At 43.0% G+C, this 44,940-nt stretch carries 40 protein-coding genes; 9 read left to right on the top strand and 31 right to left on the bottom strand.

Translation table 11 applies throughout. The annotated features are described in order from the left end of the window. Positions 1-49: 49 nt before the first annotated feature. From glf to J2Z37_RS23225, 13 genes are all read right to left on the bottom strand, one after another. Positions 50-988, bottom strand: coding sequence for a UDP-galactopyranose mutase (glf, locus tag J2Z37_RS23275; RefSeq protein ID WP_209812730.1), 939 nt, complete (start codon positions 986-988; stop codon positions 50-52). Positions 989-1,132: 144 nt separating this feature from the next. Then, a complete protein-coding gene (locus tag J2Z37_RS23270; RefSeq protein ID WP_209812729.1) occupies positions 1,133-2,761 on the bottom strand; it encodes a thiamine pyrophosphate-binding protein in 1,629 nt (542 codons plus the stop codon). A gap of 63 nt (positions 2,762-2,824) precedes the next feature. After that, positions 2,825-2,959 (bottom strand): hypothetical protein, encoded by a 135-nt coding sequence (locus tag J2Z37_RS25920; protein ID WP_280922261.1) that lies wholly within the window; start codon positions 2,957-2,959, stop codon positions 2,825-2,827. After that, positions 2,956-3,171, bottom strand: a complete 216-nt coding sequence (locus tag J2Z37_RS23265; RefSeq protein WP_209812728.1) for a heavy-metal-associated domain-containing protein — start codon at positions 3,169-3,171, stop codon at positions 2,956-2,958. Before J2Z37_RS23265 ends, J2Z37_RS25920 begins: the two co-directional genes overlap by 4 nt. A 13-nt stretch (positions 3,172-3,184) precedes the next feature. Beyond that, positions 3,185-3,682 carry a helical membrane plugin domain-containing protein gene (locus J2Z37_RS23260; protein WP_209812727.1) on the bottom strand — a complete coding sequence of 166 codons (498 nt, stop codon included), beginning with the start codon at positions 3,680-3,682 and terminating at the stop codon, positions 3,185-3,187. After that, complete coding sequence (fdhF, locus tag J2Z37_RS23255) at positions 3,663-6,647, bottom strand: formate dehydrogenase subunit alpha (protein WP_209812726.1); 2,985 nt, start codon at positions 6,645-6,647, stop codon at positions 3,663-3,665. The genes J2Z37_RS23260 and fdhF overlap by 20 nt, the downstream gene beginning before the upstream one ends. Before the next feature lie 110 nt (positions 6,648-6,757). Continuing rightward, on the bottom strand, positions 6,758-6,901 hold the full coding sequence (locus tag J2Z37_RS23250; RefSeq protein WP_209812725.1) for a hypothetical protein: 144 nt from the start codon (positions 6,899-6,901) through the stop codon (positions 6,758-6,760). A 5-nt stretch (positions 6,902-6,906) separates the two neighbouring features. Continuing rightward, positions 6,907-8,034, bottom strand: coding sequence for a GerAB/ArcD/ProY family transporter (locus tag J2Z37_RS23245; RefSeq protein ID WP_209812724.1), 1,128 nt, complete (start codon positions 8,032-8,034; stop codon positions 6,907-6,909). A gap of 124 nt (positions 8,035-8,158) precedes the next feature. Next, positions 8,159-8,614 (bottom strand): CBO0543 family protein, encoded by a 456-nt coding sequence (locus J2Z37_RS26190; RefSeq protein ID WP_425340348.1) that lies wholly within the window; start codon positions 8,612-8,614, stop codon positions 8,159-8,161. A 231-nt stretch (positions 8,615-8,845) separates the two neighbouring features. Further along, a complete protein-coding gene (locus J2Z37_RS23240; RefSeq protein ID WP_209812723.1) occupies positions 8,846-9,445 on the bottom strand; it encodes a TetR/AcrR family transcriptional regulator in 600 nt (199 codons plus the stop codon). 244 nt (positions 9,446-9,689) lie between these two features. Continuing rightward, positions 9,690-10,112, bottom strand: coding sequence for a 3D domain-containing protein (locus tag J2Z37_RS23235; protein ID WP_209812722.1), 423 nt, complete (start codon positions 10,110-10,112; stop codon positions 9,690-9,692). Positions 10,113-10,324: 212 nt separating this feature from the next. Further along, positions 10,325-10,897: a dihydrofolate reductase family protein gene (locus tag J2Z37_RS23230; RefSeq protein ID WP_209812721.1), complete on the bottom strand. Its 573-nt coding sequence runs from the start codon at positions 10,895-10,897 to the stop codon at positions 10,325-10,327. 90 nt (positions 10,898-10,987) lie between these two features. Then, complete coding sequence (locus tag J2Z37_RS23225; protein ID WP_209812720.1) at positions 10,988-11,362, bottom strand: nuclear transport factor 2 family protein; 375 nt, start codon at positions 11,360-11,362, stop codon at positions 10,988-10,990. Between the two features lie 133 nt (positions 11,363-11,495). On the opposite strand from J2Z37_RS23225, the gene J2Z37_RS23220 reads away from it, so the two are divergent. The 5 genes from J2Z37_RS23220 to ptsP all read left to right on the top strand — a co-directional run bounded on the left by J2Z37_RS23220 (position 11,496) and on the right by ptsP (position 17,967). After that, positions 11,496-12,257, top strand: coding sequence for an SDR family oxidoreductase (locus J2Z37_RS23220; protein ID WP_209812719.1), 762 nt, complete (start codon positions 11,496-11,498; stop codon positions 12,255-12,257). A gap of 614 nt (positions 12,258-12,871) precedes the next feature. Further along, complete coding sequence (locus J2Z37_RS23215) at positions 12,872-14,806, top strand: PTS mannitol transporter subunit IICBA (protein WP_209812718.1); 1,935 nt, start codon at positions 12,872-12,874, stop codon at positions 14,804-14,806. Between the two features lie 3 nt (positions 14,807-14,809). Continuing rightward, positions 14,810-15,970, top strand: coding sequence for a mannitol-1-phosphate 5-dehydrogenase (locus J2Z37_RS23210; RefSeq protein ID WP_209812717.1), 1,161 nt, complete (start codon positions 14,810-14,812; stop codon positions 15,968-15,970). A gap of 4 nt (positions 15,971-15,974) precedes the next feature. Further along, complete coding sequence (locus tag J2Z37_RS23205) at positions 15,975-16,235, top strand: HPr family phosphocarrier protein (protein WP_209812716.1); 261 nt, start codon at positions 15,975-15,977, stop codon at positions 16,233-16,235. A gap of 13 nt (positions 16,236-16,248) precedes the next feature. Continuing rightward, positions 16,249-17,967, top strand: a complete 1,719-nt coding sequence (ptsP, locus tag J2Z37_RS23200; protein WP_209812715.1) for a phosphoenolpyruvate--protein phosphotransferase — start codon at positions 16,249-16,251, stop codon at positions 17,965-17,967. A gap of 61 nt (positions 17,968-18,028) precedes the next feature. Here ptsP and J2Z37_RS23195 read toward each other — a convergent pair whose 3' ends face one another. The 7 genes from J2Z37_RS23195 to J2Z37_RS23165 all read right to left on the bottom strand — a co-directional run bounded on the left by J2Z37_RS23195 (position 18,029) and on the right by J2Z37_RS23165 (position 27,453). Next, entirely contained in the window at positions 18,029-18,601 is a 573-nt protein-coding gene (locus J2Z37_RS23195) for a CBO0543 family protein (protein ID WP_209812714.1), read from the bottom strand. 136 nt (positions 18,602-18,737) lie between these two features. Next, the gene (locus tag J2Z37_RS23190; protein WP_209812713.1) at positions 18,738-20,072 is read right to left on the bottom strand and encodes an alpha/beta hydrolase; all 1,335 of its coding nucleotides are present in this window, start codon (positions 20,070-20,072) and stop codon (positions 18,738-18,740) included. A gap of 552 nt (positions 20,073-20,624) precedes the next feature. Next, positions 20,625-22,697 carry a HelD family protein gene (locus tag J2Z37_RS23185; RefSeq protein WP_209812732.1) on the bottom strand — a complete coding sequence of 691 codons (2,073 nt, stop codon included), beginning with the start codon at positions 22,695-22,697 and terminating at the stop codon, positions 20,625-20,627. Between the two features lie 101 nt (positions 22,698-22,798). Next, a complete protein-coding gene (locus J2Z37_RS23180; protein WP_209812712.1) occupies positions 22,799-23,908 on the bottom strand; it encodes an acyl-CoA dehydrogenase family protein in 1,110 nt (369 codons plus the stop codon). Between the two features lie 77 nt (positions 23,909-23,985). Further along, positions 23,986-24,837, bottom strand: a complete 852-nt coding sequence (locus J2Z37_RS23175; RefSeq protein ID WP_209812711.1) for an FAD binding domain-containing protein — start codon at positions 24,835-24,837, stop codon at positions 23,986-23,988. Beyond that, the gene (locus J2Z37_RS23170; RefSeq protein ID WP_245204173.1) at positions 24,831-25,304 is read right to left on the bottom strand and encodes a (2Fe-2S)-binding protein; all 474 of its coding nucleotides are present in this window, start codon (positions 25,302-25,304) and stop codon (positions 24,831-24,833) included. Before J2Z37_RS23170 ends, J2Z37_RS23175 begins: the two co-directional genes overlap by 7 nt. Next, a complete protein-coding gene (locus J2Z37_RS23165; RefSeq protein WP_209812709.1) occupies positions 25,291-27,453 on the bottom strand; it encodes a xanthine dehydrogenase family protein molybdopterin-binding subunit in 2,163 nt (720 codons plus the stop codon). Before J2Z37_RS23165 ends, J2Z37_RS23170 begins: the two co-directional genes overlap by 14 nt. 165 nt (positions 27,454-27,618) lie before the next feature. Here J2Z37_RS23165 and J2Z37_RS23160 point away from each other — a divergent pair, with 165 nt between their 5' ends. Both J2Z37_RS23160 and J2Z37_RS23155 read left to right on the top strand, forming a co-directional pair. Next, entirely contained in the window at positions 27,619-29,385 is a 1,767-nt protein-coding gene (locus J2Z37_RS23160) for a YecA family protein (protein ID WP_209812708.1), read from the top strand. Positions 29,386-29,684: 299 nt separating this feature from the next. Continuing rightward, complete coding sequence (locus tag J2Z37_RS23155) at positions 29,685-31,787, top strand: type IA DNA topoisomerase (protein ID WP_209812707.1); 2,103 nt, start codon at positions 29,685-29,687, stop codon at positions 31,785-31,787. Between the two features lie 83 nt (positions 31,788-31,870). Here the strand turns inward: J2Z37_RS23155 and J2Z37_RS23150 are convergent, their stop codons facing one another. The 7 genes from J2Z37_RS23150 to J2Z37_RS23120 form a co-directional block, all read right to left on the bottom strand. After that, positions 31,871-32,308 carry a hypothetical protein gene (locus J2Z37_RS23150; protein ID WP_209812706.1) on the bottom strand — a complete coding sequence of 146 codons (438 nt, stop codon included), beginning with the start codon at positions 32,306-32,308 and terminating at the stop codon, positions 31,871-31,873. Between the two features lie 182 nt (positions 32,309-32,490). Further along, positions 32,491-33,381 (bottom strand): aldo/keto reductase, encoded by an 891-nt coding sequence (locus J2Z37_RS23145; protein ID WP_342453873.1) that lies wholly within the window; start codon positions 33,379-33,381, stop codon positions 32,491-32,493. Between the two features lie 47 nt (positions 33,382-33,428). After that, positions 33,429-34,385 carry an aldo/keto reductase family protein gene (locus J2Z37_RS23140; protein WP_209812705.1) on the bottom strand — a complete coding sequence of 319 codons (957 nt, stop codon included), beginning with the start codon at positions 34,383-34,385 and terminating at the stop codon, positions 33,429-33,431. A gap of 170 nt (positions 34,386-34,555) precedes the next feature. Then, positions 34,556-35,821 (bottom strand): C4-dicarboxylate transporter DctA, encoded by a 1,266-nt coding sequence (gene dctA, locus J2Z37_RS23135; protein ID WP_209812704.1) that lies wholly within the window; start codon positions 35,819-35,821, stop codon positions 34,556-34,558. Between the two features lie 135 nt (positions 35,822-35,956). Then, positions 35,957-36,664: a response regulator gene (locus J2Z37_RS23130; RefSeq protein WP_209812703.1), complete on the bottom strand. Its 708-nt coding sequence runs from the start codon at positions 36,662-36,664 to the stop codon at positions 35,957-35,959. Beyond that, positions 36,642-38,276, bottom strand: coding sequence for a DcuS/MalK family sensor histidine kinase (gene dcuS / locus J2Z37_RS23125; protein ID WP_209812702.1), 1,635 nt, complete (start codon positions 38,274-38,276; stop codon positions 36,642-36,644). Before dcuS ends, J2Z37_RS23130 begins: the two co-directional genes overlap by 23 nt. Positions 38,277-38,419: 143 nt before the next feature. Next, positions 38,420-39,541, bottom strand: coding sequence for an S-layer homology domain-containing protein (locus tag J2Z37_RS23120; RefSeq protein ID WP_209812701.1), 1,122 nt, complete (start codon positions 39,539-39,541; stop codon positions 38,420-38,422). Between the two features lie 37 nt (positions 39,542-39,578). On the opposite strand from J2Z37_RS23120, the gene J2Z37_RS23115 reads away from it, so the two are divergent. After that, complete coding sequence (locus J2Z37_RS23115) at positions 39,579-39,746, top strand: hypothetical protein (RefSeq protein WP_209812700.1); 168 nt, start codon at positions 39,579-39,581, stop codon at positions 39,744-39,746. 32 nt (positions 39,747-39,778) lie between these two features. Here the strand turns inward: J2Z37_RS23115 and J2Z37_RS23110 are convergent, their stop codons facing one another. The 4 genes from J2Z37_RS23110 to J2Z37_RS23095 form a co-directional block, all read right to left on the bottom strand. Next, a complete protein-coding gene (locus J2Z37_RS23110; protein WP_209812699.1) occupies positions 39,779-40,894 on the bottom strand; it encodes an isocitrate/isopropylmalate dehydrogenase family protein in 1,116 nt (371 codons plus the stop codon). 67 nt (positions 40,895-40,961) lie between these two features. Beyond that, positions 40,962-42,026, bottom strand: a complete 1,065-nt coding sequence (locus tag J2Z37_RS23105; RefSeq protein WP_209812698.1) for a DctP family TRAP transporter solute-binding subunit — start codon at positions 42,024-42,026, stop codon at positions 40,962-40,964. Between the two features lie 80 nt (positions 42,027-42,106). After that, on the bottom strand, positions 42,107-43,384 hold the full coding sequence (locus tag J2Z37_RS23100; protein ID WP_209812697.1) for a TRAP transporter large permease: 1,278 nt from the start codon (positions 43,382-43,384) through the stop codon (positions 42,107-42,109). After that, positions 43,381-43,926 carry a TRAP transporter small permease gene (locus tag J2Z37_RS23095; protein WP_209812696.1) on the bottom strand — a complete coding sequence of 182 codons (546 nt, stop codon included), beginning with the start codon at positions 43,924-43,926 and terminating at the stop codon, positions 43,381-43,383. Before J2Z37_RS23095 ends, J2Z37_RS23100 begins: the two co-directional genes overlap by 4 nt. Before the next feature lie 205 nt (positions 43,927-44,131). Here J2Z37_RS23095 and J2Z37_RS23090 point away from each other — a divergent pair, with 205 nt between their 5' ends. Beyond that, positions 44,132-44,830, top strand: coding sequence for a FadR/GntR family transcriptional regulator (locus tag J2Z37_RS23090; RefSeq protein WP_209812695.1), 699 nt, complete (start codon positions 44,132-44,134; stop codon positions 44,828-44,830). Positions 44,831-44,940 lie beyond the last annotated feature (110 nt).

Raw genomic sequence — 44,940 nt, 5'->3', positions numbered from 1 at the left:
ATAATCTATTTTTCCTATTATATTGGTCATTATATCCGTCAATATTTGGTCAGGCAATACCATCAACTTTTGGTCTTTTTAATTCAGCTAAAACAGTATGTGGAGAAATTTGACCGGTGAGGTGTTTTTGTTCAAGAATACGGGTGAATTCATATTCATTCGGGTAATTTATCGTGCCAGCCTCTTGAAAATATTCCTGATATTTCGTCACAAAATCAAAGTGAAGACTCCGGTATGGAAGAGGACCATATTTGTAGTCAAAAAAGGCATCAATAGGTCCGGTATAAATGATCCGCTTATACTGAAGTTGGTCAATGACTTCACGATAATCGGTGTTCAAGAGTACTTTAATATTTGGGTGATTGAGCATACGAGAAAAAAGTGCAGTATAGCTTGGCATCGGAATGCCTTGATAGGTATCTTGGAAGTACCGATTATCCCTGCTTATATAGACGGGTACCCTTGCGGTCACAGAGGGATCCAGCTCATCCGGCTTTAGCTCCCAGTGTTTTAAGGTGTATCTGTAAAATACCTTTTGGTAAATATATTCCGCCAACAAGCTTAGATCTCCGCTTGCGCTTTCCCGAAGCTTAAGGATCGGTACCTTAACGCCATAACCAAAATGTTGGATCAACAATTCCTCTAGCTTTTCCGCATACTTCTGGGGGAATAACAGATAAATAGAGTTTAGATTAAATGGGACAGGAACTTTCTTTCCATCCACTACAGCAAGTACCTGGTGAAAGTACGTTCTCCATTCTGTAAATTGGGAAAGGTAGTTCCACACCATCGCCGAATTCGTATGGAACGTATGTGAACCATATTTATGGATAAGGATGCCTTCCTTATCGTAACAATCGTAGGAATTACCCCCGATATGATCCCTTTTCTCTATTAACAATACTTTTTGGTTCATTTGGGAAGCGAGTCGTTCTGCTAAGGTTGCACCTGTGAATCCAGCTCCAATCACGACCCAATCTACCTTCATATTTTTCACCCCCCTTTTTAATAACTCTTAGAACCCTAATCTATTATATTCTAATAGTTATTTGGGGATTGTGTTTTCGTTGATATCATTTCAAAAAATCAAGAAGAAGGGTCTAACCGTCAAATCGGTAGCCCTCCTGAGTACTTATGTAGTGGAAACGGCCTTTACTTTGGAAAGGGGGGTAGGCTCACTTGAGCTCATGATTTCCACTAAAACAGGACCTTGTTGTTGAAATGCTTCATCTAGCATAGTATCTACTTGGTCAGGTTGTGAAATTCGATATCCTGCGATGCCAAAGGATTCTGCTAATTGTTTAAAATTCGGATTGGTCAAATCGTTCCCAAATGATTCAAGACCGGCATATTCCATTTTGTTTTTTTCCATCGCGAACGAATGATTATTGAATAAAATAATTTTTACATCTAGCCTATAGCGCACGATGGTTGCCAACTCTGCCATGTTCATCGCGAAACCGCCATCGCCAACGACAGCCACTACCTGTCGATTAGGGTATGTCAGTTTGGCAGCGTTGGCAGCAGGAATGGCAAAACCTAACGTCCGCCAGGTTCCAGAAAACAGGATATCCTGCTTTTTCATGCGAAATGTGCGGTTGAACCATACGGTGTGATCACCAGTATCCAAGGCTATAATGGCTTCTGGGTCGATCACGGTTTCTAGTGCGCGGTATACATAGGCTGGTGAAATTGGAACAGCAGCGTTGTTTCGTTCCATCTCTAATTGCTCCAACCATTTCTGCCTGGCTTCCTTTATCTGCAGAACCCACGAATCGTTTGCCAGGGAGCTTAACTTAGGCTCTAGAGATTCTAAAATCTCCCGTGCATCCCCGATGAGAGCAGATTGTAAATTTTTCTCAAGATGAAGATGGGCCGGTTCTTTTTCGATTTGTAAAATTGGGATGTCCCTTGGCATAAACGTCTTAGGATACCACATCGCCCCCACAATCAATAAGCCATCTGCTTGCTGCATCGTTTCGCTGGATTGCTCGCTTCCGCCTTCTCCAATCCCTCCTAATAGCAGCTCGAATTCTTCATCCACGATTCCCTTTGCCCCTAAACTATAAATCACACCAGCACCTAATTTGCTGGCGATCTTTTTTATTTCCTCCTGACAGCCCCCTGCTCCATTACCGATCAAAATCATCGGCTTTTTCAAGTTTTGTAAAAAGGGAACCGCTTCATCAAGTTTGGGTGTTGGGGGATGGGGTTGATCATATAAGTAAGAACTTGATGGAACCAATTCCTCATAAAAAGGCTGATCCCAAAGATCCTTTGGGACAGATAGATGACTTACTGTGCGCTGAGAAATGGCTGTCTTCACCGCACGATGAAGTAACTGAATGGTTGACTTGGGGGATGCAACCATAGCCGTATACGAAACGGTCGCTTCCACCAAGCGCTGCTGATCAACGTATTGTTTACTATGCGTTCCTATTTTGTGCGTGGGTACCTGACCCGTAATCGCCAACACGGGTGCATAATCCGAGTAGGCGTCAGCTAATCCATTCAACAGATTGGCAAGTCCCGGTCCACTTGTAGCTGTACACACACCGAGTTTCCCCGTGCTTTTCGCATAGGCAGATGCCATAAAGGCAGCTGCGGATTCATGACGGGTAGCAATAAATTGAATCCGATCCTGCTTGGCTAGAGCGGCCATCAAAGAGAGTGTGGCATCTCCGGGAACACCAAAAATAAATTCAACGCCAAAGTTAGACAACTGTTCTAACATCGTTTGGGCTACAGATCGACTGCTCATCGAAACCTCCTTTTATCGGCAACGTCCCCCTTGTGATAGAGGGGGGGGCATCTGAAACTGCCTTTATGGTTTAGTAGAAGTGGGCTGCCTGAAATCATTCATGCACCGCTCACAAACACCCAAAATCATTACGTCATCCTGCTCATCCAGTAAATCCTCTACCTTCTCTTCGGCACCACAAACCTCACAAATTTTCAAGATTTCCCCTCCAGTTCAAGACCATAATCCAGGATGGCTTGTTCAATATCTTGCACAGAAGCAGCCTGATCATCAAAGGATACGGTGACCTCCCCCGTCGCCAAATTGATATCTGCCTCGCGAACTCCCCAAACCTCTTTCATGCCGGAAACCACCTGCTGGGCCTCCTTTTGATCCTTTATTCCTTTAATCCGGATTGTCTTCGTCTTCATTATTCACACCTCATCAATGAATTGCGGAAGAATCCTTTTTCAATGAATCCCCCATTCCCTGCAGCAGTCCAATCATCGTAGCCATGGATGTACGGACAGAAGGATCGCGAACGGACTTTGCCAAATCCCAAAGACTGGGTACCCTCCCCTGTTCACTTCTTTCATTCATCGTTTCCAGCCCTTGTGATAGGCCCTTCCCCATTTTTTCAATGTGAACTGGGTCCATGCTGCCCATCAATTGAACCATCGTTACTAGATTTTTCAACAAGTGATACATTTTCGGTTGGTTAAGCTGGTTAAGAGCAATCACTCCCACTTCATTTCGTTGCTCCAAAAGCCCTTTGAGGGCCGCCAAAACTCCCATTTCCTCGAGATACCCGACGATGGCGAGAAGATCTTTAATCGATTCCCGGTGTTCCGCGATGACTTTCAACAGATCCGCCAGCGCTTCTGTTTCCAGTTCTTGCGCTGTAGGGTCCGTCCGCTTTACTTCACGTATGGGTTTCGCCATGGCTTTCTCCCCCTTTGAATAATTCTGCGATCGGTACAAAATCCGGACGGCTCCATTTTTCCTCCACTTTAATCCCCATTTGCGGCTGTCGATTGCCAAAACGGTGATTGTGACGCGGCAGCGGGGCATCCCCTTTTGTTTCAAGCACCTCAAGCTTAATACTCATTTCCTTATAATTCGGTGTATGCGTGAATTTATCATGATAACTGCTAGTTAAGCGGTTCACCGCTTTGCGCTCCTCCATGGAATTCATGGTCAGGTAAATTTCATTGCCATCCACGTGATCTGTAACCAACGCACGTACCTCCACTTCTCCATAAGGGGAGGTTAAACGGACCAGTGAACCGTCCTCAATTCCTCGTTCTTTCGCCATCGCTGGAGAGATTTCCACCCATGGATTGGGGACTTTATGGGTAATCCCTTTGGAACGATAGGTGAGGTTTCCTTCATGGAAATGTTCCAACAGCCTTCCATTGTTTAAGTGAATATCAAATTCTTTTCCAGGCTCAAAAGGAGGCGTCCATTCTATAGGATATAATCTGGCTTTTCCATCGGGAAAGGCAAATCGTTCCGTATATAGAAGCGGTGTACTCGTTCCATCCGATTGAACAGGCCAAATTTGGCTATTCCACCCTTCTAACCGTTCATAGGATACGCCCGCAAAAATAGGTGCCAGGCTGGCTGCTTCTGCCATGACTTCCCCCGGATGCTTGTACTTCCAATCAGCTCCGAGACGGTTGGCCAAATCGACGAAAATTTCCCAATCCGGTTTTGACTCTCCCAACGGCTCCAGCACACGGTAAAAACGTTGAATCCGTCGTTCCGTATTGGTGAATGTCCCTTCCTTTTCAAGGCTTGGGGATGCAGGCAGAATCACATCTGCATATTGAGCGGTCCGCGAGAAAAACACGTCCTGCACGACAAAAAATTCCAGTTGCTCAAAGGCCGCCTCCACGTGGTTGGAGTTCGAATCGACAAGGGCCATGTCCTCTCCAAACAAATACATTGCCTTGATCTTCCCTTTGGTAATGCCCTCCACCATTTGGTGGTTATTAAACCCAGGTTTTTTGGGAATCTGAACTCCCCAGGCTTTTTCGTACCGAGCCCTGACCTCATCATGTTCAATGGGCTCATAACCGGGCAGCCAAGCTGGCATCGTGCCAAAGTCACAGGCCCCTTGGACATTGTTGTGACCGCGCAGCGGGTAAGCGCCTGTACCAGGTTTTCCGTAATTTCCAGTAATGAGAAGTAAATTGGAAATCGCAGTACTCGTATCGGTTCCGCCCATATGCTGGGTCACACCCATCGCCCAGCAGATACACATCGTCTTCGCTTCATGAATCATGGTAGCTAAACCAATGATTTGTTCTTGTGCAAGACCTGTCTTTTCGGCTGCATAGGCAAGCGTATAAGGCTCTAGAGATTTGACATATTCATCAAACCCGTTTACCCGCTCTTTTAAAAAGGTTTGGTCATGCCAATTCTGCTGGATGATGTATTTGGTCATCGCTGAGAGCAGAATCAGGTCTGTACCAGGTTTTGGATGCAGGAAAAGATCTGCCCGTTCGGCTAACTCATGCTTGCGCAAATCAATGACCGCAAGTTTTTGCCCATGTAGCTTGTGCTGCCGTTTAATCCGTGTGGCTAATACAGGATGCGATTCTGCCGGATTCGCTCCAATAATTAAAACGAGCTCTGTCCGCTGCAGATCTTCAATCGTTCCGGCATCTCCCCCAATCCCGACCGTCCGCATCAATCCCATCGTAGCGGGAGATTGGCAATACCTTGAGCAGTTATCCACGTTGTTCGTGCTAAAAACAGTCCGAGCCAGTTTTTGAAACAAAAAGTTTTCCTCGTTCGTACATTTAGAAGAGGCAATAAACCCAATCGAATCGGCTCCGTATGTTTCTTTTATTCCTGTTAACTTTGAAGCAATAAGATCCATGGCCTCGTCCCAAGTCGCTTCAACGAATAAGTCCCCTTTTCGAATCAGAGGTTTCGTTAATCTTTCTTCACTGTTTACAAAATCCCAACCAAACTTTCCTTTAATACAGGTTGAAATACTGTTCACAGGTGCCTCCACTTGAGGCTCGACCTTGAGGATATGACGATCTTTGGTCCAGATCTCAAAGCTGCAGCCTACACCACAATAGGTGCAAACCGTCTTGGTTCGTTCAATGCGAGATTTCCGCATCGCCGATTCCATCTCTGAAATAGCAAAGATCTCCTGATATCCAGGCTCTACTTCTTTCATGACGTCAATCATGGGTGCCAGGACCGCTTGGGGGATCCCCGTCAAATATCCCGCTTCCCCTAGCATCGATTTTTCCATTAGGGCATTACAGGGGCAAACGGTGACACAATGTCCACAGGAGACACAAGAGGATTGGTCAATCGGGACATCGTTATCCCAAATGACGCGCGGCACTTCCCGATTCCAATCGATCGACAGCGTTTCATTGACCTGCAGATCCTGGCATGCTTCCACACAGCGTCCACATAGGATACACTGATCTGGTTCATAACGATAAAAAGGATGGGAGTTGTCAGGTGGATAGGGCTTCGCCTGAAACTTGTATTTTTGGTGTTCGATTTCAAGCAATTCGGCTGTGTTGTGCACTACACAATTTCCGTTGTTATTATCACAGACGGTACAATAGAGCTCGTGATTTTTAAGAATGCGGCTCATCGCCTCATACTGTGCCTCACGAACCCATTTCGACCGTGTATCCACCTTCATCCCTTCCGTTACAGCGGTATTGCAGGCCCGCACCAACTCCCCATTTACGCCAACATGACAAGTATCACAGGATTGAATGGACCCTAGAGTCGGATGAAAGCAGATGCTAGGGATCGTATAATTTTGGGATGATGCTGCATTTAAGATGGTTTGTCCTGGTTCTGCCTGGAAAGACTGATCGTTAATAAAAAATGTGACCGTTTGGTTCGCATTGCTTTCTTGCAATCGTTTTGCCTCCTTCCTTTCACAGGATGAAGAAAATTTTTCCTATTATGTAGTTTCTGCAATGGACCCGATTTTCATGAAATTTCTTCAGTGGAGTGTTCAGTGAGGGGTCATGATCTTAAAAATCCTCTTAAATACTGGACTAAATTATAAAGCAATACCAAAATGAGAATCCCCGCATAGGACACCCCACCTAGAATGAGAATCGTTGGAACAAGGCCTGCTTTGTTATATAGCGTATTAAAATCAAGCATGAATTTTACATCCTTTGTATTTTTTTAATTCCTTTACCTTTTGTTTTAAGCTTAATGATCACGAGGAGAAAAATCGGAATGGTAATTTGAAATAGAGGGTAGACATACTTGTTATTGATCTGAAGCCCTACCCAACGATAAAAGTCAACATCCTTAAAATAAAGAAGGATGTAGCAGAACAAACAGATGACCAGAAAGGTGATTAACCATTTTTGATGTTTGGCTTTGATGTTGAATAAGGTTTGGATCAACATACGGGATCCGTATAAATACAACAGCCCTTTGTAAAAACCACCAATAAAAAGAATAGCTCCACCAATAGCATCAAGCCTTTGGATGAAATTTCCCACATTTATTTTTTGGAATACCTTAAATAAAGAAATGGATTCATTAGAGGCTAGCTGAGCCCCTAGAACTGTAATCATCAAAATTAGTGAAAGAATGAGGATGATCCCTGCGATAATAACCGCCCATATCGATGTTTTTCGAATCACTTGCTGATTATTCACATAGCACCAATACATAAGAAAAATGACCATTTCCCCAAACGGAAACGTAATTACCTGTGTGGATGCCTTTAAGACAGGCATGACCCCATTTTCCATGATGGGCAATAATTGATTGGGCTTAATGATCCCTGAAATTCCAGTTAAAAGGAACATAATGATAATAAATCCTAAAAACCAAGGGAATATGATTTCACCTGAACGGGCGATGACTTCTACACCCAAGAACAGACTATAAATCATCAGTAGTAAACCAAGGAATAGAATCGCACTTATTGGGGTTTCGAAAAAAAAGGTGGAAACCATAAATTCAGAGAACTCATATAAATTGAAAGAAGCAGTCCAGAAAAAGGATAATGCATAAAGAATAATCAATGGGGAGGCGATCCATTTTCCTAACACAGAAATTAAAATCTCTGCTAAGTTCTGATGGGGAAAGTGTTTTTGAATTTCAGTGAATATCCAGACTAAAACAATCCCTGCAAGCAAAGCGATGAAAACCGCAATCCAGGCATCTTGTTTTGCTTCAATCCCTAACGCAAATAAAGTTGTACTTCCAATCTGGAAAAAAATAATGAGGGCAAACAATTGACTTTGGCTAATCCGTTCCTTTACCAAGTCTGACACTCCGATCTAAAACGTAAGTCCGTTTCTAATACCAACAGACTTTCCGTTTTAGAACCTATTTAAACTTCGCGTTACCCCACTAATGAGTAGAAAACTTTCGTTTATCAGGAAGTAGAACATCGTTTTACTCCTGATTCAGTTTCTTCAGCCGAAAACTCTTATGGTATTGATAAAATAGCCAAAACAAAAACCAGTCTGCCACATATGAATACCAGATATTCCACCGGATATGTTCTATATGATTGGTTATAAGGAATATGATCTCGATGGTTATAGATATCGTTGTCCAATAAAAAAAGTATCTGATGATTGACCAAAGTGATTTATTTTCTGGTAGCCATTGTATAAAAAGATATACAATGACAATATAAATTCCAAAGTCATCTAACAAATAATAAATTAATGCTTCTTTTCCGTTCTCTTTATATTCCCATAGTGATAAGAAGGCAGTAATAGTATCGGTGGTCGAACCTAAAAATCCTGCAAAAAAAGACACAGGAAGGATTTCTCTCCATCTGTTTTTATCCGCACAAATGAACCAAATAAGCCACGAAAGAATAAAGCAAGTAACGAAGAACATCCCTTCACTTTCACCTCAAATCTAGAGACCTCCATATTATTTTACAAAATTGTTAAGCTTAGCCATTTATAATTAAGTAAAAGTAAAGAAGCTGTCGAAGCATTCGGAAAATAGCTTTTGCCACTATAGTAAAAAAAATGATGGCGGAGAAAGGTTGGTTAAAGGTTCCTCCTGTTATGCAGCCCATAATTAAGAAGTTATCTTGACATCCTTATCCTACTAAATGTGGATTCAATGCAACATTCTCATAACCATGTTCACAGCCCTTTCCAATTCAATCTTTTCCTCATATAAACTTAAATGCAAAAGCATCCCATCTAACATCGCATAAATATTATGGGCAGCTTGTAAAGTATCCAGTTCTGTTGATAATAAACCCTGCTCTTGTAAACGGTGTAGAAATTGCTCAATCTCAGTAACCCACTGATTTAGCATCTCTCTATATCGAAAACGTACATTAGCGTTGCTTCGAGACAAGTGATAAAATTCGATATACACCATGATCCAGCCACTGTTGTCAATTAGATAATGAAATAACGTCTCTAGCCTTTGCCTAATCGCGGATTCCAAAGATTCGAAACTTTGATTTCCGATTTCTTCGGATTCGGGCCATTTCTTGCGAATTTGAAGACGATAGCTCAACAAATGAAAGAAGAAATCCTCTTTATTTTTAAAATGGACATAGAATGCTCCCTTCGTGTATCCTGCTGATGAGGCTATATCGTCAATTGTCGTTGAAGAATAACCCTTTTCACATAGAAGTCCCATTCCAACTTTTATCAATTTTTCATAGGTTTCTTCCCGTTTTATTTGAAATTTATTTTTAGCCATCGAATCACTCCATTCTTAGATCCTTCCATGTCTTTTTTGCCTTCCCTAGCTGTAACAGATGGAATCCACAGGAACTATTGTATGTACAATTATACTTTTTTCGTATATCACAATGATTATAAAGAAGTTCAAGAAATTAAGTCAAAGAAAACAGTTTAGTAATCTAATAAAATAGACACTGAAAACACCAGTTGGTTCGACCAACTGGTGTTTTCAGTCATAAATTCTGTTCGTGATAATTCCTTTACTGGATAATGTACACTTTGACGGTACGACGGCCGAATTGTTCGACTTCCTTTTGGTTATCGAAATGGACATCAATTCGGTTCCCTTTGACCCCTCCGCCTATGTCACTGGCCACTGCATAGCCGTATCCCTCGATGTATAGCTTAGTTCCAAGTGGAATCACATCAGGATCGACCGCTACTATCCCTTTACCTATCAAAGTACCATTCGCCGCCCGTGCTCCCTGCATCAAATAGGCTGAAGCGGCCATGGTCAATACTTTTTCCGCAGTGAAGTCGGCTTCACTATTGCTGGTTGCAACTTGGCTGACAGGTGCTTGCTCAACCTGCATAGCGGATGCAGCAGTTGTACCGCTGACAACCAGAAGTGCGATCACAGCATTAGACATAAAAAATACGGACTTACGTTTTACCTTTCGCATTCAACTCCCTCTTTCTATCCATTTGGATATTTTGAGAATTCACCCGTTCGTCGTGTTCCACCGTACTTTAAGGAAGATAGGACGATCTTATTAGTTCCAAAATTAAATACCTTCTGGTATGTATTTATATTATTACGGACTGGATATAATTTCAAGATTTGTTTTGTTTTCTTTCAAGACTGGTAACTATATTTCGCTATGTGCATGTATATCTACAAATCCCCATTCAAATGATAGATGAGTTGCACCACACCAGAGGAGAAAGTTCTTGTATGGACCAGTTTTAGATCCAACCTGTTTTTGATATCAAGGAACAACGGTTTTCCTTCTCCCAAAACAACAGGGTGAACAGATAATCGAAATTCATCCACCAGCCCTAAATTAATAAAAGTTGTAATAAGGCTTGCTCCGCCATATAACCAGATATCTTTCCCAGGCTTACTCTTTAATTTATTTACTTCCTCAAGTATATTGCCATTTATAAATATTGCCTTATCATTCGTATCTTGTTGCGTTCTGGAAAATACATATTTTTCTTTTCCATGAACGATGTCCCACATTTCTTTTTCCGTATCCGTAATTTCAACCCCTGGAACAAATTGTCCCCATAAATCATAGCTTTTTCTACCATATAAAATCGTATCGATTTGACCTAAGAAATCAATAAATCCCATTTCAGAGTCCATGATACACCAATCAACTTCCCCATTTCTCCCTTCAATAAAACCATCTAAAGTAACTGCTAAATCTAAAATGATTTTTCTTGGTCTTACGTTACTGGACATCATTCTCCCTCCCTTTAGTTGAGCAACGAGAAGAGGAGCAGTTCATCTGCTCCAATACCGCCACTTGTTTACATAATAAACATTATGACATCAAAATACACCATTCTCATTGGGGCAATTCTCAGGTATAGGCTGGCCTACATCCCACAACTCGACTATTTGTCCGCTATGGAAGCGGAAGATATGGACCACAGCTCCTCCAAGGTCCCCTGGGTTTTGCTTTACGTGAGAGTGAACCGCAACGATCTCCCCCTCTTCAATCACACGTTTGACCTCAAAGATTTTGTGCGGGTTCTTTGCGGCATTTTCTTCCATCGCGAGCATGAGAGAATCCGCATCACCTCGAAAATAAGGATTATGGTGACGGAAATCTGGACCAATATACTTCTGATACGTACCGCGCACCTCCCCCGAGGCCACCTGTTGCAAAAACGCCACCGCCTTCTCTTTTTGAGAAGTATGCATTGCAAAATCATCCCTTTCTTTCTAATTATCCTTAAAGTATACAAGACTCTATTCCGAAAAGCATGCTTTCCATTTGCTGTTTTAGAGGGAAAAGAGTAAATTTGACTCTAGAAAAATGATTGGAGGCATGACGATGAAACTTACGGGAAATACAATCCTTATTACGGGCGGGGGTTCTGGAATCGGATTAGCCTTTGCTGAACGCTTTATAAAAGCTGGAAATAAAGTCATTGCTACTGGACGACGTGAACATGTCCTTGAAAATGCGAAAGAAAAATTCCCTAGCCTTATTACTCGTGTAAGTGATGTGGCGATTGAATCTGACCGTACAGCATTGTATGAGTGGGTCACGGCTAACTATCCTGATGTGAATGTGTTAGTTAACAATGCAGGGATTCAACAACGGTTTAATGTGCTTAAGGCTGATGCCAGGAACAATTGGAGTTACTTCCAGAATGAAATCACCACCAATACGGAAGCACCTATCCATCTTTCTATGCTGTTCGCCCCATTTTTTGCAACGAAAAAAGAGGCTGCTATCATTAATGTGACGTCTGGACTTGCATTTACACCAATGGCCATCGCTCCGATCTATTCAGCTACAAAAGCAGCGTTTCACTCCTTTACCGTGTGCTTAAGACACCAACTTTCTGATACATCTGTAGAAGTAATTGAAGTCGCTCCACCAGCGGTGAATACAGATTTAGGAGGCGTAGGATTACATACGTTTGGAGAACCATTAGATGCTTTCGCTGACGAAATTTTTAAAGGTTTAGAGGAAGGTAAAAAAGAAATCGGATACGGTAGTTCTCTGAATCGATTACGCATGTCCCGAGATGAAATCGATGAACACGTTGAAAATATGTATAAGGCAATGAAAAACACAATTGAGTAACTAGAGCAACACCCGTTACAGAACCGCCGAAAAGCATGTAGGATCCTTTGTAGAAATAGAGAGTTATTCTGACAGGGTTACGAATTTTGGGCATGTCCCTGTCAGGATCACCCCCGGGATTCCGACAGGCATCAACCTTTTTTCACACCACCCTGTCCGAATCAGCCTCGGTTTCCGACAAGCATCAGCCTTTCTTCCCCTCCCCCTGTCCGAATCAGCCTTGGTTTCCGACAGGCATCAACGCTTCTTCCCCTCTCCCTGTCCGAATCTGCCTGGGTTTCGGACTGGCATCAGCCCTTCTTCCCCTCTCCCTGTCCGAATCAGCCTCGGTTTCTGACTGGCATCAACGCTTCTTCCCCTCTCCCTGTCCGAATCAGCCTCGGTTTCCGACAGGCATCAGCCTTTTTTCCCCTCCCCTGTCCGAATTAGCTAGGTTTCCGACAGGCATCAGCCCTTCTTCCCCTCCCCCTGTCCGAATCAGCCTCGGTTTCCGACATGTGTCATCCGCTCTTTATCCCGGCAAAGTTGAACACGAAATAACAAGTAGCGTATCAAACAACTAAAAGTACCAAATAATAACTATGCCATTTATACATTTCTACCAGGAGGATACTATGGATGAAGTCAATGAAGTAGGCGTGCGTGTACGAATACAGAAATTCGGAAGGTTTTTGAGCGGGATGGTCATGCCGAATATAGGGGCATTTATCGCTTGGGGGCTTATTACAGCTTTGTTCATTCCTACGGGATGGATTCCGAATGAGAATTTAGCGAAATTAGTGGATCCGATGATTAAATACTTGTTACCCCTTTTGATCGGCTATACGGGGGGGAAAATTGTTCATGATTTAAGGGGCGGCGTGGTTGGCGCCATTGCTACAATGGGGGTCATTGTTGGGACTGACATCCCTATGTTCATAGGTGCCATGCTTATGGGACCGCTTGGTGGATGGGTCATTAAGAAATTTGACCAAGCGATTGAAGGGAAAGTGAAAGCGGGATTTGAGATGTTGGTTAACAACTTCTCCGCTGGAATCATCGCTGGAGCCTTAACATTACTTTCTTTTAAGATCATCGGTCCGATTGTTGAGATCCTAAGCAATGCACTGGCATCTGGGGTACAAGCCATTGTGAATGTTGGGTTATTGCCGTTAGCCAATTTAATCGTTGAACCGGCCAAAATCTTGTTTTTAAACAATGCGATAAATCACGGAATCTTTAGCCCGATTGGGTTGCAGCAAGCATCCGAACTTGGACAATCCGTATTCTTCTTGTTGGAACCGAACCCTGGTCCAGGATTAGGAATCTTGTTAGCCTATGCCATGTTTGCCAGAGGTGCAGCGAGAGAGTCCGCGCCAGGTGCCATGATTATCCACTTTCTGGGAGGGATTCATGAAATTTATTTTCCGTATGTGCTGATGAACCCCAAATTAATTTTTGCCGTTATGGCTGGTGGAGTAAGTGGAACCTTTATTTTCCAACTACTTCATGCTGGGTTAGTGGCTGTACCATCCCCCGGAAGTATCTTTGCATTGATGGCCATGGCACCAAAAGGCGGATTGTTTCCCGTATTAGCTGGGGTTGTTGTGGCAGCAGCCGTTTCTTTCATTGTAGCTTCCATTGTCATTAAAACGAGTATGAAATCAACTAGTGATGAAGATTTAGAACAAGCTGCGGAAAAAGTACAAGAGCTAAAAGGGAAAAAAGTGGAAAACATCAACGAACGGATCACAGATACCGTCAATGAAAGATACAATGAAATGATTCCAAATGTGCAAAAAGACGATGTGAACCTGGTTGTTTTCGCCTGTGATGCAGGAATGGGTTCAAGTGCGATGGGCGCTTCGATCCTTCGCAAAAAATTTAAAGAAGCCGGAATCAACATTGATGTCATTAACAAAGCGATTAGTGATATACCCGAGCAAGCCGATATTGTCATTACACAAAAAACGTTAACAGACCGAGCGAAAACCAAGAGTCCGAGTGCTGAACATATCTCAGTCGATAATTTTCTTAATAGCCCTAGATATGATGAGTTGGTCCATCGTCTATCACATGATGAGGACGAATTAGAGCATCTAACGGACGAGCAGGAAATTCCTCATGAATCAGACGATGCCTCCGTTCTAACCCTGGATAAGATCGAATTAAATGTGCAAGTCGCGGATAAATATGAAGCCATTCGACAAGCGGGAAAAATACTGGTTCAGGCTGGACACGTGGGCGAAGAATATATTGAGAAGATGATTGATCGGGAAAATTCTTTAAGTACCTTCATGGGCAATGGTGTCGCAATCCCCCATGGCACGAATGAAGCAAAACAATGGATCAAATCCACCGGCATTTCCATTGTTCAAATTCCAGGTGGCGTGGATTTTGGCAATGGCAACACAGCAGAATTAGTGATAGGTATAGCTGCAGTTGGTGACGAGCATTTAACGATTTTATCTAACATGGCTGAAATTTGCTCTGATGAAGAAAATGTGAAAAAAATCGTAGAAACTTCAAGTAAAGATGAGATTCTGAAGATTTTTAAAGGAGAACTGTAAACTATGCTCGCTATTCACTTTGGTGCTGGGAATATCGGCCGAGGTTTTATTGGACAATTGCTCAATCAAGCAGGGTTTGAGGTTTGTTTTGTGGATGTCAATCCAGAATTGGTGGATGAAATTAACAAAAAGAAACAATATGTGGTCACCCATGCATCCGAGGACCAAGAATCGCACCTCATTCAAGGCGTTCGTGCAATCAACGGAAAAAATATCGAGGACATTGCTAAGGAGATTGCTACCGCAGATCTTGTGACCACTGCGGTGGGCGTAAACATCCTGCCCTTCATTGCCCCTGCCATTGCACAGGGCATTTCTCAAAGAATCAGGACATCTCCTGCCCCATTAAATATTATTGCCTGTGAGAATGCCATCGGTGGAAGCACGCAATTAAAAGAACATGTTTTTGAACGGCTTGAAGAACAAGACAAAGAAAAAGCAATGACACAAATCGGTTTTCCTGATGCTGCAGTAGATCGCATTGTTCCTCTTCAGAAAAATGAAGACATGCTGACTGTTTCCGTTGAGCCGTTTTTCGAATGGGTTGTTAACGAATCCCAAGTGGCAGGAAGCATCCCTTCGATTCCCGGAGTGACCTATGTGCCAGATTTAACCCCTTATATTGAACGGAAACTATTTACAGTCAATACAGGGCACGCAGTCATTGCCTACCTTGGTTACCTGCTCGGATACAATACCATTAGTGAAGCGATCCAAGACACCTTTGTCCTGGAAAATGCCAAAGAGGTCTTATCCGAAACAGGTCAACTTCTGCAACTCAAACATGGATTTGACAAAGAAAAACATCTAGCGTACATCCATAAAATTATTGAACGTTTCAAAAACCCTTACATATCGGATGAAGTGGTTCGTGTAGGGCGCTCCCCTATTCGAAAGCTTTCTCCACATGACCGGTTGGTCGCCCCTGCTATGGAACTGTTTGATTATGATGTAACCCCAAGCCATTTGGCCAAGGGAATTGCATCGGCGTTGTTGTTTGATGATCCGAGTGACGCGGAAGCTTTGGAACTTCAGAATTACTTAAACCAAAACGGGTTAGATCTTACCATTACCCATTTTACAAACATAGATGGTGAGCACCCTTTGCATGGACTGATCACCAAAGAATTCGCTGACTTGTCCAAAATGAAATTGAGGAGATGATTGAATGTTAACCAAAACGATTACCATCAAAAATCCATCAGGGCTGCATGCGCGCCCAGCAACTGCGTTTGTTCAGAAGGCAAGTGCATATCCTTGCAATGTCAATCTTATTAAGGGATCCAAAAAAATTAATGGAAAAAGTATCATGGGGCTAATGACCCTAGCTGCCAAGCAAGGCGAAGAACTCATCTTAGAGGTCGATGGTCCTGAAGAAGAAGTGGCATTGGATGAATTGACAAAGGTTTTAGAGGCAGAACACCTGTAGAGGAGAGAGAAATATGGAAAGGACTGGGATTGCAGCTGCACCGGGCATAGCGATTGGACGGGCGATTGTAAAAAAGGAAGAAAACATGGAAATAGTACGCCGTTCGCTAGAGCCTAACCAGATTTCACTGGAAGTTGAGCGTTTCAAAGATTGTGTGCAACAGGCGATCTTGGAGCTTGCTGAGTTAAAAGAAATCACGGAGAAAAAAGTGGGCGAAGAAGAGGCAAAGATTTTTGAGGCTCAACAGCTTTTCCTGCAAGATCCCGAGTTTGTAGGTGCCATCGAAAACATGATTGAAGCCGAACACATCAACGCGGAGGCAGCTACCCAGAGCGTCAGGGATCAGTTTTTGGCTATTTTTGAAAGCATGGAAAATGAATACATGCGTGAGCGTTCGGCTGACTTGCGGGATGTCAGCCAGCGGATCTTGAGGCATTTGCTTAGCATTACCCAAAACGAGACGGCAGTGGTTGACGGACCGCAGATTCTTGTGGTCCATGACCTAACCCCATCAGATACGGCTAAACTGGACCTATCGATCACCCGGGGTTTTGCTACGGATATTGGTGGGCGGACCTCCCACTCGGCCATTATGGCAAGGACCATGGGGATTCCTGCAGTCGTTGGTTTAAGTAACGTAACCGAAGAAGTATCAGATGGGGATCTGATCATCGTGGATGGTTCTACCGGGAACATTCATATTCGCCCTGAGCCCGTGGTTTTGCAAGAATACGAGGATAAATTACGAGATTTTCAGTTAAGGCAGGAAACATTAGCGAAGTTGATTCATCAATCCACCATGACACGGGATGGACGACATGTTGAGCTTGCCGCGAATATTGGAAATCCCTCCGATGCAGAATCTGCGATTAGCCACGGAGCGGAAGCAATCGGCTTGTTTAGAACCGAATTCCTGTACATGGGACGTGATGATTTTCCAAGTGAAGAAGAACAATTTGCGTCCTACAAATCCGTGTTAGAAACAATGGGAAATAAACCCGTCATTATTAGAACACTAGATATTGGCGGAGATAAAGAATTGCCGTATTTAAACCTCCCGGAAGAATTGAACCCATTCCTTGGGTATCGGGCGATCAGGTTATGTCTTGATCAAACAGAACTATTTAAAACACAGTTACGGGCCTTACTGCGGTCAAGCGCATATGGAAACTTAAGGATCATGTATCCGATGATTGCCACCCTTGATGAATTAAGAAAAGCCAATCAAGTCCTCAGCGAAGTGAAGCAGGAATTAGTGGATAAAAATATCAGTTTTAATCACGAGGTACAAGTAGGGATCATGATTGAAGTACCCGCTGCGGCCCTTGTTGCTGATCAATTGGCCAAGCATGTGGATTTCTTCAGTATCGGAACGAATGACTTAATCCAATATACCATGGCTGCAGATCGGATGAATCCACAGGTGTCTTACCTATATGACCCCTTCAACCCTTCCCTGCTGCGTTTGATCCAGATGGTTATTATCGCGGCCCATCGTGAAGGGAAATGGGTAGGAATGTGCGGAGAAATGGCTGGTGAGAAGCTCGCTATCCCGATTCTTTTGGGTCTTGGTCTGGATGAATTTAGTATGGGAGCAAGTTCCATCCTCCAAGCTCGCCATTTAATCAAGCAGCTCGATTCCCAAAAAATGGCCAAAATAGCAGAACATGTCCTAACCTTATCGTCGGGCCAAGAGATCAAAGATTATATTCAGCAAGAAGTGATGAGATAGGGAACAAAGTGTTCCCTTTTTTACATTCCATTTTTCACATTCGCTGCCATATTTTTCGGACCTACAGTTCGGCAAAACTTGTCCGCTTACTTAACCAATCAGCCATGATGTAGATGATGACGTAAATCGGAAACGAATAAAAAAATCTCCAATGCTCAGGCTCATAAAAGTGAATCATCCATAAGATGGGTTCCCCAACGAAAGCATTGATCCCCCCATAAATCACAGCTTTAACCCATACATGAATTCGAATTTTATATTGGATGAGAAACATAGCGAATACAGGTAAAATGCAAAAATCATAGGGAATAAACGGCGGCATGGACGGGAGAATTTTTGAAGGGTAATGCCAAAGACCATACATGGTACCGAAAAAATCTAACCACGATGAAATGATGATAACAAAAAAACCAGCAAAGAGTAATCGAGATGAGGATTCCTTTTTACGATATTTGATCCATAGAAACCAAGGAATTATGGTTAAAAGTAATGAAAACCACCATGCTAATGACAAGAAAATATCCTCTCTCCAAATTTCAAAGAATTCCTTAGACACCCCAATCAGTTTATTTTCAATTTCCCCTATCTTGGTTTGCAGTTCGTGACTCACAAAGAAATGAGTTTGGATAGACATAAATACCTCATTCTATATAAAATATCATTATAGGTATTATCTCCATAATTTAATGTCATTATCTTTATGCATCAATAAAATAATGCTGTCATCGATATTCTTTCCATATCAATGGCAGCATTATATCTACTCTATCCTATTTCCCTACGAAATCTAGCGCAACATCTTCAAATAGTTGTGACCACGCAAACCAGTCATGTGATCCAAACACAGGGTTATCAACCACTTCAACACCCAATGCCTTTAGATTTTCATAGACAGTATGAATGTTATCTAGACTCACCACATTATCGTATTCACCATATCCGATCATGACTTTTGGGGCATCCAGGTTTTCATATTGATCTAAAGCAGTAGGCTCAACAAGTCCATCCCAAACCCCGCTAAGGATTCCAATATACCCGAATTCTGTAGGATGCTCCGCATATAATATGGAAGTTAAATAGCCTCCTCTTGATAACCCAGCAAATGCACGATCTTGGCTTTCTTTTGAAACATTATAGTTTTCTTCTACATAGGGTAGAACATTATTAAAGAAATTTCGGTTAATCATGGAGTAATCCCATAGTTCATCAGAGATATCTCCCTCTTGGTAATTCCATGGTGTATCTGATGTATGTAAAATAGATGCTGTAGGTGGATAGTCATTATTGTCCACAGCCACAACGATTGCCGGTTCGACTTTGCCCTCCGCAATCAGGTTATCCATAATATTCCCTGCATTTGCAAGAGAGAACCATTCCGTTTCATCTCCGCCTGTACCATGGGAAAGGTAAATTACTTTATATGGGTCTTTTTGGTTTTTGTCATAGCCATAGGGAAGGTACACGCCCAAGTATTTTTTATCTCCATTGATATCCGTGATGGGAACATAGTTCACTTTTCCAACTTTGGCATCTTTTCTTGGAAGAACAATGGAATTATCTGTGACTTGCTTCTGCTTGTCAAACATTCCGTAGACAATACTATGTTCTTTAGGATAACGTTCCAGGTTACTTAAAGGAGCGATATTAGCCGGATCTGGAATAACGATATCTACATCCTTGTCATTCCCGTTAAATGCATAGGCTACCTTATACTGGTAGCAGAATGAACCACTTGGAATGGGCATGCTAATGGTCCACAGATCAGTCCCCTCAACCTTTTTCATGTTCTCTTCATATCTTGCTGTCTTAGCTGGAAGCATGCCCGGTTCCCAATCATAAGGCGAATACCATTTCTTGAGATCTTTTTCCTCTGGTTTGTAAAATCTAAAATCTCCACTAAAAACCACATAATCAGCTAAGGAATCCTTATAAACAAAAGTGGCCGTATAGCCTGTAGGTGAATTTTTGTCGACTTTAACCGTTGCCCCTTCTTTTAACCCCATATTCTGATTCGCTGCCATTGCCGGTAAAGCAAGGGATGTAAGGATCAAAGCTAAGGTCAAAATCAGAGATAAAATTCTGAAATTACTTCTTTTTGTATTCATTACTTTTCTCCTCTTTTACATTTTTAGAGTCATTGTTTTCCCCTACCCAAACGCTACTTCATCAACATGTTTCCCCCCTTCAATCTATTCCTTTAAATTGTGGGTAAGGGCAAAATATTATATATTAATAGAAACATATAATATACATTTATCAGATGTAATTACTTGGATATAACGTGAGATGATAACTAAGACAAATGATTACTACTGTAATAATTTAAATACAACCTTTTCCCCCAAGATGATTTGCTATAAAAAACCATCATTATATACAAACCATTCTGAATATTTGTAGCCAAATTATACCAAAATAGTTTAATATACGTAAATATGACTTATTTACTACACAAAACATATTATTGAGACTTTAGCTTTAACCATTGAAATAAAGATTTTTTTCAAAAACCAAATTCATATAGATATCAGCCTTTTTGTCAAGTTGTTGATGATATCGGAAGGGGGTGATGACCGGGACACCCCGCATAGCGTAACCCAGTATTTCCCCCACCAATACCTTGACGATGTTTCTTTTATTCCATTGCCCCAGTTCATTCATACTTTCATAACCAACTCTTCATCTATTCCTTCAAGAAGTGGCGAAGGGGTTTTTCCATGGAACAGCCATAATTCATGAAGCGCTCTCGTACAACCGACGTACAAAAGCTTGGCATCCTGGACCGTCTTCCTGTACGCTTGATCATTGACATCCAGCAGTAATACGGCATCAAACTCTAGGCCTTTCGACATGTAGACAGGCATGATGGAAATACCACCTGCATAATTTTCTTGCTCCGCTTGAACCAATGAAACGGGAATTCCCTTCGCTTTGAGAGCCATAAATAAGGCCTCACACTCTGCTTCAGTCCGCCCCAGCAGGGCGATCGTGTTCATCCGCTTTTCTTGCAGCAGCTGCACCGCTTTTACAATGGATAAGATCCTGTTTTCCTCACTTACCTGTACCAACTTGATCTTTTCTCCACTGCGGAAAACGGGATCTGCTAATTGGATGGATAAATGGGCCTGCGAGATGACCTCGTTGGCAAAGCGGATAATCTCCCATGTCGAGCGGTAGCTTTTCGTCAACTCAAAATACTGGAGCTTTGATTTATCAAATATCCCTTTACATTCATCCCAGTCCTTGATCCCCTGATACGCATAAATCGATTGCGAAAGGTCCCCTAAAATCGTTAGGGATTGCTGCTCGGTCAGGTTTTTCAGCAAGGCTAATTGAAAAGGAGAATAATCCTGGGCCTCATCGATGACAATATGTTGATACCGATGATTGGGGTCTACCCCATACAAGCGTTGATGAATAAAAACGAGAGGCGCGAGGTCTTCTTGTTCCATTTCCTTCTTTTTTAAAGAGGCCGCTGTTGCTTGAACAACATCAGAAGGAATCGCCCGCAGGATGTCTTCGGAGATATCCTGCTTTTTCTTTAATTTGGAAAAAAGCTCGCGGTAAAAAGACAAGGCGCTATGATTCGGCCAATATTTTAGGTAGGCATTCAGCTGCTGGGTTGCCTTTTTCTTGCGATCCTTCTTCACTTTTGGATCACCAATGTGCTTTAGTTCCCCATCCATCCAAGCCTTGATCCGGTGGAGGATACGCTCTCTTCTTTTGGCTAGCGGATAATGTTTATACTCCACCGTAAACCAACGGTTTATGATTGTTTGATCCAGCTTTTTCCGTTCCCACGCTTCAAAGTCTTGCGTCGGCACACAATTCTTTTCGTAACTTTTGATATACTGGGCAAGAACATGCATAAACGAGAGAGACCCTTTCCACCTTTTCGTTTTCCCTTCTTCCACCATCGAATCAGATTCGAACCATTTGGCAAAGCTCTCACGAGCATCCTTCAGACGCACTTCATCTTCAAGGATGGACATCGCCCAATCTTGGAAAGTCGTTTGTTGAATATCACCCACCCCAAGTTCGGGAAGCACATCCGATATATAATCTAAAAACAAACGATTGGGTGCGAAGATGATCATTTTCTTGGCACGAAGGGACTCCTGATACTGATAAATGAGGTATGCCAAGCGATGCAGAGCAACGGTCGTTTTCCCGCTGCCCGCCACCCCTTGAATGAGGATCGGAGTATTCCTTGGGGCTCGAATAATCTCATTTTGTTCCACTTGAATCGTCGAAACAATATCCTTCAAACGATTATCTTTATTTTCACCTAGCCGGTAAAGCAGAAAATCATCGGCAATCCTCTCATTGCCTTTTTCAAAATCATCAACAACCCGTTGCAATTCTCCATTTCGAACCACGATATATCGCTTTAAATGGACGTTTCCTTCGATCCTTCCATCCGTTGACTCGTAATAAGCGGTTTCATTTCCTCCGATAAAGGAATAAAATAAGCTCGCAACTGGAGCTCTCCAGTCAATAATCATTGGCTGTTCGTTGACAGGATTGGCCACTCCGATTTTACCGATGTAAAGTGGAACAGCCTCTTTATCCCCGTCTTCTTGAAAATCCAGCCTCCCAAAATAGGGCTCTCTGATCGCCCGCCGAAGATCTGTTCGGTTCTTCTCACGGATTCCTTCTAAGACCTGTTCTGTATAATTATTTCCGACATATTTGGGCATCGTTTCTAGCGTTTCAAGATGTTCTTTCATCGTTGTTAGTGTTCGATCTAGTTGTACCTTTTCTTCATCATATGGCTTTTGCGTAGACAAGTCTTAGCCCCCTTTACTTTGGTACTTCCAGTCAGCATTCCCTAATTGGATTTATCCAACCAATGACCACCCAATGTGCTTAAACATTTAGAGAGGCTGGGTGGCATGACTTGTCCTGCGAGAGAATTATTCCGTAGGTAAATAAATCTATTTTCGGATAAGATCCCTTCCCTTCCCAAGTACCGTATGGCCCCTTCTGTCGCCTTATTTACCAGGAGATCAGAGGATGCTTTCGCCCGTCGTAACCAGAGGCCTGCATCCGCATGCGAGCCAGGGCGATGATGCAGCGATTCGGCCAAAAGGAGTTCCGTCCCACGTAATGCTATATCAATTTCTCCAAGCCACCGAATCCTTTCCGGATCCCGCTTCTCCGGCTCCAGATTTCTCATTTTCGAAGTAAACTGGGCGAGTACTTCATCAACGATTCCCAATTGGATGGCGGTAATTCCCAAAGTGAGGGTATCCGGACTCTCGACTTTCAAGAGATCTCCCGGCTCTCCTACTAGATCATCAGCATGCAATGAATAATCATGAAAACAGACACTAGAGGTAGAGGATAAGACCATCGCATCCATCCGGTTCGTTTTTAAAACTTCGAGTCTTGGATCCTTCCCGTCCACGACACATAACTGAATCGTAGACAGGGACGGACTCTCCCGACAGGTTTGAGCAAAAACCAAGTAATAGTCAGCCAAGCCAGCTAGTGTACAAAAATCCTTTTGGCCGGTTAAAGTCCATTCCGAATCATTGAAGGTAATTTCTGTGCTGAATTGATAGCGATAATCCCTTCCGGCTTCTGATCGAGCTAACGCCCATAGTTTCGGTTCTCGCACCAGTTGTTGAAGGGGACCCGGGGATTCCTTAACCACTTCACTGACGGTTTTCAAGGCAACATTATGTATATGAGTGGCTAAGGCTAGCGCACTATCCCCGCGTGCTAACAGACGAATGATACGTAAATAATCAGCAAGTCCAAGGCCTAATCCTCCGAAACCGGCATCCACCAGCATTCGGTCAAACCGGCATACAACCAGCTTGGGCCAGAATTCGAGAAAAATAGACGTTTCGATCTTTGGATAATGATTGATGACATATATACGAAAGAGATGGGCGATTTCTTCAGCCTTTCTAAACAAAGCCTGGTTCTCCAAGGTAGTGTCCTCCTTTCCTATCAACGTCGCAAAAGCGCTGATTCTACCGATGAGAAACAGCGCTTTTCAACACGAACCTACATCGTTTCAAGAAAATGACGCAATAATCGGAGTGCCACTGTCTTCCGATAAGCTGCCGTTGAACGATGATCATCGATTGGTGTAATGATGCGATCAAAATAGGCAACAACCCCATCCACGACCTTTGGATCCAATGGAAAAGCTTCACCCTTTAATTTTTGTTCAATATCCAAGGAACGGACGATCGTTGGCCCCACCGCACCGAATGCAAATCGGGCCTCCCCAACCCTGCCTCCCTCCAAACGCATCGAACCGGCAAATGATATTTTGGCTATGGCATCCGCTCTGCGGTTCGCCACTTTCTCAAAAACAATGCGATCCGCTAGCATTTCAGGCAAAATGATCTCTGTAAGAATTTCCTCTCTTAAACGGTCCACTCTTCTTGGTCCTAGGATAAAATCCTGAATCCCAACAACCCTCTCTCCTTTTGAGGATCTCAGTCGTATTTGAGCGTTAAAGATATATAACAAAGGCAAGGTATCTCCTGCAGGGGATGCGTTGCAGATATTCCCGCCTAACGTCCCTCTATTCCGAATCGCTGGCGCTGCAATCTGTTTGATGGCTACCTTAAAGATGTTTGGGATAAGGGGGTGTTCCAGTATTTCAGTATAAGTACAACAGGCACCTATATGTAGGTCCTGATTCACCTGATCAATCTGCTTCAGTTCCTTTAAATGATCGATAAACATAACCGGTTTATCAAATCGGGCCGGAGCCCCCATCGGGCTTTTATGCTGCACCATGAGATCGGTACCACCCGCCATAATCTGGCAATCTTCTCTGCTTAGTTGTGCGATCGTTTCTTCCAGACTCGCCAATCGATAGGACAGAACGGTTCCCATTACCATAGACCTTCACCCTTTTTCGCAGCGAGATCAATCGCATCCACAATCATGTTGTAGCCGGTACAACGACACAAATTTCCTGAGATCCCTTCGCGAATCTCTTCTTCTGTGGGATGAGGATTTTTCGATAAAAGGGCTGCACTGGCCATCACCATTCCGGGTATACAAAAGCCACATTGTACGGCACCTGCTTCAGAATAGCACTCACTTATCATTTGAAAGAGTTCCGTTTGGCTAAATCCATCAATGGTCATGATCTCTGCTCCTTCGATCGCACCAACCGGAATAAGACAGCTATTTTGCACAAGCGTATTGACAAAGACACTGCAAGCCCCACACTCTCCATCCCCACAGCCTTCCTTGGAACCGATGTAAGCAAATTCGTCTCGTAATACATCGATTAATCTTGCGGTGGGTGGTGCGTCGGTTTCGACTTCTCTACCATTCAGCTGAAATTTAATCACGCGCATCCCCATCCTTCTTCGTCAAACTTTCAATAATCAATTCGGGCGTAACAGGGATTTGATAAAAAGGAATTTGCAAAGCATCCTCAATCGCTGCTTGCACAGCGGGAGCGCCTCCCGTTAAGGGCAATTCACCGGCCCCTTTCGCGCCATAAGGTCCACCCGCATAAGGATTATCATAGAGTTTGCTTTCAATAGGAACCAGATCCATCGCCGTTGGCGGTCCGTAGTCTGAAATGGTTTTTTGTTGGATTTTGCCCAATTGAGAGGTCATCTTTTCCATAAAACCGTAAGCGATTCCCTGGGCCATGCCGCCATCGATCTGGCCTTTGACAATGCGTTCATCAATTGCTCTTCCGATATCAAAGCTTCCATATACCCTTTCTATTCGAACGCTTCCCGTCAAGATGTCTACTTCCACTTCAATTAGATTGACGCCCCACGAATACGCAGGATAAGCATCTCCCGAGAAGGTTTCCTCATCCCAAGGAATCATATCTTCATGAATATAGTGTTCTACTACCTCCTGCGCAACACCGGATTGCCATCCTGCTTTCAGTTGGCTTGCGGCCCGCTCCAGTAATTTCCCCACAATCATCGTCGTCCGGGATGCCACGGTGGGACCTGAATCCGGAACATCCTTTGTATCTGGATCAGGAAACAAGATGTCTTCGTATGGCAAATCTAACCCTTTGGCTACAATTTTGCTCAGTGTGGTTAACGCACCTTGCCCCATATCTGAATTGGAGACCTTGATCAGCACCTGATCTTGTTCTGTTTTTTCTAATTTTACAACCGCTTTAATGTGATCTCGTTCCCCGCTGCCTGTGAATCCACAGCCATGCAGGAATAGGGAAGCTCCGATCCCTTTTTTGAAGCGCTTATTTTGTTGATTAAAGGCACGAAACGCTTCTTTTTTCTTTGTGTAGTCCGCTGTTTGCAGTAAATCTTGGATCATGTCTTCTAACAAAATCGGATCTCGAAACCTTCCATTTGTGATGGTTGGATCGCCTTGTTTCACCAAATAGTTGCGTTTATATTGGATCGGATCACGCTTGAGCATGCTGCTGATATGCCCCAGATGACTTTCAATGGCGGCAAAGCTTTGCGGAGCGCCAAACCCCCGAAAAGCTCCATTAGGAACGGTATTGGTTTTTAACGCATAGCCTTTCGCATGAAAATGCGGAATTTTATAGACTCCCGAACTGTTTAATAGTGCCCGCTGCAGGACCACAGGGCTCAACCCTGCATTCGCTCCGCCGTCTAGAAAAACCTCCACATTCATGCTTAGAATGTTTCCTTGTTCATCTATAGCGGTGCGATATGTAAATTTGGCTGGATGCCTCTTTGTCGTGACTTCCATATCCTCCGCACGGTCAAACAGGAGCATGACTGGCTTCTTGACCACCTTCGCAGCAATGGCCACATGGCAAGCCATCATGGAAGGGAAATCCTCTTTCCCGCCAAATCCCCCGCCAGTAGGACTTTGAATCACCCTGACCTCATCATCCTCACATGCCAAGGCGCTGATCAAGGCATTTTTTACATAATAAAGACACTGCATTGATCCTTTGACAAGGATTTCATCAGCCTTATAAATCCCAAGCATGCCTTGAGGCTCTAAATAGACATGCTCTTGATACCCTGTCTCGTACACTTCTTCGATCACACGATGCGCCTTTTTTTCAATCGATTTGATTACGTCCAGACTTTCCCCAAATTCATGATAGGCAAAAACACCGGTTTGATCCTTTTGTTTGATCGCTTCTTCTAAGGTAAAGATGGCTGGATGTTCTTCAAAATCCACTTCCACTTCATCTACTAATTGATAGAGAATGTCTAACTTTGGACCAACTAGCATGAACATAGGCTCCCCAATATAGTTGACCCACTCATTGGCAAAGATGGGCTGATCGTTATGTAACAATTTAACAAAATTGTTCCCTGGGATGTGTTCTGCTCCAATCTTTTCATACCCTTCAGGCAATGGCGGCAACCGGATGGATCGTACCTTGCCGTAGGCGATCGGCGAGCGATACAGGACACCATAAAGCATCGAATCAACTTTCACATCACTAATATAAGCTAGTTGGCCTGATATTTTCCCGTCATGATCCTTTTTCTTTACAGAGGTACTGATATCTTTAGCAATCATGAGAGCACCCCCTTATCGTCATGGGCATTCGGTTTCGTCTTTCCTAAAATATATGCTAATGAATTTTTCGTATAACTTGAATGCATGTCCTTGATTTTTCCCATCCAAAAATATACCCTAAGTAGAGTTAGAATCTGCAAAAAGTAAAGTGAGGATATTATAACTATGATGATCGGAAGAAATGACCCCTGCTTTTGTGGGAGTGGGCGTAAATATAAAGTATGCTGTCTTAAAAAGGAAAAAATCGTTGAGTTGCGTCAACTCCAGACTGACCGTTTTTTTGATTTGAAACATTCCTTAACGACCAAAATGCTAGATTTTCTGCGTTCCCATCTTGACCATCAAGAGATCGTGGCTGCCCGTCTGCTTTTTAAGCAGGTTCATCAATATGAGAAATCTAGTAGAGTGAAACAGTATTATGATAATTTCTGGCTTTGTTTTTATGTTCGCTTTGCCAATGGTCTTCGCGGAGTGGAGTGGTTCTACCAGCAAAGTAAACAGCAACTAGCACCGAATGAGCTAGAGTTGCTTGTCAGGTGGGTACAATTAAAACCTAAGTTGCTGCAAGCCACAGGACCACAACCTACCGGAATAACCGTTACTGACCTCATTACAGAGGAAAACTTTTTCCTACCCTACTGCGAATCTCTTAAAAATGCTTTCCCATGGGGGATTCTCATTGCTTTGCTAGAGCCGTTCGGCGAACATTATTGTATCCATGGAGTAGCTACCTTTCATCATCCTCGGCTTGCATCCGAATTGTCTGACATGATTCAAAGCAAAATTCGAGAAACCGGGAAATCGTACCCCGAGGTGGTGCAGGATCATTATTTGGATTTAATGGAACATACCCTAAAGGAATCTGTTTCAAAACAAGAATTGACAGGTAGGAGGGAAGAATTCACCTTAATTTACCACGTTCATGACTTCGAACGAACCATTCTTTTCCTACAAGATCAAAACCAGGGAATCTATGTGGATAATGCGGATCAAAAGAACATCCAGTTTTCATGGACCGATACTTGGTATGAGTATAAAGATAGTTTATTTCCTGGAGCGGTTCAGGTTAGTAATGTGCTTGCCTCCATCGAGGTAAATGAACAGGAACTTACCCTAACAACCGTATATCCAGAAATCATCGATACTTTTATACAAACTGCCAATCGGTTCCCTTTGATCTTAAAGTATAAGGAGCAAAGAACAAAAGTTGTTCCGATCCCTGCGAACACCATGATCACCACGACAAGTGTTCAGCTAGAACGTGAGGATACTCCATCTTGGCTTCCTTTATATGCCCAACAGTTGATGCAGATGAAAAATCGGCTAGACAACAAGGAAGTGGAACGAAATAACCTTGCGGAGTTGGAAATATGGCTTAGAGAAGCAGAATATAGCATGATGATTTTTGCAAATGATCAATATCCATCCGTCGGCCACCCATTCAATCCAAATCCTATTCGTAGGGAGTTGGGGCTAGCCGATTCGCCTTTTGTTCCCCACGGACGCGAAAGTTTCTTCACTGTGGTAGAAGGTGAAGGACTGCACATAAACGTACTTCCCCAAGATGAGATTCCTTATTACCAAAACATAGGTCTCACCCCTGAGACCGCTTATACGTTTTATGCAGCCGACCTTGTTGAATTCTATAAAGAGAAAACGGTTGGAAAATCCGATGCAACCATAAAAAAGTACCAAAAGGGACTACAAATACTCGTTCAACATTTCCATGCTTTAGGTGAAGAAGCACCTGAGTCATGGGATGAAGTGAATCAAACCTTCTGGACGACGCTTTTAAATGATGCTCATTTCGCTATCCTCCGTGACTTCCGTTCAAGCCATGCGAAGGCTTTTCAATCTGTTCTAAGACAATTGTTGAAGTGGTTAGAACAACAGGGAGTCTGCTGCCTCCCAAATATCGGAGATAGCTTATAGTCAATTGTTAGGGGGAGTTTTTACACCTATTCCCCCAAAAGTAGCATAAATGAACAAAATAGGGGGAAATTTCCCCCTAACGCAAAATATTAACGCTATCTTACTATGTTTCATGTCAATAAGAGTCATTTCTCCACCTATTACACTAGCTTTGCCGTGACTTTTTAATATAGGGAGAATTTCTATTCTTATCATCTGACAACAGGGCTTTCATCACCAAAAAATAAACACTCACCATTGACATAAAAAGTGTGATTAAATAATGGAAACAAGTATTCTAGGTTAAGGAGGCAAACATTTTGGCCATTTTGATTATTGGAGAAAAACCCTCCGCCTCAAAAGCCATTGCACAAGCAATTTTAAAACAGACCACTTTCACCCCCACCAAGGAACATCCCAAGATTGAGGGCAAAGGAATCGATGGAAAGGATTATGTCATCACCTGGTGTTTCGGACATCTGGTTACTTTAGCCCACCCCGAACAGTATGATCCCAAGTATAAGACGTGGAAGCTTGAACATTTACCCATCATGCCGTCCAAGATGAAATTACTTCCCATTCCAGGAAAGCAGGCACAGCTCGCCTATATTAAAAAACTTGCCAAATCTAGCGAGTTTATAGTAAATGGGTGTGATAGTGGAAGAGAAGGTGAAGCGATTTTTCAGTTCGTTCTCGAATATCTTCAGATTCAAAAACCTGTGAAAAGACTTTGGACATCTAGTTTAACGGTGGAAGCGATTCGTACGGCCTTTGCTGAAATGAAAGACGGGAAAGAATATACCTCCCTGTATCAAGCAGCACGCTCACGGGCTGAAGCGGATTGGATCATCGGCCTAAACGGAACCCGCGTTTTCACTTGCAAGCACCATGACAAGTTCACAGTCGGAAGGGTGCAAACACCGACACTAGCGATCCTCGCTGATCGACAACATGAGATAGATCATTTTGTGGAAGAGGATTTTTACGAAGTAGAGGTCATCTTTAAACAAGTTGGACAAGACTTTAAGGGGATTTGGCAAGGCCCGCGGATGAAGGATCGTTCTATGGCGGAGACCATCGTGCAAAAGGTATCCGGACAAATGGGTACTATTACTTCCTATGAAAAAAAGGAGGAAAAGAACAATCCGCCTAAACTCTATGATTTGACTCTACTACAAAAAGAAGCGAATGCGAAATTCGGATTTACTGCGGATAAAACCCTAAAAATCGCCCAAAAATTGTATGAAAGCAAAAAAATCAGTTATCCGAGAACGAATAGCAATTATGTGGATCAAACGAACATCCCTTTTATGCACCAGGTCTTCGAACTGCTTAAAAAGACGACCTATGCCGCACTCGTAGCAAAAGGAGATAAAAAGTATGTTCACATCCACAACAAACACATCTGTCGTCCGGAGAAAATTGAGGATCACCATGCCATCCTGCCAACGGAAAATATCCCCCGAGCTTTTGGATCGAAAGACGAGGAAAAATTATATGATCTAATCGTCAAACGATTTCTCACTCACTTTTTTCCGCCAGCGGTTTATAGGGTTCATATTATTCTAGTAGATGTGAAAGAAGAATCATTTAAGACGACGGTTAAAGAGTTGCTCCAGTCCGGTTGGAAGGTTGTTTATACGGAGGAATCTGATGAGGGTCCCCTCGTGGAGAATTTTTCACTTGACCCAAGCCAGCCTGTAACTTGTCAGAAAGCTAAGATCCTAGATAAAAAGACAACGCCTCCTAAACGGTTTACCGAGGGGACGTTGGTGGCAGCCATGCAACTGGCAGGACGAGAAGTCGAAGATGAAGAAGCCCGCGAAGCTATGAAAGAGCATGGCATTGGCACCCCTGCGACAAGAGCGGGAATGATTGAAAAACTAAAAGCTACTCAGTACATTACCACGAAAGGGAAACATTTATATGTCACCCCCAAAGGAATGGCCTTAATTGCCCTCATCCGCAAATCAGGGATTGGCTTGTTAGCTAGTCCTACCCTTACAGGACAATGGGAAAAACGGCTGAATGACATTACCAAAGGGGCGACTGTCGACGGATTCATGAAAAATATCCAAAAGTTTGTGATGGCACTGATTGATCAGACCAGGAACATGGAGGTACTCCAAAAGCAGACCACCACGAAGGAACTAGCGAACTGCCCCTCTTGTGGAGGAACCCTCTTCAAAAATAGCAAAGCCTATTCCTGCAGCAGATGGAAGGAAGGCTGTAGTTTTAAAATCTGGTCAAAGATCAATGGCAAAACCCTTACCGAGAAGAACGTGCAGGACTTGATCCAAAAAGGTGAAACTAGGTACTTGAAATTCAAGAATAAGAATTCAGGCACCTATGAAGCAAAGTTCAAGCTAGAAGATCGTAAAACGGGAGATGTAAGTGTTCAGTTTAGACCGCGGAATAACTAGGTTAGCGCTTTAGATCAGAGAAGGAGCCTGACCCCTTCTCTGAGGTGAAGTGCAAAAGTGGTTCGCACCACGTTCAAATTTTATTAAGCGGAAAGCTCTTTAACAATTTTAATGATGAAAAATATAACCCAAAATGTGGCGCATAAGAAATAACTAAAATTTATCGATTGTTTCGTATTACTTAGAAACTTGGATTTTGGCCAGTTAACAAACATTTTTTCACCGAGATTGAGTTGTTCTTCCAGCTTAGCGCCTACATCTTCCAAGTGACTGTAGTAATCTGATATTCGACGTTCTATGGTTAAAAAAACATATGTAGTTATAATGCCAGAAATGCTACAGAGGTAAAATGGTAAAGAATCTTCCTTGCCAAAAGCCTCTTTTGCAATAGCACCTTGTATTGCGAAATAAAAGGGCAATAAAGCAAATCGCAAAGCACTGTAATGCCTCCGATTGGCACTAACTTCTTTATATTTCTCAATGATTATTTCTTTTTCATTTTCAAATTCCAATTGTGGCATAACTGTTTCCTCAACCTTTCACTCAATCTTACTTAAAAAATGATAGATTTAAAAAGGTGAACAGTCAATGATTTATTTCCCAAAAATGTTAACGCTAAAAGGTCGAACTCGAATACAGTTCGACCTGCTTATTTCCGAAAATTAGTATACTACCACAACCAAAGTTCTTCTATCCAATCTTATTACGCAATGGATGTGGGTGCCCCGAACGGAGATCGATAAGTTGGGAGCTTGCCCAGGATTTCATCTACTTCCTCGCGGCTCATCTCGCGATGTCTTAAAGCTGCATCTACTACTTTAGGAAATAAATGGATATCCCCTGCACTGGCAAATCCAACAACCCCATCAATGGATAGGACAAAGCTGACACAGGCATCGATCATTTTCTGTTCATCGAAAGGTTCATACCATGTTGCATAGGTGCGTTGTTGCTCGATTCCCCAAGGACCTTTGGCAATCGCTTTGATCACTCGCAATGCCGCATCCTGACGTTTGGCCTCCTCGGCAAGGGCTAAGAAATCTTCCCGATATTCATCCATCGAATACAGATAGTAGTTTAATGGAGTGAGGACGGTTGCAAAAGGATATCGCTTCAAAGCTTCCAAGTGGGTAGACGGAGCCTTATGTCCATGACCTGTAATCCCGATCGCTTTTACAATCCCTTCTTCTTTTGCTTCTAACGCAGCTTCCAGTGAGCCACCCTTACCAGTACACTTATCCAATTCTTCCAGGTTTGTTACGGCATGAAGTTGAATTAAATCGAGATAATCAACTTGTAAACGTTCGAGGGAACGGTAGATCTGCTCCTTCGCCTTTTCCTTTGTACGCTGTTCCGTTTTGCTAGCCAAAAAGATTCGGTCTCGGATTTCAGCCATATTAGCACCTAAGCGAATTTCTGAATCGCCATAGCTTGCTGCTGTGTCAATATGATTGACTCCGTGTTGAATCGCAAAATCTATTGATTCGGTTGCTTCCTCTTGGGTGACCTTCCCTAGTTTGGCACCGCCAAACATCACGACAGAGCTTTGGTGTTCAAGCCTTCCTAAACGGCGATATTCCATTTTCTTACTCACTTTTGACACCACCCTCTATTGATTTGATTAAATCAATTAAACTTCGACTAGGCGTTCGCTCCCAAAATCTCTTCAATCTTCTCAAGAATCTCAGCTGGAAGCTGAACCTCGATCGCCTTTACGTTTTCTTCCACTTGGGATGGGCGACTAGCACCAATTAATGCGCTTGCTACATTAGGCTGTCTTAGAATCCAGGCAAGCGCCAATTGAGACAGTGTAATGTCCATTTCATTGGCAATCAGCTGAAGTTGCTCGGCTTTTAAAAGCATATCATCTGTTAAGTATTTACTGATGTGCATATTCGTTTTTGGATCTGTTGCACGACTTCCTTCAGGGAGCTGAGCGCCTCGCTTATATTTTCCAGTTAAGACCCCTTGGGCCAGTGGCGAAAAGACTACCTGGCTGATTCCTTCCTTTTCACCCAATGGAATGATCTCCTTTTCAATATAACGGTTGAACATATTATAAACTGGCTGATTGACAACAATCCGATCCAGCAAATAGCGATCAGATACATGAAGCGCTTGAGCAATCTGCGCAGCTGTCCACTCACTGACACCTACGTAAAGCACTTTTCCTTGACGGACTAAATCCTCTATGGTTCTTAGTGTTTCATCAATCGGAGTTTCCGGATCAAAACGGTGGCAATAATAGATATCGATATAATCCACGCCTAAACGCTTCAAGCTCGCATGGGCTTGTTCAAAGACATGCTTTCTAGACAGCCCCCGATCATTGGGCCCATCCCCCATTGGCCAGAAGACCTTTGTCGCTAAGACATAAGATTCTCGGGAATACTTTCTTAACGCCTCGCCGACAACCAGTTCCGCTTCCCCTCTGGCATACACATTTGCCGTATCAAAAAAGTTAATGCCTAATTCGTAGGCCTTGTCTATCGTTTGGATTGCCGTCTGCTTTTCTGTCGTATTTCCATAGGTAAGCCAGCTCCCCAAACTAATCTCGCTAACCTTCAACCCTGTTCTTCCTAGCTTCCTGTAATTCATATACTCCTCCCAAGATCGTTAAAATGTTTGTCCAATGTTTAAATTATCCAATAACTGGTGTATTATTTCAATAATTTTCTATATTTTTAGTTAAATATAGCCTCTGCTACACATAAAAAAGCATGACAAGGAACTTTCTCCTTATCATGCTCTACTATCAGCTAAAAACATTACGCACTAGCTTTAGCCTCTTTACCCTGAACCGTTCCAACAGCCCCAACTGGTTTGAACTCATTTTCCATTTTGGAAATAACGACAGTTGCTACACCATTACCAATAAGGTTTGTAATAGCACGAGCGGTGGACATAAATCTATCGATCCCCAACAAGAGCGCAATCCCTTCGACAGGAACACTTGGAAATACGGCTAAGGTGGCTGCGAGTGTTATAAATCCAGCTCCAGTTACCCCTGCTGCACCTTTCGACGTGAGCATCAATACCCCAAGGAGGGCCAATTGTTGACCGATCGATAAGTCAACGCCATAAGCTTGGGCGATAAACAAAGCGGAAAAGGCCAGATAAATATTGGTTCCATCGAGGTTAAAGGAATAGCCAGTCGGAACCACGAGACCTACGACAGACTTGGAACATCCAAATTTTTCAAGTTTTTCCACCATTTTCGGTAATGCCGATTCGGAAGAAGAAGTACCAAACACCAAGAAAATCTCATCTTTAATATAGCCAATAAATTTAAAAATATTAAAGCGATAGTATTTTGCGATCAAACCGAGAACAACGCAGACAAAGACTGCCATTGCTAAGATCGTAAGGGCAAATAATTTTCCAAGGGAAACTAATGAACCGATGCCAAACTTACCGATCGTATAGGCCATGGCACCGAATGCTGCCACCGCAGAGTAGTACATAATAATATTAACGATGCGAAAGAATACTTCAGAAACTTTTTCAAAGAAGTCAAGAATGACTTTTCCGCGTTCCCCCATGCCTGATAAGGAGGCTCCAAACAAAATAGCTAGAATAAGAACAGGAATTAACTCTCCATTTGCCAATGCTCCCACAAAACTATCAGGAATGATCCCTAAGATATAATCCATGAAACCATGGCCACCCTCGGCTGCGGCTTCCGTATATTTAGAAATATCACCTGTTGCAGTACTAGCATTCACCCCAGAACCTGGATGAAAAACATTGGCGAATAAAATCCCAATGGCCAAGGCAAAAGTTGAAACAATCTCAAAATACAAGAGCGTTTTACCGCCAATTCGACCTACCTTTTTCATATCGCCCATACCGGCGATCCCAGTTACAATGGTTAAGAAAATAATCGGGGCAATAACCATTTTAATTGCTTTTACAAAAATGTCTGCTAAAACTTTCATGTTCGCACCCTGTTCAGGGAAGAATGTCCCAAACAAGACACCTAAAATCATTGCAACAATGACTTGGAATGTGAGACCCTTAAAATTAATCTTCATCTTTGTAGCCCCCTTATTAACCGTTTTCATGTTTGTATTAGCGCTTACAAAAATCATACTCCCTTTTTGACAACTTTGTGGCATATATAAATTAGTAAATTGTTTTGTAAATAAAGTAAGCAGCCTAATTGGCTGCTATAAATAAGAATCTATTTCATATTGTTTGCTCAAAATACGCCTGTACTTATACACCGGTCTTCCCACTGAACCATAGCTAATCTCCACGTCTAACAACTGAATCTCACCAAGAAAATGCAGATATTTTCGCATTGACACGCGTGAAATCCCCACCTTCCGAGCTAATTCCTCCGTGGAAAAGTATGTATCCCCCATGGCCTCAATATGTTCCCAAACAATTTTCATCGTAGCTCGAGTCAGTCCTTTAGGAAGCTCGGGGGTCGTTGTTGAACGTTCCCGAAAAAATACCTTTTGATCAAGTTCTTGCTGGCTTAGTGCCTCTCGCTCTGTAAAAAGTCTTTTTTCTTCGCGGTAAGCCGTAAGCGATTTCTTCAATCGCTCAAATTCAAAAGGCTTCACCAAATAATCGACCGCCCCTAGACGCAAAGCCTGTTGGATCGTTTGTACATCCGATGCTGCCGTTATAACAATCACATCCACCCCATTGCCCTTCCTCCGAATTTCTCTGATCAACTCAAGACCATTGCTCCCCGGCATAAAGATATCGAGCAAAACCAGATCAATCTCCTGGTTATCTAGAATTTTCAAGGCATCTTGTACAGATCCAGCTGTTGCTCTTATGCGATATCCTTCGACCTGTTCAAGATAACGTTTATTCAGTTCAGCCACCATGGGATCGTCTTCAACAATTAGGACCTTGATCAAGCTCAGTCCCCCTTACTTTCAAAGGTATATGGACAAGGAAGCGGCTTCCCTCACCCACTTGAGAGAACACCTCGATGCTGCCCCCTCTTTTTCCCACGATTTGCTTGACTAGATATAGACCCAACCCACGCTCCCCAGCCTCTTCTTTTTTCGTGGAATAACCTTTTTTAAATAGGTGTTCACGTTCGTTTTCATCGAAGCCTTTTCCTGTATCCTCTACTTCCATGGTAAGCATCCCCTGATCATAGTAAGCATCTATAAAAATCTTTTTTTGCTCACGATCTTTCATGGCATCAACAGCATTATCGATAAGGTTCCCAAGAATGGTCACCCATTCATGGATGATTTCTGAATCTTCTGGATCAGGAATATAAGCATCATCTACAAGGATGAGCTCTGCCCCTGCTTCCCTTACAAAGCTGTTCTTCCCAAGTAGAAAACCAGCCAAAACCGTATTTTTTACCCGGCGCAGAATGAACCCTACATCCTGCTGATACTGTCGGGCTGTTTGATTAATATATTTAGTCAATTGATCATACGCCCCAAGATGAACCATACCTAAAATCACATGAAGCTTATTCATAAATTCATGGGTTTGTGCGCGTAGAGCTCCTGCGTATAATTTGATCCCCGTCAATTCCTCTGCCATTCGCTTTATATCTGTCTTGTCTCGAAAGGTCATCAGTCCCCCGACAATCCTCTGCTTTAAATAAATGGGGACCCTATTGACGATGAGAGGAATGCCGTACACTTCGATTTCTTGATCATGCTCAGACTGACCGTTCTTTAATACCCGGTCTAAACGTGTTTCCGGAATCAATTCCTTTATAGGTTTCCCAAGCGGGTCTTCAGAAAGTCCTCCCCTTTGAAACAACCTTCTCCCTTCCGAATTCACTAGCGTGATCCTTGTCTCCGAATCGATGGCGATGATTCCTTCCCTCGTCGCATCCAATATCGCGCTTCGTTCCTGTAACAGCTTGGCAATTTGCCTTGGCTCCAAACCAAAAAGAATCTTCTTGATCCTTCGTGCTAACAGAAGGGCTCCTGCAATTCCCACCAATCCCCCCATTCCGATCCCCCAAAATAAAGCGACTCGACTCCTTGATACCTCGCTTTGTACTCTATTTAATGTAATTCCAACCACAACAACCCCTATTTGCTTGCCATCCTGAGCTCGAACGGGAGTAAAAGCCCGTAAGGACATCCCTAACGTCCCTTTCCCAGTCGATACATATTCCTGCCCGTTTAACGCAGCCCCTTCATCTCCACCTGCAAAGTGCTTTCCCACCTTCGCTGGATCTGGGTGTGACTTACGGATCCCGTTCATATCCATCACGACAATAAATTCGACCCCGCTCACCCGCCTCATCTCATCCGCAAAGGGCTGAATCCGGGACTCCCCCATCTGCATTTGCAGGCCCTCCACTACCGTTGGAGAGTGAGCGACGACCCGGGCGATGTTTGTTGCTTTCTCAGATAAATAATCCCGCGTATTCTCCTCCACCTGTCGGACAATAAGGGCATCTGTCACAAACAGAGAAAGAGCAACAACAATGCAAACCAACGTCGTAATCGTGGTAAGTAGGCTGGAAGTCTGTCTGATCCCTGCCACATCATCGCCTCTTTTCCAATAAAAAAAGCCATTCTCTTATAGAATGACCAGGTTGGAGTAATGCTAAGCTAACGCTTTAGCACAGAGATGGGGTCTGACCCCTTCTCCGAGGTGAAGTGCAACACGACGACTTATTTTTGTGATTAGATTTCTTTCGGTTGCGGAATAAATCCGTAATTTTTCCAGGCCCCAGTTTGCTGGTCCTTCATCATTAAATATTCACCTCTAATACTCGATACGGAGCGATCCACTTCTTCTCCATTGACTTTCGTAATGACTTCGTATTCACATTCTTCTAAAAAGACGGTGGCGAAATATTCGCCTCGAATCAACCCTGGAGCAAATGGCTCCTTGATCCAGTGGACTTCATAGTCTATCGTGTGCCCTTGCGCCTGCGCCTCTTGGTATGACTCCGCCAGCACACGGATGATCGTGCGGTTATAGGCATGCAAGTAACCCGTATTGTATTGATCGTTGATGGCCTCCAATTCATCAAAACGACCCTCATCCATGGCTTTTAGGTACTTCTTTTCCCCGTCGATTACGACCTGTGCGTACAGCTCCTCCGGCGTAAGATACGGCACGTTTTGCATGTTGACGACGCGTTTGATGGTCACTATCGCCTCCGCACGCGTCATGAGTTTCTCTGGCCTAAATGTTTGCATAACAGAACCATACGGTGTTTCGGTATACCCCTTCATAATTTCAGAACCGCTAAGGCTGATTTGTTCAATCGCATTTTCTGCCCAATGCCCTTTTGTATCGTAATAACGAGGAGGGGCACCGTTAAAGCTAATCTTCTTCTGAAATCCTTTATAAATGAGAGATGCCACTTCCGCCCGTTTAATTGGATTGTGCGGCCTGAATGTGCCATCTTGGTATCCGTTGATCATGTGAAGTCCCGTAGCCATTTGAACAGGGACAGAAAAAAAGTCTGTATCCTTGACGTCCCGGAACAAATTTTTTGTATCCACACTTGGGTCTGACTGTATGTCCAATGCGCGAATCAACAACGTGACGAATTCTCCACGAGAGATCGATGCGTTCGGTTTAACCGTCACATCTCCTTCTGCATTTACATACCCATTCACAATGTCTGACATGACTAAATCCATCACTTCAGAAGCTGCCCAGTGCCCTTGTATATCCGTGGGCAAATACATCTCCAGTGGCTTGGTTGCTGTTGCGGCCTGTGCCGTCGATTCTTCAGTTACTGCTGGGAAAACCACCAACAAAGATGCAACTGCTGCCTTCAACCATTTCATCTTTTCCACCCCTACTCTCAGGTCCTTGTAGATCCTTTTGTACTATACCGTACGGATCAAGGAGTTTCCAGAACGAATTTCTGGAAGAAAAAGGGGTCAAGCGAGTGACGCAAGGTTAACCGTAAGTCTATGGTTAGCGAAAGAAAGGTTAGCTGCCGAAAGGCCAGGAATGAGAAAAGGGGCTGTTGCCAAACGAACTGACTAGTTCGTGAGCAACAACCCCTTCACATTTCAATGCTAGCTAACCGTGTTCACCTGGTTAGCTAACTTCTTCATTTGCGCTACCACATGGTCAGCAAACTCAGTAGTTGAAGCGGTACCGCCGATATCAAACGTTTTAACTCTCTCTTTCAAGGTTTGGCTAACAGCCATCTCGATCAAAATCGCTGCTTTTTTTGCACTCTTGTTTTGATGTTTATCTCCAAGCCAATCGAGCATCATAGCCCCCGAAATAATCATTGCAAATGGGTTAGCAATGCCTTTTCCGGCAATGGTCGGTGCAGAACCATGAGCAGGTTGGAACATGCCATGGTTATATCCAACGTCTCCTGATGGAGCCATGCCCATTCCACCAACTAAAGAAGCGGCTAAATCAGAGATAATATCCCCAAACTGGTTTTCCGTGACGATGACATCATAGTTTTGTGGCTGCTGTACCATCCACAATGTCATGGCATCGATCAGGGCATGATCCCGTTTCACTTGTCCTTCATAACGATCCGCTACTTGGTTGAAAACTTTATTGAAGAAAGCCATGGAGCGGAATACATTGCTCTTGTCTACGCAAGTGACTACTTTCTTCCCGTCAAGTACTCTACCATTTCTTTTCAGTGCCAATTGAAAGGCATAATCTGAGATCTTTTCTGTCCCTTTTCTGGTAATCACGACTGTATCAGTTGCTACTTCATCCGATACAAGCGTTCCGCCCCCATAGGATGCAAAAAGTCCCTCGATATTTTCGCGAAGTACAACAAAATCAATTTTTTCAACGTTCCGTAATGGGGATTCCACACCTTCATATAATTTAAAAGGCCGTACTCCTGCAAACAGGTCTAGATCAAAACGTAGCTTGAACATAACCTGGCCCCCAACCTCAGGGCCTGTTTTTTCACGCACTTCCGGCAAGCCGATCGCACCTAAATAAATAGCATGACTATCCTGACAGGCTTTAAATGCTTCGTCAGGAAGAGCAACACCCGTTTTTCGATACAAATTGGCTCCTACCTCAAATTTTTCAAAATCAAGTTCAAAACCGGTTACGATCTCCTCTGCAGCTCGTAAAACCTTGATGCCTTCTGTCATGATTTCTTGGCCAACTCCATCACCTGGGAGTGCCGCAATATGAAATTTCATAGAAAAACCTCCTTTTTATATAGAAAGTAAGGAGAGGGATTTTACCCACCCCCTCACTAGAAGCCAATTACTCCGCAACTCTATCAATCAATCCAGGAGTAAATTCACCTTCGTATTGCTTCCATACGGGTTTGACCGTGTCTATAAAGGCTTGCACATCTGGATTTTCTTCCACTTCCATATTTGCCTTCAAAGTTTCAATCCCCGCTTTTTCTTCTTCTTGTGCCAATTTCCGTTCAAAATCCCGGCTTTCAATTGCAATCTCTTTCATCATCTGTTTTTCTTCATCGGTAAATTTGTTCCAGGTGGCTGGGCTAAAACCAAACACTAGAGCGCCATAGAACAATGGAATGTCACTATAATATTTCTGAACTTCATACATTTTGTTTGCTGCTACCGTATCCGGCGCATTAAAATGACCGTCAATTACCCCTTGCTGCATGGCTTGATAAACTTCGGAGAAGGACATCGGCGTCGGATTTGCTCCCCAAGCCTTAAAGGCATCTAATTGGGCTCTACTTTCCATGGTTCGGATTTTTAGTCCTTTTAAGTCTTCCGGTGTCTTAATCGGTCGAACGTTATTGGTGATCCCTTTGAAACCATTTTCCCAGTAGGATAAGGCGACAATGTCCTTTCCGTTGATTTTTTGCAAAAATTCATCCCCAACTTCCCCATCTAACACCCGGTAGGCATGTTCGCGATCTTTAAACATGAATGGCATATCAATCACGGCTAAATCAGGAATCATGGACGCCAACACAGCGGTATTAATAATTGCGCCATCTACTGTGCCCATTTGCAGCCCCTCAATCAATTCTTTATCGGAACCCAGCGTACTTGGGAATACTTCCACTTTAAATTTACCGTTACTTTTTTCCTCAATAAGTCGTTTTACCTCAAGCATTCCCTTATGATATTTGTGTTTGTCGTTGTTTGAGTGGGCCATCTTCAGCACAACAGCCTCTTGCGATGTTTGTTCAGCTTTTGGCTGTTCCCCCCCACTCTTTTTCTCCGGCGCTGGTGCAGGTGCAGAATTGGAGCTTGGAGTTGATCCTGAACCACATGCAGAGAGAACTAGTGAGAGAGATAACGATAAAGCAGTTGCCCAAGTAACCTTTTTTGATTTGATCATCAAAATAACCTCCTTTTAATGTTTAAACCTACTAACACCACAGGGCAAAATCTATGATCCTATCAAGCACATACCTCCCTTTATCCTTTCAAAAAGTTAGGTAACCACAACGAAAGCTGTGGGAAATACGTAATAATTAATAGATTGGCGACGATGAGCAACCAAAACGGAATCAGATCTTTCATCATGTTTTCCATACTGATATTGGCAATCTTGCAGGCCACAAATAAATTGACACCAACGGGTGGAGTAATCATTCCCATCGCCATATTGACTGTCATAATCAAGCCAAAATGCACCGGATCAACCCCAAAGCTTAAGGCAATGGGAGTTAAGATAGGGGCCAAGACGATAATCGCTGGCGATGCATCAAAGAACATTCCGACAAAAAAGAGAAAGAAATTACATAAAAGCAAGAAAACGAAGGGATCCGATGAAAAGGAAGCAAACATGGCTGCCATCTTTTGCGGCACTTGTTCTCTTGTTAACACCCAGGAAAAAATCGAGGCGTTCGCAATGATGAACATGATCATGCCGCTAGTGATTAAGGTTTCATTCACGGATTTTTTAAATGTTGTCCAATTAATTTCTTTATAGATAAAAAAACCTACAATACAAGCGTAAACAACTGCAACAACCGCAGACTCTGTCGGTGTAAAAATACCTGTATAAATACCGCCTAGGATGATGATTGGCATTAACAAAGCCCAAAAGGATTCGCGGAGGGCTTTCCACCGTTCTGACCAGCTTGCTTTCTCAACCCCTTGATATCCTTTCTTCTTAGCCAAAAGGAAGGTAAGCAGAACCAAACTGAAACCGATCATCAACCCCGGGATAATCCCTGCCATGAATAAATCCCCAATAGAGGTATCCGTCGCTATGCCATAGATGACCATGGCAATACTTGGCGGGATGATAATACCCAATTCTCCAGAAGTAGCTTGGACAGACGCAGCAAATGATTTGGAGTACCCTCTTGCAATCATCGCTGGAATCAAAATACTCCCAAGAGCTGCGGTTGTCGCCGAACCAGAGCCGGAAATACTGGAAAAAAGCATGGCGGAGATGACCGTCACAATCGCAACCCCACCGGTACGGTGTCCAACGAAGGCACTAACCATCTGAATTAACCTTCTGGAAATGCCTCCTTGCTCCATCAAATATCCGGCAAAGATAAAGAACGGCAGGGCCATTAGCGTAAAATGACCAACTCCATTGACCATTCGCTGAGCCATAACCTGTAAAGGGATATCCCCTATGTAGAGAATGCCTACCGCAGAAGCTAAACCTAGAGCAAGAGCGATCGGGACACTTAATAAAATGAAAAACAGTAAACCACTTCCTACAATGGGGGTCATTCTTTCACCTCCGCCTCACTCCAAATTTCAATTAAGGTAGCAATCATATTTAAGGTCATCATGAAAGCCCCTACTGGAATGGATAGATAAACCCAAAACAGGCTTAACCAAGGTAAAGTGATAGAGATCTGATCTGAAGCTAAAGCTGCCATATTGTAACCGACTATAATTAACGTCACCAAAAACGCAACAGACAGTATGATAACAGCCGTTTTAGCCACTCTCCATAAAGGCCGGGAGAACATCATCACCACTGCTTCTACAGCAATCATATGCTTGGCACTCACAGCAAGCGAAGCTCCTAATGCTACAATCCATATCATGAGATAAACGGCCCCTTCCTCAACCCAAGCCCATGATAAGTTTGCAAAGTAACGCGACATCACTGAACCAAACACGACTACAGACATAATAACCAACATGACACCTGCCACGATTTTAGTAACCATGTTCACCAACTGGATCAATTTAAAATACCCAGCAAAGGCCGAGTGCTTTTTGAGTGGTTGTGGTTCGGTTGACAAAGGAATTTCACTCTTCATAACTTCCTCCTCCAAGCTGAAAGTTGGTAGCCCTTACATAAATACTATGTATGATGTATAACTAAATACATAGTACCATTATGCTAATTATTTGTAAATATTTGAATTTAATAAATTTATTGATAATATCAGTGTTAACATACTATGTATGATGTATAATGAAACCAAAGTAATTGCGCTTAAGCTCTTTTAGGGAGGGGTGTTAATGGGTGTTTCATTTGAAAGCCTAACGAGTAAAGATAAAATATCAAGCCAAATTGTTTCTCTCATCAAGAATCGACTCATTGATGGGAGTATCAAACCAGGGGATAAATTGCCTACAGAGATCGAACTTGTCGAACAGTTGGGGGTTAGTCGGACTCCTGTCCGTGAAGCGATGAAAATACTTGAATCGATTGGAATCATTGAAATTCGCCGCGGGGAAGGAATGTTTATCCGTGAGGATTTATCCCAATCCAATCTAAACCCTTTGATCTTCAGCCTCATCCTACACAGCAACAATATAAGTAAACTTGTCGAATTTCGGCAGTATTTTGAAGAAATGCTAATCCAACTCATTCGGATAAACTGTACGGAAGAGGATTTACAAAAGATTAGACAGGTCTATCAATCACAGCAAGAGCGCATGCGCGCAGATTTAAGCAGAGATAAACTGGCCGAAATCGACCTTGAATTCCATTATGCTGTATTAGGGGCAACAAAGAATCCTTTTATTATCGAAGTGGGCAAAACCATTTATGAAATATCCAAACCCCAAATCACCAAAATTTTGGATCAATTTGGGGTCGAAAAAACATTGCTAACACATAAAGCTTACCTTGATGCACTAACTGGAAAGCAATCCAATCCATATACGGTAGTAAAAGAAAAAATTAAAGATAATTGGAGTCCTTTGGAAAAATAAGGGGTAGATCCCCTTATAAAATGTACCCTATAGAGTAGACACATTAAAAAAAGTCTACCTATGGGGTACTTTTTTGTATAATAAGCAGATACAACACGGAGAAACTGGAG

The organism is Ammoniphilus resinae (assembly GCF_017873965.1).
Taxonomy (GTDB): Bacteria; Bacillota; Bacilli; order Aneurinibacillales; family RAOX-1; genus Ammoniphilus_A; species Ammoniphilus_A resinae.
This window is presented reverse-complemented; position numbering and strand designations above follow the sequence as displayed.

What these genes read in the sequence shown, in the direction of transcription:
- glf (WP_209812730.1), bottom strand. Translation starts at nt 988, where the DNA reads ATGAAGGTAGATTGGGTCGTGATTGGAGCTGGATTCACAGGTGCAACC.
- J2Z37_RS23270 (WP_209812729.1), bottom strand. Translation starts at nt 2,761, where the DNA reads ATGAGCAGTCGATCTGTAGCCCAAACGATGTTAGAACAGTTGTCTAAC.
- J2Z37_RS23265 (WP_209812728.1), bottom strand. Translation starts at nt 3,171, where the DNA reads ATGAAGACGAAGACAATCCGGATTAAAGGAATAAAGGATCAAAAGGAG.
- J2Z37_RS23260 (WP_209812727.1), bottom strand. Translation starts at nt 3,682, where the DNA reads ATGGCGAAACCCATACGTGAAGTAAAGCGGACGGACCCTACAGCGCAA.
- J2Z37_RS23250 (WP_209812725.1), bottom strand. Translation starts at nt 6,901, where the DNA reads ATGCTTGATTTTAATACGCTATATAACAAAGCAGGCCTTGTTCCAACG.
- J2Z37_RS26190 (WP_425340348.1), bottom strand. Translation starts at nt 8,614, where the DNA reads ATGTTCTTCGTTACTTGCTTTATTCTTTCGTGGCTTATTTGGTTCATT.
- J2Z37_RS23240 (WP_209812723.1), bottom strand. Translation starts at nt 9,445, where the DNA reads ATGGCTAAAAATAAATTTCAAATAAAACGGGAAGAAACCTATGAAAAA.
- J2Z37_RS23235 (WP_209812722.1), bottom strand. Translation starts at nt 10,112, where the DNA reads ATGCGAAAGGTAAAACGTAAGTCCGTATTTTTTATGTCTAATGCTGTG.
- J2Z37_RS23230 (WP_209812721.1), bottom strand. Translation starts at nt 10,897, where the DNA reads ATGTCCAGTAACGTAAGACCAAGAAAAATCATTTTAGATTTAGCAGTT.
- J2Z37_RS23225 (WP_209812720.1), bottom strand. Translation starts at nt 11,362, where the DNA reads ATGCATACTTCTCAAAAAGAGAAGGCGGTGGCGTTTTTGCAACAGGTG.
- J2Z37_RS23220 (WP_209812719.1), top strand. Translation starts at nt 11,496, where the DNA reads ATGAAACTTACGGGAAATACAATCCTTATTACGGGCGGGGGTTCTGGA.
- J2Z37_RS23215 (WP_209812718.1), top strand. Translation starts at nt 12,872, where the DNA reads ATGGATGAAGTCAATGAAGTAGGCGTGCGTGTACGAATACAGAAATTC.
- J2Z37_RS23210 (WP_209812717.1), top strand. Translation starts at nt 14,810, where the DNA reads ATGCTCGCTATTCACTTTGGTGCTGGGAATATCGGCCGAGGTTTTATT.
- J2Z37_RS23205 (WP_209812716.1), top strand. Translation starts at nt 15,975, where the DNA reads ATGTTAACCAAAACGATTACCATCAAAAATCCATCAGGGCTGCATGCG.
- ptsP (WP_209812715.1), top strand. Translation starts at nt 16,249, where the DNA reads ATGGAAAGGACTGGGATTGCAGCTGCACCGGGCATAGCGATTGGACGG.
- J2Z37_RS23195 (WP_209812714.1), bottom strand. Translation starts at nt 18,601, where the DNA reads ATGTCTATCCAAACTCATTTCTTTGTGAGTCACGAACTGCAAACCAAG.
- J2Z37_RS23190 (WP_209812713.1), bottom strand. Translation starts at nt 20,072, where the DNA reads ATGAATACAAAAAGAAGTAATTTCAGAATTTTATCTCTGATTTTGACC.
- J2Z37_RS23185 (WP_209812732.1), bottom strand. Translation starts at nt 22,697, where the DNA reads ATGAAAGAACATCTTGAAACGCTAGAAACGATGCCCAAATATGTCGGA.
- J2Z37_RS23175 (WP_209812711.1), bottom strand. Translation starts at nt 24,837, where the DNA reads ATGGTAATGGGAACCGTTCTGTCCTATCGATTGGCGAGTCTGGAAGAA.
- J2Z37_RS23170 (WP_245204173.1), bottom strand. Translation starts at nt 25,304, where the DNA reads ATGCGCGTGATTAAATTTCAGCTGAATGGTAGAGAAGTCGAAACCGAC.
- J2Z37_RS23165 (WP_209812709.1), bottom strand. Translation starts at nt 27,453, where the DNA reads ATGATTGCTAAAGATATCAGTACCTCTGTAAAGAAAAAGGATCATGAC.
- J2Z37_RS23160 (WP_209812708.1), top strand. Translation starts at nt 27,619, where the DNA reads ATGATGATCGGAAGAAATGACCCCTGCTTTTGTGGGAGTGGGCGTAAA.
- J2Z37_RS23150 (WP_209812706.1), bottom strand. Translation starts at nt 32,308, where the DNA reads ATGCCACAATTGGAATTTGAAAATGAAAAAGAAATAATCATTGAGAAA.
- J2Z37_RS23140 (WP_209812705.1), bottom strand. Translation starts at nt 34,385, where the DNA reads ATGAATTACAGGAAGCTAGGAAGAACAGGGTTGAAGGTTAGCGAGATT.
- dctA (WP_209812704.1), bottom strand. Translation starts at nt 35,821, where the DNA reads ATGAAGATTAATTTTAAGGGTCTCACATTCCAAGTCATTGTTGCAATG.
- J2Z37_RS23120 (WP_209812701.1), bottom strand. Translation starts at nt 39,541, where the DNA reads ATGAAATGGTTGAAGGCAGCAGTTGCATCTTTGTTGGTGGTTTTCCCA.
- J2Z37_RS23110 (WP_209812699.1), bottom strand. Translation starts at nt 40,894, where the DNA reads ATGAAATTTCATATTGCGGCACTCCCAGGTGATGGAGTTGGCCAAGAA.
- J2Z37_RS23105 (WP_209812698.1), bottom strand. Translation starts at nt 42,026, where the DNA reads ATGATCAAATCAAAAAAGGTTACTTGGGCAACTGCTTTATCGTTATCT.
- J2Z37_RS23100 (WP_209812697.1), bottom strand. Translation starts at nt 43,384, where the DNA reads ATGACCCCCATTGTAGGAAGTGGTTTACTGTTTTTCATTTTATTAAGT.
- J2Z37_RS23095 (WP_209812696.1), bottom strand. Translation starts at nt 43,926, where the DNA reads ATGAAGAGTGAAATTCCTTTGTCAACCGAACCACAACCACTCAAAAAG.
- J2Z37_RS23090 (WP_209812695.1), top strand. Translation starts at nt 44,132, where the DNA reads ATGGGTGTTTCATTTGAAAGCCTAACGAGTAAAGATAAAATATCAAGC.